The sequence below is a fragment of the uncultured Ellagibacter sp. genome, assembly GCF_934636505.1.
Lineage (GTDB): Bacteria > Actinomycetota > Coriobacteriia > Coriobacteriales > Eggerthellaceae > Ellagibacter.
In genome coordinates, this window is the sequence record NZ_CAKUAL010000013.1 from 1 (window position 1) to 43,452 (window position 43,452).

43 protein-coding genes, 1 tRNA gene and 1 pseudogene are annotated in these 43,452 nt (G+C 60.1%); 8 read left to right on the forward strand and 37 right to left on the reverse strand.

Going from position 1 to position 43,452, the window contains the following annotated elements:
* From Q0G18_RS02810 to Q0G18_RS02840, 7 genes are all read right to left on the reverse strand, one after another.
* On the reverse strand, nucleotides 1-364 hold a 364-nt coding region (locus tag Q0G18_RS02810; protein ID WP_297149311.1), incomplete at its 3' end, for a TrkA family potassium uptake protein.
* A 92-nt stretch (nucleotides 365-456) separates the two neighbouring features.
* On the reverse strand, nucleotides 457-1,197 hold the full coding sequence (locus tag Q0G18_RS02815; RefSeq protein WP_297149312.1) for a CMP-2-keto-3-deoxyoctulosonic acid synthetase: 741 nt from the start codon (nucleotides 1,195-1,197) through the stop codon (nucleotides 457-459).
* Nucleotides 1,198-1,491: 294 nt separating this feature from the next.
* Nucleotides 1,492-1,830, reverse strand: a complete 339-nt coding sequence (locus tag Q0G18_RS02820) for a PspC domain-containing protein (RefSeq protein WP_297149313.1) — start codon at nucleotides 1,828-1,830, stop codon at nucleotides 1,492-1,494.
* Nucleotides 1,831-1,848: 18 nt separating this feature from the next.
* A complete protein-coding gene (locus Q0G18_RS02825) occupies nucleotides 1,849-2,724 on the reverse strand; it encodes a hemolysin family protein (protein WP_158048821.1) in 876 nt (291 codons plus the stop codon).
* Nucleotides 2,725-2,805: 81 nt separating this feature from the next.
* Nucleotides 2,806-3,681: a hemolysin III family protein gene (locus tag Q0G18_RS02830; protein WP_366768956.1), complete on the reverse strand. Its 876-nt coding sequence runs from the start codon at nucleotides 3,679-3,681 to the stop codon at nucleotides 2,806-2,808.
* A 5-nt stretch (nucleotides 3,682-3,686) separates the two neighbouring features.
* Nucleotides 3,687-5,450, reverse strand: a complete 1,764-nt coding sequence (locus tag Q0G18_RS02835) for a PH domain-containing protein (protein ID WP_297149314.1) — start codon at nucleotides 5,448-5,450, stop codon at nucleotides 3,687-3,689.
* On the reverse strand, nucleotides 5,450-5,938 hold the full coding sequence (locus Q0G18_RS02840; protein WP_297149315.1) for a PH domain-containing protein: 489 nt from the start codon (nucleotides 5,936-5,938) through the stop codon (nucleotides 5,450-5,452). Before Q0G18_RS02840 ends, Q0G18_RS02835 begins: the two co-directional genes overlap by 1 nt.
* Nucleotides 5,939-6,175: 237 nt before the next feature.
* Here Q0G18_RS02840 and Q0G18_RS02845 point away from each other — a divergent pair, with 237 nt between their 5' ends.
* The gene (locus tag Q0G18_RS02845) at nucleotides 6,176-6,619 is read left to right on the forward strand and encodes a GatB/YqeY domain-containing protein (protein WP_276997365.1); all 444 of its coding nucleotides are present in this window, start codon (nucleotides 6,176-6,178) and stop codon (nucleotides 6,617-6,619) included.
* A gap of 434 nt (nucleotides 6,620-7,053) precedes the next feature.
* Here Q0G18_RS02845 and Q0G18_RS02850 read toward each other — a convergent pair whose 3' ends face one another.
* The 4 genes from Q0G18_RS02850 to Q0G18_RS02865 form a co-directional block, all read right to left on the reverse strand.
* Nucleotides 7,054-7,278, reverse strand: a complete 225-nt coding sequence (locus tag Q0G18_RS02850) for a hypothetical protein (RefSeq protein ID WP_297149317.1) — start codon at nucleotides 7,276-7,278, stop codon at nucleotides 7,054-7,056.
* Between the two features lie 78 nt (nucleotides 7,279-7,356).
* Nucleotides 7,357-9,987, reverse strand: a complete 2,631-nt coding sequence (locus Q0G18_RS02855; RefSeq protein WP_297149319.1) for a ferrous iron transporter B — start codon at nucleotides 9,985-9,987, stop codon at nucleotides 7,357-7,359.
* A 145-nt stretch (nucleotides 9,988-10,132) separates the two neighbouring features.
* Nucleotides 10,133-10,372, reverse strand: a complete 240-nt coding sequence (locus Q0G18_RS02860) for a FeoA family protein (RefSeq protein ID WP_158048828.1) — start codon at nucleotides 10,370-10,372, stop codon at nucleotides 10,133-10,135.
* Between the two features lie 158 nt (nucleotides 10,373-10,530).
* Complete coding sequence (locus tag Q0G18_RS02865) at nucleotides 10,531-10,815, reverse strand: FeoA family protein (protein WP_277012178.1); 285 nt, start codon at nucleotides 10,813-10,815, stop codon at nucleotides 10,531-10,533.
* 277 nt (nucleotides 10,816-11,092) lie between these two features.
* On the opposite strand from Q0G18_RS02865, the gene thrC reads away from it, so the two are divergent.
* Both thrC and Q0G18_RS02875 read left to right on the forward strand, forming a co-directional pair.
* Complete coding sequence (gene thrC, locus Q0G18_RS02870; protein WP_297149321.1) at nucleotides 11,093-12,673, forward strand: threonine synthase; 1,581 nt, start codon at nucleotides 11,093-11,095, stop codon at nucleotides 12,671-12,673.
* 49 nt (nucleotides 12,674-12,722) lie between these two features.
* Entirely contained in the window at nucleotides 12,723-13,067 is a 345-nt protein-coding gene (locus Q0G18_RS02875; protein ID WP_276997833.1) for a LysR family transcriptional regulator, read from the forward strand.
* On the opposite strand, the gene Q0G18_RS02880 is transcribed toward Q0G18_RS02875, so the two are convergent.
* The 14 genes from Q0G18_RS02880 to Q0G18_RS02945 form a co-directional block, all read right to left on the reverse strand.
* Nucleotides 13,064-13,414 carry a hypothetical protein gene (locus Q0G18_RS02880; RefSeq protein ID WP_297149323.1) on the reverse strand — a complete coding sequence of 117 codons (351 nt, stop codon included), beginning with the start codon at nucleotides 13,412-13,414 and terminating at the stop codon, nucleotides 13,064-13,066. The two genes, Q0G18_RS02875 and Q0G18_RS02880, sit on opposite strands and share 4 nt — an antisense overlap.
* Nucleotides 13,415-13,757: 343 nt before the next feature.
* Nucleotides 13,758-14,282, reverse strand: coding sequence for a hypothetical protein (locus tag Q0G18_RS02885; protein ID WP_297149325.1), 525 nt, complete (start codon nucleotides 14,280-14,282; stop codon nucleotides 13,758-13,760).
* Entirely contained in the window at nucleotides 14,282-14,743 is a 462-nt protein-coding gene (locus tag Q0G18_RS02890) for a hypothetical protein (RefSeq protein ID WP_297149327.1), read from the reverse strand. The genes Q0G18_RS02885 and Q0G18_RS02890 overlap by 1 nt, the downstream gene beginning before the upstream one ends.
* Nucleotides 14,743-16,890 (reverse strand): molybdenum cofactor biosynthesis enzyme, encoded by a 2,148-nt coding sequence (locus tag Q0G18_RS02895; RefSeq protein ID WP_297149330.1) that lies wholly within the window; start codon nucleotides 16,888-16,890, stop codon nucleotides 14,743-14,745. Before Q0G18_RS02895 ends, Q0G18_RS02890 begins: the two co-directional genes overlap by 1 nt.
* A complete protein-coding gene (locus tag Q0G18_RS02900; protein WP_297149332.1) occupies nucleotides 16,880-17,383 on the reverse strand; it encodes a TadE family protein in 504 nt (167 codons plus the stop codon). The genes Q0G18_RS02895 and Q0G18_RS02900 overlap by 11 nt, the downstream gene beginning before the upstream one ends.
* An 8-nt stretch (nucleotides 17,384-17,391) precedes the next feature.
* Nucleotides 17,392-17,634 (reverse strand): hypothetical protein, encoded by a 243-nt coding sequence (locus tag Q0G18_RS02905; RefSeq protein ID WP_297149334.1) that lies wholly within the window; start codon nucleotides 17,632-17,634, stop codon nucleotides 17,392-17,394.
* Nucleotides 17,631-17,852, reverse strand: a complete 222-nt coding sequence (locus tag Q0G18_RS02910; protein WP_297149336.1) for a hypothetical protein — start codon at nucleotides 17,850-17,852, stop codon at nucleotides 17,631-17,633. Before Q0G18_RS02910 ends, Q0G18_RS02905 begins: the two co-directional genes overlap by 4 nt.
* Nucleotides 17,853-17,872: 20 nt before the next feature.
* Nucleotides 17,873-18,802: a type II secretion system F family protein gene (locus Q0G18_RS02915; protein WP_297149338.1), complete on the reverse strand. Its 930-nt coding sequence runs from the start codon at nucleotides 18,800-18,802 to the stop codon at nucleotides 17,873-17,875.
* Nucleotides 18,802-19,779 carry a type II secretion system F family protein gene (locus tag Q0G18_RS02920; protein ID WP_297149340.1) on the reverse strand — a complete coding sequence of 326 codons (978 nt, stop codon included), beginning with the start codon at nucleotides 19,777-19,779 and terminating at the stop codon, nucleotides 18,802-18,804. The genes Q0G18_RS02915 and Q0G18_RS02920 overlap by 1 nt, the downstream gene beginning before the upstream one ends.
* Nucleotides 19,749-21,074 carry a CpaF family protein gene (locus Q0G18_RS02925; protein ID WP_297149342.1) on the reverse strand — a complete coding sequence of 442 codons (1,326 nt, stop codon included), beginning with the start codon at nucleotides 21,072-21,074 and terminating at the stop codon, nucleotides 19,749-19,751. Before Q0G18_RS02925 ends, Q0G18_RS02920 begins: the two co-directional genes overlap by 31 nt.
* Complete coding sequence (locus Q0G18_RS02930) at nucleotides 21,071-22,339, reverse strand: P-loop NTPase (RefSeq protein WP_297149343.1); 1,269 nt, start codon at nucleotides 22,337-22,339, stop codon at nucleotides 21,071-21,073. Before Q0G18_RS02930 ends, Q0G18_RS02925 begins: the two co-directional genes overlap by 4 nt.
* Nucleotides 22,329-23,183: a Flp pilus assembly protein CpaB gene (cpaB, locus tag Q0G18_RS02935; RefSeq protein ID WP_297149345.1), complete on the reverse strand. Its 855-nt coding sequence runs from the start codon at nucleotides 23,181-23,183 to the stop codon at nucleotides 22,329-22,331. Before cpaB ends, Q0G18_RS02930 begins: the two co-directional genes overlap by 11 nt.
* A gap of 328 nt (nucleotides 23,184-23,511) precedes the next feature.
* Nucleotides 23,512-23,586 (reverse strand) — tRNA-Val (locus Q0G18_RS02940).
* Between the two features lie 40 nt (nucleotides 23,587-23,626).
* Nucleotides 23,627-24,448 carry an arylamine N-acetyltransferase gene (locus Q0G18_RS02945; RefSeq protein ID WP_297149347.1) on the reverse strand — a complete coding sequence of 274 codons (822 nt, stop codon included), beginning with the start codon at nucleotides 24,446-24,448 and terminating at the stop codon, nucleotides 23,627-23,629.
* Between the two features lie 158 nt (nucleotides 24,449-24,606).
* On the opposite strand from Q0G18_RS02945, the gene Q0G18_RS02950 reads away from it, so the two are divergent.
* The 3 genes from Q0G18_RS02950 (at nucleotide 24,607) to Q0G18_RS02960 (ending at nucleotide 27,410) form a co-directional block, all read left to right on the forward strand.
* Complete coding sequence (locus Q0G18_RS02950; RefSeq protein WP_296060736.1) at nucleotides 24,607-25,065, forward strand: hypothetical protein; 459 nt, start codon at nucleotides 24,607-24,609, stop codon at nucleotides 25,063-25,065.
* A gap of 205 nt (nucleotides 25,066-25,270) precedes the next feature.
* Nucleotides 25,271-26,350: a DUF262 domain-containing protein gene (locus Q0G18_RS02955; protein ID WP_297149350.1), complete on the forward strand. Its 1,080-nt coding sequence runs from the start codon at nucleotides 25,271-25,273 to the stop codon at nucleotides 26,348-26,350.
* A 10-nt stretch (nucleotides 26,351-26,360) separates the two neighbouring features.
* Complete coding sequence (locus Q0G18_RS02960; RefSeq protein ID WP_297149351.1) at nucleotides 26,361-27,410, forward strand: DUF262 domain-containing protein; 1,050 nt, start codon at nucleotides 26,361-26,363, stop codon at nucleotides 27,408-27,410.
* A gap of 84 nt (nucleotides 27,411-27,494) precedes the next feature.
* Here Q0G18_RS02960 and Q0G18_RS02965 read toward each other — a convergent pair whose 3' ends face one another.
* The 8 genes from Q0G18_RS02965 to Q0G18_RS03000 form a co-directional block, all read right to left on the reverse strand.
* A complete protein-coding gene (locus tag Q0G18_RS02965) occupies nucleotides 27,495-27,773 on the reverse strand; it encodes a hypothetical protein (protein ID WP_296060745.1) in 279 nt (92 codons plus the stop codon).
* Between the two features lie 95 nt (nucleotides 27,774-27,868).
* Nucleotides 27,869-30,286, reverse strand: coding sequence for a methyltransferase domain-containing protein (locus Q0G18_RS02970; RefSeq protein ID WP_297149354.1), 2,418 nt, complete (start codon nucleotides 30,284-30,286; stop codon nucleotides 27,869-27,871).
* Between the two features lie 27 nt (nucleotides 30,287-30,313).
* Nucleotides 30,314-31,960, reverse strand: coding sequence for a VWA-like domain-containing protein (locus tag Q0G18_RS02975; protein WP_297149356.1), 1,647 nt, complete (start codon nucleotides 31,958-31,960; stop codon nucleotides 30,314-30,316).
* Nucleotides 31,961-31,970: 10 nt separating this feature from the next.
* A complete protein-coding gene (locus tag Q0G18_RS02980; RefSeq protein WP_297149358.1) occupies nucleotides 31,971-34,277 on the reverse strand; it encodes a leucine-rich repeat domain-containing protein in 2,307 nt (768 codons plus the stop codon).
* Between the two features lie 148 nt (nucleotides 34,278-34,425).
* Nucleotides 34,426-34,761, reverse strand: coding sequence for a hypothetical protein (locus Q0G18_RS02985; RefSeq protein WP_277013509.1), 336 nt, complete (start codon nucleotides 34,759-34,761; stop codon nucleotides 34,426-34,428).
* 225 nt (nucleotides 34,762-34,986) lie between these two features.
* Nucleotides 34,987-35,262, reverse strand: a complete 276-nt coding sequence (locus tag Q0G18_RS02990; RefSeq protein ID WP_277013511.1) for a hypothetical protein — start codon at nucleotides 35,260-35,262, stop codon at nucleotides 34,987-34,989.
* 83 nt (nucleotides 35,263-35,345) lie between these two features.
* Complete coding sequence (locus Q0G18_RS02995; RefSeq protein WP_296060763.1) at nucleotides 35,346-35,705, reverse strand: oxidoreductase; 360 nt, start codon at nucleotides 35,703-35,705, stop codon at nucleotides 35,346-35,348.
* 17 nt (nucleotides 35,706-35,722) lie between these two features.
* Nucleotides 35,723-38,038, reverse strand: a complete 2,316-nt coding sequence (locus Q0G18_RS03000) for a molybdopterin-dependent oxidoreductase (RefSeq protein WP_297149361.1) — start codon at nucleotides 38,036-38,038, stop codon at nucleotides 35,723-35,725.
* Nucleotides 38,039-38,485: 447 nt separating this feature from the next.
* On the opposite strand from Q0G18_RS03000, the gene Q0G18_RS03005 reads away from it, so the two are divergent.
* The gene (locus Q0G18_RS03005) at nucleotides 38,486-39,262 is read left to right on the forward strand and encodes a hypothetical protein (protein WP_297149362.1); all 777 of its coding nucleotides are present in this window, start codon (nucleotides 38,486-38,488) and stop codon (nucleotides 39,260-39,262) included.
* 168 nt (nucleotides 39,263-39,430) lie between these two features.
* Here Q0G18_RS03005 and Q0G18_RS03010 read toward each other — a convergent pair whose 3' ends face one another.
* The 3 genes from Q0G18_RS03010 to Q0G18_RS03020 form a co-directional block, all read right to left on the reverse strand.
* Nucleotides 39,431-39,949 (reverse strand): FKBP-type peptidyl-prolyl cis-trans isomerase, encoded by a 519-nt coding sequence (locus Q0G18_RS03010; RefSeq protein WP_297149364.1) that lies wholly within the window; start codon nucleotides 39,947-39,949, stop codon nucleotides 39,431-39,433.
* Nucleotides 39,950-40,014: 65 nt separating this feature from the next.
* A complete protein-coding gene (gene tig / locus Q0G18_RS03015; RefSeq protein WP_297149366.1) occupies nucleotides 40,015-41,325 on the reverse strand; it encodes a trigger factor in 1,311 nt (436 codons plus the stop codon).
* 173 nt (nucleotides 41,326-41,498) lie between these two features.
* Entirely contained in the window at nucleotides 41,499-41,732 is a 234-nt protein-coding gene (locus Q0G18_RS03020; RefSeq protein WP_297149368.1) for a hypothetical protein, read from the reverse strand.
* 469 nt (nucleotides 41,733-42,201) lie between these two features.
* Here Q0G18_RS03020 and Q0G18_RS03025 point away from each other — a divergent pair, with 469 nt between their 5' ends.
* Nucleotides 42,202-42,807 (forward strand): hypothetical protein, encoded by a 606-nt coding sequence (locus tag Q0G18_RS03025; RefSeq protein ID WP_297149370.1) that lies wholly within the window; start codon nucleotides 42,202-42,204, stop codon nucleotides 42,805-42,807.
* 253 nt (nucleotides 42,808-43,060) lie between these two features.
* On the opposite strand, the pseudogene Q0G18_RS03030 reads toward Q0G18_RS03025, so the two are convergent.
* A pseudogene (locus tag Q0G18_RS03030) lies at nucleotides 43,061-43,452 on the reverse strand (MFS transporter); the annotation flags it as partial.

Consider the following 43,452-nt stretch of genomic DNA (forward strand, 5'->3'; position numbering starts at 1 on the left):
GCGATGTGCCGCACACGTAGTCGATACCGAGCTGCATGTAGGCTCGCTCATGGTCGGGATTGTACAGGCGCGCGATCACGTGGGGAACGCCGAACAGACGGCTTGCGACCTCCGCGACCATGAGGTTCGTGTTGTCGAGCTGCGTGACGGCCGCGACGACATCGCAGTCGTCCACACCCGCCTTCACGAGGGTGTCCTCGTCGAAGCCGACGCCCTGCAGCGTGGAGCCGTTGAAGTTGCGGCCGAGGTTCGCGAATGCGTCGGCGCTCCTGTCGATCACGCAGACGTTGCTCCCGTTGTCGGAAAGCATGTTGGCGAGCTGCGAGCCCACGCGCCCGCACCCTACCACAATGACATTGCTCATAAATCGCCTTTCGCCGCGACGCCGTTTAGGTGCTTAGCATAGCGCATGCGGAAAAGAAAAGGCCGGACTCGCGCCCAGCCTTCAACCTTACGTTAGATTTTCGACATTTCCCGAAGCGTGTCACGAAACCAGTTGTCGTAGTTCGGCGGACAGTACTTCTGGGCGTTCGAGTAGCTGATGGTGTAGCCATACCCCTTCGCAAGGCCTGCGACATGGGCGTTGATGGCTTCTTCCCACGAGCTCCAACCGGTAGAGCCCCAGCCCCACGCGTTGTGCGGCAGGAAGCAGTTCGTGCCCTTGGTGGACTCGGTGTTGGAAATAGCCGGCGACCAGCGAGGGTCAACGCCGTTTTCCCATGCAGCGGTGGCGAAGGTCTCCCCTTGGCCGGCAAGCGGGGAACCCGCGAGGTAGTTGTTGATGCGATTCGCCCACTCAGAGATGAAGGCGTCCTTGCCACAGCTCCAATCCACTTCGGTGAGCTGGGACATCGCGGAAGAGGCATCAGTGGTGCGCGCCTTGGCGAGCGCCTGCTCGGCAGCCTGGATGCGAGCCTGCTCCTCGGCGAGGGCAGCTTGCTCGGCGGCGATGCGCTCGGCTTCCTTCTCGGCCTCGACGGCCTGAACACCTTGGGTGATGTCGCGCGATGCGGGCTGAGACAAGACGCTGCCGACCGATGCGTCGGACACGTTGGAGACAAGCACCTCGGCAGCAGGCGCCGAAGAGGCCGTGCCACCGAACGGAGACGACGAACCGCCTGCCGCAGCAAGACCGTAGCCGAAGCAGCCGACCGCCACGACGGAGGCGCACCCGATCGCGGCGATTTTCGCGACCAAGCCCGTCTTCTTCATATTATTTCGACGTGTTACCACGCAGTGTCAACCTTTCTCGAACAGCACGAGACCTAACCGCCGAAGCGGTGACAGCGTATTGAATTGTGGGTGGGATTGCTGCCAAGAGAAGAACTTATGCTGTTGTTTGCAAGGCAAGATTTTACCTTATGCGAGGGTTTCAACGCAAAATCTTGTGGAGGCCGCTCCACGGTTTGTTCGATATTACGCAGCGGATTTTTTATCGTCCCTGGTAGTTATTATTCTCGATTTTGGATTGAACAAGAACGAATTTCACACTCAGCGGAACGAGCGCGGCGGTTTCGGGGGCAAATGGCCGACCCCCACATAGGTTTGCCGCTCGCTTTCAGAGGACGGCACGTCGCAATCGATGGGCCCGTATTTTTCGGAGGACGCCGACTCGGGACGAACGTCGAACACGTCCCCGGAAACCGACGATTTCGGCAAGACGAAGATGAGCGCCACATAGGCCACGGCGAGAAGGCCGCCCGTGAGCAACGTGCCCGCGACGACGAGGATGCGCACGACGATCGGGTCGATGCCGAAGTAACGCGCAACGCCCGCGCACACGCCTCCGAGCCGCGCGTTCGCATCTCGCGTGAGCTTCCTTCCGACCACGGTGCCGTCCCTTTCGTCCTAGTGCGTCTTTTCCTGCTGACCTTCCCCCTCTTCGGCGACGTCGGCCCCACCGGCCAGACGCTCCACGCGAATGGTGGAAATGCGCGAACGGCGCATACGCTCGATCTTGAACGAATAACCGCCCACCGTGAACTCATCGCCCATCTCCGGCACGAAATCGAGCGTGTCGATCAGCCAGCCGGCGATGGTCTCGTAGTCCTCCGACTCGGAGACCGGCCAGCCGAGCGCCGCCGCGTCCTCGACCGGGAAGCGCCCGTCGACACGCCATACGCCGTCGGAGAGCTTGGTGATTTCTTTGCCCTCCATGTCGTACTCGTCGACGATTTCGCCTACGATTTCCTCGATGATGTCCTCAACGGTAATTAAACCATCGGTCCCACCGTATTCGTCCACCACGATGGCCATCTGTTGCCGATTCGTTTGCATTTCCTTGAGCAGCGGGAAGATGTCCTTGGTCTCGGGGACGAACAGGGGCTCGAAAGCGTACTTCGCGGCAAGGTCGTCCTCGCGGCCGTCGATGAGCGGCCCGACGAGGTTTTTGTAATGCACGATGCCGATGATGTGGTCGGCGTCCTCGTGGAAGATGGGAAGGCGCGAGTAGCCCGTGCCGTGCATGCGCTCGACCGCCGTGCGCACCGTCTCGGTGTCCTCGACCATGATCATGTCGACGCGTGGCTGCATGATTTCATGCACCGACATGTCGCCCAAGTCGATGATGTCGTGGATCATGCGCTTCTCGTCGTCGGCGAGCTCATCGTTATCGGCGACGATGTCTTTGATTTCCTCCTCGGAGACCGTTTGCTTCTTCGCCGATCCGAAACGTGAGAAGAAGCCGGTCAGACCCTTCTGCTCCTCGTCGCTCATCGTAATCATCCACTCCTCGCACTCTTAGGGGACGTCAACCCCGAAAATCCATCCGCTGCGCCCGTGACAGTGCGGACGCTCACCTCGCCGCTACATCACATACAGCGCCACGGCCAGAAACTGCAGCACGCTCGCCGCAACGACCATCACGTGGAACACTGAATGCATGTAGGGAATCTTCTTCAACACGTAGAATACGCAGCCGACCGTATAGACCAGGCCGCCCGCAACCAGGAGCGCAAGACCCTCCATGGGAAGGTTCGCCACGAGAGCCGGCAGATACGCAACGACGCACCACCCCAGAAGAAGGTAGAGCAACGCTGAGATCCAGCGCGGGCGAAATACCCAGAACGCCTCGCAGGCAATGCCCGCAAGCGCTACGACCCACACGAACACAGCCAGGTAGATTCCCCCGTCGTTCCCAAGCGTAACCAGGCAAAACGGCGTATATGTTCCCGCGATGAACAGGTAGATCCCGCTGTGGTCGAGCACCTTGAACACACGCTTGGCGCGGTCTACCGCAATAGCGTGGTACAGCGTCGACATGAGGTATTCCACCAACATGGTGATGGTGTAGACGAGCGCCGCCGCAAGCTTCACACCGCCGCCAGCGCGCACCGCAATCACCACGAGAATGGGAATCGCCGCAATGGAGAGAAGCGCGCCTATGCCGTGCGTCACGGAGTTGGCGATTTCCTCGCCGAGCGTGTACTCGCGCACGTTGCGGCGGGCGCGCTCGGCGTTCGCGGACGTGTTGGCGGGCTCGTTTCTATGCTCGCGCGCCTCGGAGAGAGTGCGCGGCTTGAACTGAGAAGGGGTCCATGCCCGAGGCGCGGAGGGGCGATTTTGCGCGTACGAAGGCGACGCGGCGGGCAGAGGGGCTTTGCGGGCGGCAGGCCCAGGCGCTGAAGGGTCAGGCGCCGAACTTCGGCCGCCTTTCGAATCGGATGTCGCATGTGTGTCCATGCATTTCACTCTATCACATTTCCCCCAGGGACAAGCCACGCCAGCCATGCGGCAGCATCTTCTTCACATGCGTCGATCAGCCTGGTCGAGGTGCCCCGCAAACCCGCAGCTGTCCACGCGGTGACGGTCGCCACCTTCGCACGGCGCTGGAAGGGGTTCGACTTCGAGAAGCCGAACTGGATCTTCTCGCGAGGCAAGCAAACCGAGACCGAGCCGAGGCCGCCGTTTTCCACCTGCATAAAGCGCCTGTTGAACGAAAACCACGACGAGCGCGCCCAAAGCACCGCGCTCACGGCGGCGAGCGCCTCGGCAACCGCGCACGCGACGTAGCCCAAAAGCGCGATCCGGTCGAACCAGAAGAGTTCCCCCGCCGACATGAAATCGTCGCCGTAAGCGCTCACGCCGAACATCACGCCCACGTGGAGAAGCGCAAGCGCCACGGCGCACCAAAGCCCCCATCCTTGGATGACCGTGCGCCTGACCAGCGCACGGCGAAGAGCCACCTTAGGAACGCGACGGCGCTCGGTCGGCATGTCGGCGAACTCGGGGATGAGCCCCGCGACGATCTCGGGCACGCGATCGACCTTCACGAAGGGATGCACGACGAGCGCACCCTCGGAAAGGGAGTCCTCCATGCCACCCGACCCGCTCGACGCGTCCACCTTCCCGAGAGACAGCTCGCAGAAGCCGAAGATGCGGCGGATGAAGCTCTGCTTCACGATGACCGACTGCACGCGATCGACTGACACGCCGTGGAAACGGTGCTGGAGAAGGCCGCGCTCGACCTCGATGCGATCGCCGCGCCGACGCGCCTTGAAGCCCCCGAAGGAGATGCAGGTGCCGAGCGCCGACATCGCCCACACGAACAGGGACAACGCAATGAACCCGACGGCAATGAGGGCGATGATGCTGTTGCCGAAAAGCGCGAGGCCCGCGTCGGCAAGCGCTTCTGCGACGGCTCCGCCCGCCTCGCCCGACATCTGCGAGACGAAATCGGCGGCCTGCGAGAACACGCCGATGATGCCGACGACGACGAGAATCAGCGTCGTGCTGTTCGAAAGCCCGGTGAGGATGAGCTCGCCGTTGGTAATGCCGTACTGGAAGGAGATGCGCCCCGTGTCGACCTCGCGCCCGGCGAACACGCCGCGCACGTCGTCCCACACCTCGGCGGGCGCATCGAGCACGTTGCCGAAGCTGCTCGGGGCGTCGGCTTCCCGGAAAGGCGCCCCGACGGCTGCCGACTTGCGGGCGAACAGGTCGGCCCGCAGCGCCTCCGCGTCGGCCTTGCGCAAAAACGGCACCGACACGGCCTTGTTCGACGCGCCGCCCGCCGTGTCAATCTGCACCGTGCACACGCCGAACACGCGCTGGAGAAGCGAGGCTGTCTGGTCAACCGACTGGATGCGCCGATAGGGCACATGCACGCGCTTCTTGTTGAAGATGCCCGAATAGAAGCTGAATTCCTCGTCGCCGAACTCGTACCAGATATGTTTGTAGGACACGAGGCGGTAGATGAGGCTCGCGGCGAGCGAAACGATTACTGTGCCGAGAAATAGCAGGACGACAAAGATTGCGGCAAGCCCGCCGTTTACGAACTGTCCGAGGCTGTCGGGATTGAGCAACTCGGGAATGATCTGAGGAAGCACGCTGATGAGAAGCGCTGCGAACACCGCAGCGGCGCCCTGAAGCCCACCAAGCCAGATGTAGCTGGAATGAACCGCGTGCCTCTCGCGGCTCTCGTGCCTCTCGCGGTTTTGGGCCCCGTCCATCACATGTCCTCGCGCGCGATGCGGGCAAGCTCGGCCGCGCGGTCACGCACCTGGTCGGCGACGTCGTTCGCAAGCCCGGGGATTACGTGCTCGCCAGCGGCCGTGGCGACGGTGACGCTCGAAAGACCGAATGCGCGCAGGATCGGCCCCTGGCGTGTGTCGGTGTTCTGGACGCGGATGAAGGGGATGATGTAGTGCTTGCGCCAGATGATTCCCTTAGCGATGTCGAGGTAGTCATCGTGAAGCTCATAGCGCCAGCGAACGTAGCGGATAGGCGGCAGCACGACGAGGAACACCACAAGCAGCACCGCAGCAATGGCCGAGAGCACGGCGATGAGGGCGAACGCCCAAGGCGCCGGTTCGACCGCGGCGCAAATGGCGAAGGGGACAGCGCAGCAGAGGTAGCCGAGCACGATCCAGATGGCGTCGTTTACCCGCCACACGTTCTTCACCCGAGGATCGAGCTTGCTTTGAGGGGTTCCGTTCATGAGGAAAGCCTTTCTCGAGCGCGCCCGCGATGCGAGCGCTTTCCCCATGATAACAAGCGTCGGCAAACTTTTCGTAAAGCGAATGGGAAAGCCTGGGCCGCCAAGTGGTGATGTCGCCATCGAACCTGCTCACGGCATCGATGGCATTTGTCGCCTTTTTGCAGAAGGCCGCATGGGCCAGCCAAATTGTGTACGATGGAAAAGCTGAATCGATTGCGCAGCAGAAAAGAGGGAATCATGAAATACCAGGAGCTGCAAGACGAAGTGAAGGCCGCGCTGAAGGCGCACGACAAACCGCGCGTGTCCATCCTGCGCCAGGTGCACGGCGAAGTGAAGAACATCGAGGTGAACGAGCGCCGCGAGATCACGGACGCCGACGTCGACGCCATGCTCAAGCGCGTGATCAAGCAGACGAAAGAGACGCTCGAGGGCTCCATCAAGGCGGGGAACAACCAGGAGCGTACCGACCTTCTCGCCGCGCAGGTGGAGATTCTTGAGTCGTACCTTCCCAAGCAAGTTTCAGGGGACGAGCTCATCGCACTCATCGAGAAGACGCTCACCGAGACCGGTGCCACCTCGAAGAAGGAGATGGGGAAGGTGATGGGCGCGCTCACGAAGGCGACCGGCGGCAACTTCGACAAGGCCGCGGCCGCAGCCGAGCTCGGCAAGCGCCTCGCCTAGCGCAGGGCAAGAAAAAACGCCCGCAGGCGTTTCGTTTCGAGGAGAGGAGGCCGGTGAGGGCGAGGGGGGGGGGTAGGCCCTCACCGGCTTGTGATGGATGGCCAGACGAGAGGAGCCTCCACCACCGGGTCAGCATTAAGAAGTGTGCTGGTCAGCGGGTTCGTTTTCTTGAGAGAGAGGGGGGATTCGAACCCTCGCTGCTGACATTTGTTATCTTAGGTTAACCTTGCTGGCGCGTCAATGGGGTTAACCATGGTTTACAATTCCTCCACAAATGTCTTGCATATCGGTAGGAAAAATAGCCATCCCTAAGAGCGGCCTTATCCCCGAGAGCGAGCTTGCTAGGGAGATGCTCGCATGAAGACCCTCTCCCGAACGCAAGAAGGCCGGGCACTTTCGCGTCCGGCCTTCCCGTTGAATCATAAGAAAACGTGCTATCTGAGCGCCTTGCCCATGTCGGCTACCATGCACTCGACCACTCCGCAGCCGGAACAACCATGGCAGCTTCCACATCCGCTTCGAGGGCTATCGCTATCCCCGCAGTGGTCGTGGCAATCGCACAGGCCGCGCGTCGCGATGCGGCGCACCGCCAGCACAGCAAGCACGGCGATAACGAGCGCGACGACGATTGTCGACGGCGTCCAAACCAAACCCATCATAGGTGCGCCTCCTTTCTTGCGGATCGACTCTGAGGACGCACCCGAAAGCGCATCCCCAAAAGTTACTCTCAGTAGACTTTACGCTGCCTTGTTCTCGGTTTCAAGCTTGCGGGCAACCTTTTCGTCCTTCTTGTCGTAATTCGGCATCGGACGGAAGATTTGGAAGAGCATGAGCGCCGCGATGATGATGGCGATCACGGTCCAGATACCGAAGCTCACTTCGCCCAAGGCCAGGCCAACGAACTGGTAGAGCATGCAGCCCACGCACCACGCGAAGCCGCACATGTAGCCGATGGTGATCCAGAACCACTTAGCCGAACGCTGCTGCTGGCGAATGGTGCCCATTGCCGCGAAGCACGGCGCGCACAACAGGTTGAAGGCGCAGAAGGCGACGATCGCAGCGGTCGATCCGCCGAGCATCTGGGCAAAGCCGTACCACAGCTGCGGGTCCGCCTCGCCGAAATCGCCGAGCTGAGTGATGATGCCGACAGTCGCGACGACGTTCTCCTTCGCAACGAGGCCGGTGACGGCAGTTGCGGTGGCTTGCCAGTTCGCGAAGCCGAGCGGCGCGAAGATCCAGGCCAGCAGGTTACCGAGGCCAGCCATGAGGCTGTACTCCATGTAGTCGGGCGCCTCGGAATCAAGCAGGCCGAAGCCTTCGCCCGCATCGCCGAAGTTCATGAGGAACCAGATGACGATCGTGGACAGGAAGATGATGGTACCTGCTTTGATGATGTAGCCCTTCACGCGCTCCCACATCGAGAGCAGGATGTTCTTCACGCCCGGCATGTGGTACTGCGGAAGCTCCATGATAAACGGCGTGGTCTCGCCGGCGAAGAGCTTGGTCTTTTTCAGCATGATGCCGGAGAGGATGATCGCAATGACGCCCATGAAGTAGAACATCGGGGCGACATACCAGGTGGCGTCGGAATTGCCGGACGCGATCGCGCCGAACACGAGGGCGATGATCGGCATCTTCGCGCCGCAGGGGATCATGGTGGTGGTCATGATCGTCATGCGGCGATCCTTCTCGTTCTCGATGGTCTTGGTTGCCATGACGGCGGGCACGCCGCAGCCGGAGGCGATGAGCATCGGGATGAAGGATTTGCCAGACAGGCCGAACTTGCGGAAGATGCGGTCCATGATGAACGCAACGCGGGACATGTAGCCGCACAGCTCCAGGAAGCCAAGGAGCAAGAAGAGGATCACCATCTGCGGGATGAAGCCGATAACGGCGCCAACACCTGCGACGATGCCGTCCATAACGAGCGACTGCAGCCACGGGGCGACGTCGGCTGCCTCAAGGGCGTTGCCGATGATAGCGCCAAGACCCGGAATCCACAGGCCCCAAGAACCATCGGAGGGGTCGGGTTCTTCGACTTCAAGAGCAGCCTGGTAATCGGCGAAGGTGATCGCCTGCTCCTCGACCTCGCCGTCGTCGCCTTCGACCTCCATCGTGGCAACAGCGTGCTTGGCCTGGGCCTCTTCGTCGAACGCCGCAATCGCTGCCTGGGCATCGTCGTACTCGGCAACGGCGTCTTCGTACTCGGCCATAGCGTCGGCGTCGGTGGCGTCTTCGGGAGCCTCGGGCTCGGCCAAAGCCAGCGCATCGAGCACTTCTTGGGAGTCATCGGAGGGAAGGCCGGACACCTCGTCCTCGCCGAGGATGTTCTCGACGTAGGCGGTAATCTGCGCCTGGGCGTCTTCGTACTCGGCCGTGGCCTCGTCGAACGCCTCGCCGCCGGTGTAGAGCCAGCCGTCGCCGGAGATGCCGTCGTTAGCCCAGTCGGTCACAACGCCGCCGCCGACAGAGACGGCCAGCCAGTACACGAAGAACATGATGACGATGAAGATCGGCAGGCCGAGGAATCGGTTCGTGACGACGCGGTCGATCTTCTGGGTGGTGGACATGCCCTTGGTCGACTTCTTCACCGTGTCGTCGACGACGCCAGCAATCTCGTCGTAGCGGGCGGAGGTGACGATGGACTCCGCGTCATCGTCGAGCTCGGTCTCAAGCGCATCGCGAATGGCATCGACCGTTTTCTTGTCGGAATCCGTCAGCTTGAGCTGGGAAATCGTGCGGTCCTCGTTTTCGAGCACCTTGATGGCGAACCAGCGAGCCGTCGCGGAGGAAACCCGCGAGCCGAGAACGTCAATGATCTTCGCGAGCGCCGTCTCGATCTCGTCGGAGAAGCGGATCTGCGGCGCGGCGGGAACGCCCTTCTTGCCGAGTTCGATCGCGGTCTTCACAAGCTCGTCCATGCCGCGGCCCTTGAGCGCCGAGGTGGGAACGATCGGGCAGCCGAGCTCGCGGGAGAGCTTGTCGACGTCGATCTTGTCGCCGTTCTTCTCGACGAGGTCCATCATGTTGAGGGCGATGACCACAGGCAGGCCCAGCTCGAGGATCTGCGTGGTCAAATACAGGTTGCGCTCCAGGTTGGTCGCGTCGATCAGATTGATAACGACGTCCGGGTCGCCATCGAGAAGATAGTCGCGCGCGACGATTTCCTCAGGCGAATACGGCGAGAGCGAATAGATGCCGGGAAGATCGGTAACCGTGACATCCTTGTCTTTGGTGTACTTGCCTTCCTTCTTTTCAACAGTAACGCCAGGCCAGTTGCCAACATATTGGTTGGCGCCGGTCAGGTCGTTGAACATGGTCGTCTTGCCGCAGTTCGGGTTGCCGGCAAGCGCAATGCGAATTCCCATGATCTACCTTTCCAAAATCAACGATGCTTACCTTTGCTGCTTCGCCGAAACGGCGGCACCCTGAAGGGTCGGTGCGGTCGCTTCGATAAGTTAGATGACACTAACCGCCAAGCAAAGAAAAAGGCCTGCGAAGGCCCTGCTCGAACTAGAGAACGAGCACGCTTTCGGCTTCGCTCTTGCGCAGCGAAAGCTCATAGCCACGAACGGTGACCTCGATAGGATCGCCGAGCGGCGCCACCTTGCGAACGAAAACCTCGACGCCCTTGGTGATGCCCATGTCCATGATGTGGCGCTTGAGAGCACCTTCGCCCACAAGGCGGCGCACCGTGGCGGTCTCGCCGATGGCGACATCGCGCAGCGTCTTGTCCTGACCTGCTTCTGCCATAGCTTCTCCTCCTTTTCCTTCCTGCCTCAAAAGTCGTCCTGTCGCCGCAGCTTTCCGCGCAGTTGCGGAAACGGACGCAATGCGCCCTTTGCTGCGGCTTTAGCTTTTCACGGGGCTGCCGCACTCCCCTTTGCGGAAAGTGCGCCCGCCCACGAAAACTAACGGGTGATGATGCGCTGCGCGACCTGCTTGTTCAGTGCGACCTGCGCACCTTTGACCTCGACGATGAAGTTGCCCGCCTGCTCGGAGACGACCTTCACTTCAGCGCCGGCGACAAAGCCGAGATTCTCGAGATGATGGAGCACATCGCCCTTTTCGCGAACCTTGACGACGGTGCCCGTCTCGCCCGTTTTCATGAAGGTGAGCGGCATCTGCGCCATGGAAGGTCCCGCAACAGTTGCGGTGCTCATGCCTTTGTCCATCGCCATTGCTTCCTGCATCATAGATACCTCGTCTTTCTTTGCTAACCGTGGTTAACATCTATCTATCATATGCCATCTCTGGCTCGATTTGGAAGCCTTGGTGAACTTTTTTGTTTCCTGCGGCTAATCTCCATAATTCGCCGCGGTTAATTTTTCGTTACGAAGGACTTTGTGAACATACGCCGAAGCGAAGGTTGCGATAATGGTTGAATTGCAAAAATTGCGGATAATTTCCCTTTAAGATGTTTTCGCAGATAGTATAGTAAGCATGACTTATCTGAACGCGGAAGGTTGCAATATGAAAGACAGCTTCGCCCCGGCTGCAGGCGTAAACGAGAACTTCTATTCCGACACGCGCGGCCTCGTGAGCGACCCCGTCCCCTTCACAAAGGCGGTCATTGACGGCCTGGCCCATGGAGGCGGCCTCTACGTCCCTGCCCACGTGCCGGCACTTTCGATCGACGAGATTTGCAGCTTGGCGGAAATGCCATACTCCAAGCGCGCCGCCACGGTTTACCGCGCCTTCGGCGTCGACCTGCCAACCGAGCGCATCGAGGCACTCATGGAGAGCGCTTACGGCGACCAGTTCGACGACGAGCGCATCTGCCCGATCACCTCGCTCGATGAGAACACCCACGTGCTCGAGCTGTGGCATGGCCCCACGAGCGCGTTCAAGGACATGGCACTGCAATGCCTGCCCCGCTTCTTCTCTGCAAGCGCCGAGGCGCTCCGCGAGCGCGGGGAACTCGACCACGACTTCCTCATCCTGGTGGCAACTTCGGGCGACACGGGCAAGGCCGCGCTCGAAGGCTTCAAGAACGCCGAGCACGTGCGCATCGGCGTGCTGTTCCCCGATGGCGGCGTGAGCGACATCCAGCGCAAGCAGATGGTCACGACCACCGGCGACAACGTGCAGGTCTGGGGCGTGCGCGGCAACTTCGACGACTGCCAGACCGGCGTGAAGAACGTCTTCGGCGACGAGGCGTACGCCGAGAAGCTGCTCTCCGAGCACAACGTGACCTTATCGAGCGCGAACTCCATCAACTGGGGGCGCCTCATGCCCCAGATCGTGTACTACATCTCGAGCTACGCCGAACTGGTTGCCAAGGGCAAGGTCGAAGCTGGCAAGCCGATCGACGTCTGCGTCCCCACGGGCAATTTCGGGAACATCCTCGCCGCATGGTTCGCCAAGCGCATGGGCACCCCGATCGAGATGCTCTTCTGCGCGAGCAACGAGAACCGCGTGCTCACCGATTTCATCAACACCGGCACCTACGACATCTCCGAGCGCGACTTCGCACTGACGCCGTCGCCGTCGATGGACATCCTGGTGTCCTCCAACCTGGAGCGCCAGCTGTTCGAGCTTTCCGGGCGTAACGCCGAGGCGATTCGCAGCTGGATGTCCGACCTGCGCGAGAAGAAATGCTTCCGCGTGGATGCCGACACCTTCGCGGCCGTGCGCGCCGAGTTCGCGGCCGACTCCGTCGACAACGAGACCTGCCTTTCTACCATCAAGGAGGTCTTCGATGCCAACGGCTACCTCATCGACCCGCACACCGCGGTCGCCTACAAGGTCGCCGAGCAGCTGCGCGGCGAAAATCCCGTGCTCATCGCGAGCACGGCCCATTGGGCGAAGTTCGGCGACAACGTGTATCGCGCGCTTCACGGCATGGCGCCCGGCGAGCCGCTTCCCGAAGAGGCTGCTGCGCTTTCGGGATGCCAGCTCAACGAGCTGATCGCCGACGAGACCGGGCAGCACAACGTGCCCGCCAACCTGGCAACCCTCGACGCGGCGCACGTGCGCTTCGAAGAGGTTATCGATAACTCGACCGAGGACATCGAGCACGCAGCAGCGGCTTTTCTCGGCAAGACAAACTAGCAATCAGGAAACTACAGGCAAACAGAAAACCGTCGAAAAAGGGGAACCCATGAGCAAGCTCACCAACCTCACTCCATCCATCAGACTTTCCATCAAGAACCCGGACTCCGAGAGCGGATCGGTGTTCGGCCGCGGCATCGCCGATCTGTGCCTCGGCGTGCGTGAGAAGGGCTCGCTGAACGCCGCCGCGAAGAGCATCGGCATGGCGTACAGCAAGGCCTGGCGCATCATCAAGGAGACCGAAGCAGCCCTGGAAATCCAGCTGCTCAATCGCGATGGCGCCCACGGGAGCAGCCTTACCGATGAGGGCAACAAGCTCCTCGACTCCTATCTTGAAATCGCCAAGCGCGTTCAGGAAGCAGCCGAGAAGGAATTTCACCGTCTCGTCGACTAGGCATCGGCGGCTCTCATCCGCCCAGCTGGGGCGCATCCCGCAAAATCGACGGCAACCCGCACGCCCGCGGCGCCTTCCGGCACCGCGATATGGAGTACGAGGTCCCGCGTAGCCGGTTTCGCATCCGCTTTGCTTTCTTGGCGCACGTCCACGGGGCGTGCGCCTCTCTTTTTGTCCTCGGCTTCGATCGAATCGCGAGCTTTTCCCGAGCAATCCGACGGCTCCTCTGGTTCGAACACACCCCCATGCGCCTCTTCGGCATCGGGGGAATCGAATCGATGCAGGCATCCGTAGCAGGTCTCCATATCGTCGAACACCCGCGCCTTGCACACAGGGCACACTTTCATCTTGTTGGTCCTTTCCGCTCTCTTTGCGCCGCATAGGCAACAAGCCCCACGCAGTCCCCTTCCGAAAACCATGCCCCGCATTCGGCAAAGCGCTCAATAGTCGCCACCGCACGAGGACATCGCAGACGCCTCATCGGGCCCACTGCGCGATACGATTCGAGCACGACACCACAGCGATCGACGAACGCGATGTCGAGCTTTCGAACCATGCCGACGGTATGCACGTCGTTGCACGGCATGAGAATCAAAGGCTCGCTGCACCTGCGCCGCAAAAGCAGCCCGCGCGCCCTCGACGGGCCGTCCGTCGCCACCATGAGCTGCGACCAGGCGCGATCGCCCGACTTCAATCCTCGCTTATCGCGCACTGCACGACCACGCTTGAGCCCTCCCCCATAGGCACGCACGACACCATCGCCCACAGGCACACGCCCCCTTCCTTCACAAAGACCGAGCACCCCTCGATGCCCGTTTCCGACTCAACCCAACCTTTGCGCGTAAGCTCGCCCTCTATCTGCGAGAACTCGCTTTCCGTCGAATGTGCGCACGAGAATCCGACGACCCCGCCCCCGCCTGAAACCCGCACCGACTTAGCCCCGCCGAGCGAGAAGAGCTCTTCCTCGAACCATGGGGGCACCGCCTCGATTCCCGTTTGCTCGCCCGCGAGCGACACCGCAGCATCGCCGTCGCTCGAATCAGGGCCACCCCCGAGCGCGATTTTCGCCTGGTCTCCCACATCTTCAGCCCAAAGCGCGCGGCCCATTTTCGTCGCCGCGCCCGCGACTTCGAGCCCCTCGTCGATCGCCATCGCGAGCACGATGACGACCGCGATCGAAAGCAAGGCGACAAGCGCCCGGCGCCCCTGCCCCATCAGAACAGCACCCCCGGCTTGTAGACATCCACCACCAACTCCGTCGAATGCTCCAACTGCGGAAGCGATACGCCGAAAACGGAGGACTTCAAGCCCATGCCGAAAAGCGTCGGAGTGAAGCGGAGAGTCGCACGGAAGCGTTTCTGCCCGAACGACTCGCTCGCCACCGAGACGCTTGCCTCCAGGTAGTCCTTGTCCGCAACACCCATTCCCTCCTCGATCGCGCCAAGTGCAGCGGAGCAGCTTTGGCTCGAGTCCTCGCCATATGCCGGAGACGTCGCGAACACGCGCACCGCATTACGGGCAAGCCTGTCGAATGCGGCGCACTCCGAGAAGAAGAGCATCGCGTTCATCGCAATCACCGCAATAGCGACGAGCACCGGGATCATCACGGCGAGCTCGACGGTCATCTGCCCGCGCTCGTCGCGCGAGCAGCCGAACCTTTCTTTTAGCCCGCCCATCAGTGCCACACCCTCGTGCCGGTAACGCTCGCAACAACCCCGCGGAGCGCATCCGCCGCCGCGCTCACCAACCCTCCCGTCGCCCGCCTCACCGAATCGGGCAGCGTGATGGTTACGGGAATCGAACCACCGCCAAACGGAAACTCGATACACACGACCTCGATTGTGCCGTCCGCGCCCTCAAGGGTTCGAAGCGCTTCGTCTTCTACCTTCCCGACAAGGGAGTCAAACAAGCTTGCCGACGAGCCCGAAGTCGAGAGCACCCCATTACGAATCACCTGATAGTTGGCAGAAAACGTACCCGAATCAGACGCGGCAACGTACCCCGTGCTCACAAGTACGGGTTTCAGAGCATCCAGCTTCGCGGGCGCAAACCCCGCCGCTTCGACGATGCCCGCAAGCTTGTCTGCCGCCCATACGCCTAAACCGCTTGCGCTTGCGAGCGGCAACGAATCGAGCGAATGGCGAATCGCGTTGTCGATTGCTTCTTGCCCATCGCAGTAAGCGTGAAGAGCGCGCGACCACACGTCGAGCGCAAACCTTGCAGCGCCAACAGCCGCTCCTCCGTCTTCGGCCAGGCCGTCGAGGAGCGAGGAGACGACCGTGCGGCCCTCTTCACTGTCCTCCTCGAGCAGCGTTGCACCGGAAACGGCGGCTCTCGTCCCGAGCGAGGGCGAGCCCCCAACAAACGAGCTCGCGAAGCCGGTATCCGCAGGCGCCGCAACAAGGTTCACAACCATCGAGATGGCCCCCTTGCATCCGGGAGGCTTCGCATCGATGCGCATGCCACCGATCTCGGAGAGCGCCTCCTTGCACTTTTCGAGCAGGCCGCCGGCTTTGCCCTTCACCTCCTTCGCCGCCTCATCCTGCTTTTCGCGAGCTGCCGTGTAATCCGCTGCAGCTCGTGCCACGGCGCCGTAGTGGTACTCGAAGCCGTTCGAGATGGAGCTCGATGCGGCGGCCACCCTCCCAAGGCTCGAGGCGGTGAAGCGGCAGACGTCGCACACGGGGTAGTTTTCTGCCTCTATCTGGGCGATCGAAGCCGTGCCCATACTAGGAGACGCATTCGGGCAACCTTCCCACGCATGAAGCGTCGTCGCACCCGATGAGTCCTTCCCAAGCGGGAACGCCGGATCCGTATAGAGCCTTGTGGCCTTCATCTCCGCCGTGCTCTTAGGGAGCAAAGGGAGGAAGGCGTCGAAGGAATCTCCCATGTCGAGCACGAACCCGCGCGACACCTCGGCAAGCGCGAAGCGGTAGAACACCTTGCGCAAGGCGGACTCGGCCTGCTCGTCTGTCGTCGAGGACTGGGGAGCCTCGTCTTCAAGGCGCGCCGAGTAATAGGCCTTCGCGCGATCGAGGGCGACGGAGAACGACCACGCATCAACCGTGCGGAACAGCGGGTTCGATGTTGGGGAGATGCTCGAAAGGGCCTCAGCACGCTCGTACATGCAGTACGCGGGCGCATCGCCGCAATCGCGCTTGAAGCCCTCCTCCTTTGCCAAGAAGGCCTCTTTTGCAGCCTCTTCCGCCTCTTCAGAAGCTTGTTTGAGCGATTCGGCATCCTCGGACACGGCGTCGGCGGCATCGGAGAGCGCCTTCGACGACCCCACCTCAATCTGCTCCCCCTCTGCGGGGACGAGCATCGCCACACCGAGATAGCTCGCAGCCATGACACCGCCCGAGTTTGAGCTCGCCGTCGCATACGCGCTCGCCGCCGCGAGAAACGGCAGTGCCTCCTGGAGGGCATTGAGGCCCGACGCGGCGCGCTCGGCGAAGGTGTTCCTCGACTGAAGCACCTTCGTCCCCAGGTTCACCAGCTCAATCCCCAGATCTGCTGCAGGCGGAGCGCAGAGCGCAACAACGCCTAAGCCGAACAGCGCGGCGCTCGTCAGCGAAAGGGAAAGCACGACGGCGTCGCACACGCGAACGGCGATCATAAACTCTGCAACCTCGCCCTCCGCCGCAAGAACGCATGCGTCGGCGACGTCCTGTATGTCCGCAGAGGCAGAAGAGACCCGATACACCTGGGCCGCCGAGAACACGAGGGACAACGTGACCAAGAGGGCAATCGCCATGCCGAGCGTCGAGAACCCCCCATCGTCATCCCAGAAGGCACCGCGCCCGCCCTTGAGCCTAAGCCTCATCAACCCACGCTCCAATCCATTCAGAGGGAGACCTACCCGCCGCAGCCTCGGCAGCCCATGCCGGCTGCACAGGCGCCGAGGCCTCGACGGAAACCTCGAAGTCCTCGCCGTCGTTCACGATCCCTAGAAGGCGGACCCCCGCCCCGACAAGAGGCAGTGGCTTCGCCCTCGTCGCAATGCGTACGCGAACCGTTTCGCTCGACTCCCCGCCCTCAAGCTCCACCTCCCACGTGCAGCCTCCTTGGTGAACATGGAAGCAATCCTGCTCGGGCACCGCACCCAGCCGCCTGAGAGCGAACGCCCTGCACACCCCCGAAGGGTCCCCCTCGGGAGTTGTCGCGAGCAGACGGCACGTCTCCGCGGCAGCTTGCTGCATGACGATGCGGTCGTAGAGCAAGATGCCCGGCTGCACGAGCAGTATCACCAACGCCAGCGCGACAGGAAGCGCAAACGCCGCCTCCACGGTCGCCTGACCGGCCTCTTCCCGAAACATCTTGCAAACTAGAACGCGAACACGTCCGCCACCGACCCCAAGGCAGCAAGCTGCAGGTGATGGGAAGCCGACATGAGCGCATGCTCCACGAACAGCCCTTCCCCCATCGCCTTGGCAAGCACGCCCAGCACCAAGACCATGCACAGCACACCGGCGAGCACGACGGCGTATTCCACCGTGCCCTGCCCTCGCTCCGATCGTATCTTGTCGGCGAGGGGCGCGAGGGCGGCCTTTGCCCTCGGGACCGTCACAGCCCGTTGATACCGTTTGCGATCGCATCCCAAAGCTCCTGGATTTTCGGCCGGAACAAGGTTATGGCGACTATCGCGATCACGACGAGCACGCCGACGAGAATCGCGTACTCGGTCGTCCCCTGCCCCTTCTCGCAAGCGAGCTTCGCCTTTGCTGCACACCATGCGCCTATTGCACGTTGACCGATTTCGGCACGCACCCTTCTCACGAACATCATCCCGCATCCACCTTTCCTTTCTAAAAACCGCCGACCAGTTCAAGCAGCATCGGCCCTAACACCAAGATGAGCATCGCGGGGAGCATGAGCGTCCCCGTCGGAACCATCATCTTCACCGGCGCCTTCGCGACCTGTTCTTGCTTGAGCGCGCGATACGACGCCCTCGCTTCGCGCGCCGTCGCCTCAAGCCCCTCCGCAAGCGAGGAGCCGTAGCGCAAAGACCTAATCACGGACTCGATCGCCCGCGCGAAAAGCGCCGAATCGTAGGTTTCGGCGACACTGCGAAGCGCATCGTCCCGACGAGCGAGCCCTAAGGACCATTGCTGACGGGCGGATGCCAAAGAACGTGAGAGCAGCGTGTCGAAATGATCGAGGTACACGTCAAGGCTCCTATCGAACGACAGGCCGCTCCTCAAACCGAGCGAGATTACCTCGAGCATTTCGGGAAGATGCCGTTCGAGTTCTTCCGCCCGCTCTTTCTTTCTTTTCTCAAGCGCCCTTTTCGGAGCCGAGAAACCCCACAGCCCGCCCGCTATCGCAAGCAGAACAGCAAGTTCGAAGGAAAGAGCGCACCCGAGAAGAGCACCCACGGCAGCTGCGAAGAGCGCCAAACGAAGCCGCGCGTCGAGAAACCCTGCGATCGATGCCGACGAGGCCAAGCCCGCCTGTCGAATTACCTGGGCAAGGGCCTCTTCCCGTCGTGGGGGAACCGGACGGGCAGACCGCTTCTTCGCAACGCGGCTTCGCGCCTCGACAAACGAGATCACCCCGTCCGAGATGCCCTTGCCCCCACGAAAGCCAGCCAGACCTTCCCCCGAGAGGGAAGCCCGGCGCCTCGCCGCGGCACGGCTTTTCTCGCGCGCGCGAACGGCCCCGGCAGACGCGACGAATCCCATGCCGAATGCTCCGACGCTCGCAATCACCGCGACGACGCCGCTTTCCGCAACCATCACTCCACCTCGACTTTCAACATATGGCGCACGGACACGATGCCCGCGACCTGCATGGCAACGGCGATGCACAGAAGCGCCATCCCCGCGAAGCTCGAGAAGAAGGGACCGAGAAAATCTTCGCTCACCAGCGAAAACAGGGCGACAAGGACAATCGGCATCACGCTGACGATGCGAGCCGAAAGCTTCGCCTGAGCGGTCTGAACGCGAAGCGAGCGCGTGAGCTCGAGCTCACCTTCGACGGTCTCCCGCGCGGCGTCGAGCACGCGCTCCATGCTTCCCCCCGTTTGATGCTGCACGTCAAGCGCAACGGAAACGAAGGCGAGCTCGGGAACCGAGTTCCTCCCTTGGAAAACCGAGAGTGCCTCGCGTGTGCTGCCACCCGTCTCGAGAAGGTGAGCTGCGCGCTGGAACAGTACCCCAACAGGACCTTTCGTAGCAGCCCCAACCTGCTGCATCGTCTGGAGAAGCGACTGCCCCGACCGAAAGCACACCGCCATCGAGCGCAGCGCGTCGGGAACGGCCTCTCGCATACGCTCGCGCCGCTTGTCTTCCGAGCTCTTCGCACAGATCGCGCACGCCGCCGCAACGCAGAAGGCGAGGGCCACGCCGCATATTGGAGCCGCGGTGAGCGCAGCTCCGCCCACTCCGACAACGAGCATCGCGGCGAGGACGAGCGACAGCAACGACTCTTCGGTCGCTATGAATCCAATCCCTTCCACGGCTGTGAGCAGGTTTGTAACCGACGCACGAACCCGCGCATTGCGAAGGACTGCCCGGGCAGCAGGGCGCATGAGCCCCACCCCATTGCGGACAAGCCACGAAATCCAACCCGCCCTGTTCTTTTCGCTGCCGATTGAGTACGCAGCAGAGCGAGATCTTTTCGCCAACCGCCTCGCAACAGCGCTCCCCAAAACGGCGGCGCAGCCGAACGCCAACAGGGCCGCTACGACGCGCAAAGCGATATTTCCTTCCACGATTGCACCTCCTTAGCGGTCGCAATCCCCAACTTCACCAAGTCGCCCACCCATTCCGGAGCAGAGAGCCACACGCCCGCACCGCCGCAGATATCCCGCTGGTAAATCGGCGCAACGATGCACTCCCTTATGCTTTCACCTGGAGAAATCACTGCAATCTGAGAAACCATCCGCGAGCCATCGGCGCCGCGGGCCGTCTGGACGATAAGGTCGAAAGCGCTCGCAATCTGCGATTCGATGACGTCCACGGGCAAATCGGCAACAAAGCGCACCATGGTCACCAAGCGAGAAATCGCCTCCTTGGGAGAGTTCGCATGAAGCGTAGTAAGCGACCCCTCATGTCCCGTGTTCATCGCGGAGAGCATGTCGAGCGCCTCACCGCCACGGCATTCGCCCACGATGATGCGGTCGGGGCGCATGCGAAGCGCGTTCGCGACCAAATCGCGAATGGCGACTTCCCCCACCCCTTCCGCATTGCGCGGACGAGCCTCAAGGCGCACGACGTGAGGGTGCTCCAAAAAGCGCAGCTCAGCGGAGTCCTCTATCGTGATGATTCTCTCATCAGGGGGAACGTGGCAAGAAAGGGCATTAAGAAGCGTTGTTTTGCCGCTTCCCGTTCCACCGGAAACAGCGATGCTCTTGCGAGCGCGAACAGCCCAGATGAGCAAGCGCTGCACGCATTCCTCAATCGAGCCGCTCTCCACCATGTCCTGCAAGGTGATGACCCTCGAGGAGAATGTTCGGATCGTGAGCATCGGGCCGTCGAGCGCAAGAGGAGGCACGATGGCGTTCACGCGATGCCCCTGCGCAAGGCGGGCGTTCACCATAGGCGACGACTCGTCGATTCGCCGACCGAGCGGGCCGATAATGCGGTCGATGAGCATCCTCACCTCGTCATCGCTCGCGAAACAAAACTCGCTTCGATGCAAAACACCGTCGCGCTCATAAAACAACGAACGCGACCCGTTCACCATGATCTCGGTGATCGACTCATCCGCGAGAAAAGGTTCGAGCGGCCCGAATCCCAGCATGGAATCAATCAGAGTGTCGGCGAGCACTTCCTGCTCCGCAAGGCCGGTATCGAAGCGGCTGCTTCCCTCGAACGCTGCCCGGCAAACCGCCCGGATCTCGTTGCGCGCCCGCTCGGGATTGCCCTTGGCAAGCAACGCTATGTCGTCAGCGGGAAGCTGCTCGCGAACTCGCTCCTTCAACCACTCGAGCATTTCATCGCGAGTCGCCCGAGAAGCGACAGGGGTTTCATTTCCCGCCGCCCTCACACGATCGAGAAGCGTCATGGGAGCACCCCCTCCCGGCGAGCGCGCCTGAAGGAGAAAAGCCCGCGCGAAGGCGCCTCGGACTCTTCGGATGAAGCCAATGAGCCCGCAGCCTCCCCGGCCACCTCGCCCATAAGCTCTCTCACGCTCAGCGCGAAGGGATTGCGCGAGGAAACCAAATCATAAGCAAGCCCTGTACCGAGCGCCTGCTCGACTTCCACTCCGCCATCTTTAAGTTCAGCAGCATGTGCACCCTGCATCGCGCACGACACATCGATTGACGAGAACAGCGAACGCTTCGAGCAGCGATTTGCGACGAATAGGAAGGGGCTTGCCGCAATCCCGCAACGAGCGCACAGCTCGACCGCATGCTTGCATGCCCGAAGAGACGATGCCCTCTGATCGACGAGGAACAGCGCCCGAGAAGATCGCTCGAGAAGCACCGCATGCTGCTCTCCCCAGTTTGCGCCCGTGTTTGCAACGATCGCGTCGAAGTGAGCCATTGCCGAATCGAGCAGCGCAGACAATTCGTGAACTATCGTTTCGGATTGCTCGAGTCTTCTCGGTGCAGCGATAAGGCAGAGCCCTTGCTCGTCGCACGGCAAATCGGACAGGGGAACAGCACTGGAAAGCACCTCGTCAACCCCGTAAGCACGCTTGGCCCCGAGCAGTTCGCGCATATCCCCGAATTGGAAGTCGCAATCGAGAAGCAACGTCTTGATTCCCGCCGAAGCTAACGTCGCCGCCGCAACCGCAGATACCGCACTCTTGCCCGCGCCGCCGCTTCCACTGACAACGGTAATCAGAGTAGCTCGCTTTTCACCTGATGAAACGGCAGGTTTTGGCAAAACCGAGCCCGTGCGGGGAGCCGCGCAAGGGCCAGTCTCCCTTTCGGAATCGCGCGAGCCCGAAGCTAGCGCACGGACCTGCCGCTTGCGCGCCGCATAACGTTCAGCAAGCACCTGGTGAGTCATTGTCTCATCTATTCCCGCCGCCTTCGTCCGACTATGAAGCGAGCCGGACGGCTGCGAACAGAGCATCGACACGCGACGCCTTGGATTGTCGCGCTTCACCGCCGCAGCCAAGTTAATCGGCTCGACGTCGGGGCAAGAGACCACCCATATTTCCTCAATCGAGGCGCTTTTCGCGGCCAGGTCCCGCGCTTCCCGAGCCGTCGTACGAACCGCAAGCCATGGCTGCTCGAGCAGATTCTCTTCCCGAAGGCCGATAAGCTCGGGGTGACGTGCGCTCTCCTCGTCGGCGCACAGCAAAACCTTAGCGTTCATGGGAAGCCCCTTCTCCAGAGCCGAGGTCGGAAGCAGGCGCCGGCAAGGCGCCTTCAGCCTGCGATGCATCAGCAGCCGCGGACCGATCGTCAGGTTGCGAAACTTGAGACGAAACCGAATCAGACGCCGCGTCCGACCTCTGTTGGACACTCGATCCCTTCTGACCCTCGTTCGCATCGAGCGACTTCGACACCATCGGCTCGGGAACGTCTTCGCCAGGAAGGGTGAAATACAGCTCCGATCCCTGCGCGACCGAAACGATTTCCTGAACATTCGCAGGGTCGAGCGCAAGCGTTACCCATGAAACGGAATCGGCCCCTGATTTCGACGAAGAGCTCGCATTCGTTGCAAGCACCAAAACGCTATGGGCGATGAGCGTCGTTCCCGCCGAGCCCGTCGCATAAACGTCGACGAACATCCCCGGACGAAGCGCGCCCCCGACCGTTTGCACATCGCGCGCGGGAACGCTGACGGCGGTCAGCTCGCCGGGAACCTCGATGGAAGATGACGACTCCTCGAACCGCCTCGAGGTCAGCACCTCGCCTTTCAGCACCGTCGAGGTCACCTGCTTGCCAAGGACGTCGCCATCCTGCGTAAGAGGGTCTTCCGGCAGAAGCGCCGTGACCCACATCCGCTTCTCGAAAGAGGAGGCATCGACTACCTCACCAGCTGCGATGTCCCTTTTCGCCACGCACACCTCGACTTGTTCGCCGCCAAAACGCTCGAGCGCCTCGGCGCGCGCCGCATCGACCTGCGCACCCGCATCCTGTAGGTACACAAACACGCAGACGGCGCACAACACGCCGCACGCGATACCAACGATCCACGATTTCGTTCGCCTCATGAGTCCTCCGCTCATCCAAGTGAAGGACATGCTAGCGAGCGATTCAGGCACAACTCGAGCAAATAGCTTCTCGAAAACCCACGCCTTATCCGCAGGGATTAGTCAGCTTTTCCGATAATGCGCGCAAAAACCTGGCAGCAAACCTCTAAAAACGCGCCATTTTCTTGCAGGAACGAGGCGCGAAATCGAAAAAACCTTGCGGAAACCTGGCAGAAACCTGGCACGACGTCGGCAGAAAACAGGCAGGTCCGACGGGCCGGCAAAGCGCGGAAAACCTCTGCCGAAATCAAAAAACGGGCCACGAAAAATCCGTGGCCCGTCGAATATCTGGTGGTCGCTGAGGGATTTGAACCCCCGACCCAGTGCTTGTAAGGCACTTGCGCTCCCGCTGCGCCAAGCGACCATGATTGCGCGAATGCGCCTTGGTATTGTCCCACACCTTCCTAGCGAGCGCAATATGGCGTGAAGCCGAAGTGTTCCCGAAGCGCCGCTGAAACCGCAAAATCGTCCTCGAGCGGCGTCTTTACGCTCACACCGGACTCGCGCACATTCAGCACCCCGCGGCTGATGCTCTTGAAGCCGGAAGCCGTGCGGATATTCGCCATCACGGTGTCGCGGAACACGGTCCCAGGCTGCGAACAGGTAAAACTCAGCGCTGTAAAATCAATATCCTCGACAGTGGCAAGGCAGAACTCAAGCTCGGTCTGACGCCTCGACGGGCCCTCGTCGCCGTATAAGTCGCGCTTCGCCTGCGAAATCCGATCGATAGCCCACCAGTGCTCGTCGATACGGCGCGGAATGTACACCTCGCCGCGAATCGTCTGTTCGCGTTCGTCGCAGATGACAAGAGGCCCTGCAGGAAGCGGTCCGCCGAACCCGACGTCGACCGAAAGCAGCTCCCCATCGAGGGAAACAAGCGTACCCCGATGGTTGATCGGCATGCGTCCTTCCCTGCCGCGGACAGCTCGGCTGAGGCAGGGACGCACCTCGAAGCCCACCGAACGAAGCAGCAGCTCGAACATCTTGTTCAACTCGAAGCAAAATCCACCATGGCAATCGACGACAATCTTTTGATAGAGGTCACCCATCTCAAGGGAGGGCGTCTCCCCAAGCGCAACCAAATCGGCGGTTTCAAACGGGACGCTGCACTGATGCGCATACACCAGGCCGTCGAGCGTCTCTCTCGTCACCGGGGCGTCGCCTTCCCATCCGATTCTCGTCAAGTACGCCGAAGTCATAACGTCGTTGAGCATCTCCATCGCCATAGAGGGCCTCCTCCGCAAATCGCCGCGTTTCCCATCGGTTCCATATTACTAGAGCAAGCCGCATATATCAGCTACACTCCAATTGAGTGTTGACTTGCCCTTGTTGCAGCGTATCTTGCATAGCAGGAACGCGTATTGCCGAGCCGAAGGGGGACGCCATGGGATCCTACGAACGCGAACAGCAGATGATTGCCGACAAGACGGCCTCGCGAGGAGAAACCGCGCGACGGTATTTCGCGGAGCTCGATTCCCAGCTCAACGAGGAGACGTCGCATCTCTCCCATCGACCCGACTACTCGAAAACGCTCTTCGCTCCCGAAAACGACGACATCTACCGCGAGTTCTGTTCCTTCGTCGACCTTCCCGAGCCACGCCATTTCGACGATATCGAAGACCCGATCTCCGTCGATGGGCGCACTGCCGCCGACGTTTACTTCGCCATGAAATCGAAGAACGACCGCATCGTCGCCATCGACGGCGCGGCCGTCTATAACATGCTCGTGAAACTTCGCACGCAGCCCGAGATCGCCAACAAGGTGCTCAACTTCCGTCCCACCTGCTACCAGGGAGGATGCGGCTCAAAGGACGCTGGCTTCGACCTGGGGTATTACGACTAGGAAGGCACCCGAGCAAGCCGCACACCCGGTGGAAAACAGGCTCACCTGCGAAGGGCGCGAGGTAGCTCACCCGCGCAAGGCTAGCTTTGCGCCGTTCCATAACAAAGCCGCGCGATTCGTCCCATAATTCCCGCACCACCCAAACGAGCCCCCGCGCACCGCATACTGAAACGAAAGAACACGCCACCGTACCCGAGGAGTTCGCATGCAAACCAGCAATGCGCTTTTGCTCGATATCGTGGGCGCCTCCCGAACCCGATTCGTCATTCCCCCTTATCAGCGGGCATATTCGTGGAAGCGCCGCCAATGCGAGGAGCTCTGGCTCGACATTTTCCGCGCCGCACGGTCCGCCTCACAGCACTTCGTGGGAACGCTTCTCTACGCCCCCGAGAAAAGCGACGAAAACGGCAACGCTCGCTTCTCCATCGTGGACGGCCAGCAGCGCACGACGACCATCTCGCTTATCCTGGTCGCGCTCGTTCGCCATCTGAGAAACACGGGCACCACCCTCGCTCATACCACGGCAGGCGAAATCGAGGCGCGCTACCTTTTACTCGACGGCGACTCGAACCTCCCTGGCAAGCTCGTGCTCTCCCGAGGGGACCGCACCTCCTACTTCGACGCGCTGCACGGGGCCGCTCCCGATGCGATCGCCTCGGAGTCCATCGCGCACAACCTCGCGTTCTTCAGCGAGAAAATGGCCGAGCCCGATTTCGACGCCGAAGCGCTCTGGCAGGGGCTCAACCTGCTTTCCGTCATCTTCGCCGAAGTCGAGAAAACGGAGAGCGCACAGCCGATCTTCGAGAGTTTGAACTCCAAAGGTGCACCTCTTACCACCGCTGACCTGGTGCGAAACTATCTTCTGCTTGCCGAAACGCACACGCAGCAAACCTATCTCTACGACACGTATTGGAACATCATCGAGAGCCTGTTCGTGCCCGACCCTGGTTCTCTTCGGCTCGATAACGCGATCCAAGGATGGCTTTCGGTTAGGTTCCGAAAGGTTCGTGCGCACGGGCCCGGCGAGGTGTACAGCATCTTCAAGCGCTACGTCGAGGACGACTACACCGGCACGACCGAGGACCTTTTGCGAGAGCTGCGCAACTTCTGCTTCGTCTGGGCGGAAAACTACCGCTACCACGCGGTGAAGAAGTTCCGCACCATGGATTGGGCTGTTAACGGCGCACCCACATTGACCAGCGGGTTCACCCGCCAGAAAGCCCACAACGAAGCATATGCGCAACGCGTGCGCGCCGAGATGCGCAACACGGACGCGACGCTTTAGGAGAGATGGCATGAAAACGACGCAGCGCACCTTCCTCGATTACCTCGGGGCACCGCACACGCACTTCATCATTCCCGTCTACCAGCGCGTCTACACCTGGAGCGACAAGCAATGCGCGACGCTCTGGCGCGACTGCGCGCATGCGGGCGAGACGCAAAGCGAGCACTTCATCGGGACGGTGCTCTATTCGCCCGACCCGGAGCTCACAAGCGCGCAGACCCAAGCAATCGACATCATCGACGGGCAGCAGCGCACGGCAACGATTTCGCTGCTCATCGCCGCGTTGGCCGACTATCTGGAAGAACAAGGGGCAACGCTTGAAGACGGCACCGACGCGTCGACGCTGCGCGCGCGGTTCCTTTTCGCAGACGAGCGCACCTCCGGGGAAGCCTCGCGCGAGGAGAAGTTGACCCTCTCGCGGCTCGACAGGGAAACCATGGCGGCGGTACTCGACCACACCGACCTGCCCGAGGAGGACGACCTGTCGAAAAACGTCGTCTCCAACTACCAGCGCTTCAAAAGCTATCTGCAAGCCGAATCCGATGCGGAAACGATATGGCGAGGCCTCAAGCAGCTGACCATCATCGCCGCCGAGGTCGAGGAAAGCGATCATCCCCAAACGGTGTTCGAGAGCCTGAACTCGAAGGGAATGCCGCTCACCACAGCGGACCTTGCGAGGAACCTCTTGTTCTCCGACGTCGAGTACGAGGAGCAGGAGCGGCTCTACGATCAGTATTGGAAGCCCATCGAGAACCTGTTCGCGGATGACGATGACGACGCCACGAGCATGAACGCCGCTTTACGCGGATGGCTCGCCGTGAAGGCACCGCACCTGCGCAGTAGGGCGAGCGATGATGTCTACGACGCGCTCAAGGCGTTCTTGCAAACCGAGAACCACTCAGATACCGAATCGTTGCTGCGTGGATTCAAGGGCTTTTGCGAAACGTTCCGCGCCCGCTCCCAGTCGAAGGGAGCGCGAACCGCCGATATGCACACGACCTGGGGAATCGGCGGAAGAACAAAGGGGCTGCCCGTCGATCGGAGCCTCTTCGGGGAATGATCGTACCAGCTTGCGGGCAGCATCGTGTCCGCAAGCAAACGCCCCGGCTGATGCCGCGGGTCCCGCCGAGAACCCCCGCCCACGCTACGCCGGGTCGGCGGAGTTCAGCCTGATGGCGCACGCCTGGAGCTCGTCGACCAGCTCCATCGTGAGAGGTTCCGCAAGCTCTTCGCCCGCCTCCAGCTCGGCGTCGAGCGCAAAGCAGCGCCTTACGAACGCCTCGTTTTCGGCATCGAACATCTTAAGCTCGCGCGCGGCGCGAAAGCCGTCTTCCACATCGGTCGACTTCGCGATGCGCCACAACAGCAGCGTCACCAGTCGAACCGACCCGCGAAACCGCTTGTCAACAGGCACTTCAGCCATCATTTCCCCCTTTTATGCGAAAGGCGCCTGCCGAGCCATCGCAGCCCGGCAGGCGCCTCATTCCCCTTGCAAGGCACGACGCCTAGCCGCAAAGTTTAGCGCTTCTTGCGAACGTAGAGCGACACAGCCGTGAACTTCACGTTTTCGTCTCCTGCTACCTTCGGCACGGTATGCCCCGCCTTGTAACCGCGATCAGCCTCGACCTCGAAGGATTCCTCGACAGAGGGTGCCTCGAAGCCCGCAGCTTCAAGCCACGCGACGTTTTCCTGCTCGGTTCGCGCGGCCTGCACGCTGTTGCCGATAAAGCGAGCCTCGTCCACGACCGAGTCGGTGCGCGGCCGATCCGCGAAGATGGTCTCCAAAATCAGCAGCCCGCCCGGCTTCAGGACGCGGCCGAATTCGCGTATCGCCTGCTCCTGGTCGTAGAAGAGCGTGATCACGTTGTTCACGTAGACCGCATCGAAGACAGACGACCCAATGCCTGCGCCGATTAGGTCTTCGGGATAAGCGACGCGGAACTCCATGTTGTTGTGCGAAAGCCCGCTCTCGTGCCACGCGCGGGTTATGCCGTCTTTCGCCTCTTCGATATACGACGGACTCCAATCGATGCCCATCGCCTCGCCGTCGTTGCCGACCAGAGAGCTGAGCTTGTACACGCCGCGCCCGCGCCTGCAGCATATGTCGAGCACCTTCTTGCCCTTGAGCTCCTCGCGCGGAAGGAGCATCTTGCACACGCTCGCGAAACCGTACTCGAACTGCTTCCCGCCATAGTGCTTTGCAAGCGCACCCGCAGGAATCTCCGCCGGCGTGCCCTGCGAGCCCCGTGCGCTCGCGGAGGCCGCAGAGGAAGGGGCGGAAGTCGCCGCGCCGCCCGCAGGTGCTGAGGAAGTCGCCGCGCCGCGCGAGCCCACCGTCGCACCCGGCTCGCCCTTCGGCTTCGAACCGACACGCATCCCGACCGCGCCGGGCTCGCCCACCTCGCGCTCTTCTGCCAGCGAGGCGTCGATCTCGGCAAGCTTGCTCACCCGCTCGGTGAGCCCCATGCGGGCTGCGTCGACCTGAAGCTCCTGGTTGTGCTCGTAGTACTTCTCGTTCCCATAATGGGAGATGAAGCGCGTGGTCGGCTTGCGCGTGGTGAGCTCGGCCAGAAACACAAGCATCTCGCGGCTGCTGAGCGTCTCGTCGATGAAGTCGAACGCGTTGCCCATGCGCTCGTCAGCCGTGGCAACCAAAGGAGAAATCTTCGAGACCTCGGCTTTGTACGCGCGTTCGATGGCATGGAACGCGACGTCGCCCTCGGTCGCCTTCTCGAGCATGCACTGCGCCGCAAAGCCCTTCAGCAAGTCGATGACCAGGCGTTCCTCGCGAACAAACTTCCGCGAGGCGGTGCCAGACTCGATCTTTCTTGCCAGTTTGCGCTCGCGCTCGGACACGCGGGGGGCAAGCGCCTCGTCAACGCTCGCACCCGCGAGGAACTCGGGCTTCGTCTCGCGCAGCAAGTCGCGAAGCGCCACAACGACGCCCTCCTGATCGAGCGCCTTCGAGCAGTCCGCCGACAACGTGTCGATCATCAGGCCCAGAAGCGCAATGCGCTCGTCGAAGGGCGCTGCCTTCGCGCGATCTTTGATGGACGGCGTCGCAGTGCCGGAAAGAATCGACCCCACCTGATAGTCGGAGCGATACTTCTCGAACAGCGAGTAGTACACGGTGAACTGGTCGACAATGTCATCGTCGCGCAAGAACTGCACGAACAAGTCGCGGTTCACCGGCTTGCCCATCTGCTCGTACAGCGAGATGACCTTCGCCAAATCTTCCCAACCTCGTGCCGTCACGAACGATTTGCCGCCGCCTGGCCGCGATTCGACCTTGTAGAAGCAGTCTTTTTTCGCCTCGAGAAACGTGGTCACGGCAGGGTGAAGACCCGCTTCGGAAGCGTAGGTCTTCCACGCGCCGTAGTCGGGCTCGACGTCGATTTCGCGCAAACGGTCGAGCGTTACGATGTCGAACTCGTGCACCGAGCGGTTGTACTCGGGCGGGTTGCCCGCGCACACGATGACCCATCCTTCAGGCACCTTATGTTTACCGAACGTCTTGAACTGCAGGAACTGGAGCATCGAGGGGTACAGCGTCTCCGAAACGCAGTTGATCTCATCGAGGAACAGGATGCCCTCGCGCAACCGCGTGCGCTCCATGTAATCGTAAATTGCCGCGATGATCTCCGACATCGTGTACTCGGATGTATCGAATTCCTTCCCCTCGAATTCCCGATGCTCGATGCGGGGAAGGCCGAGCGCGCTTTGGCGCGTATGGTGCGTCATGGAGTACGACACAATGCCGATGCCCAGCTCGCGAGCAACCTGCTCCATGATGGCAGTCTTACCGATTCCCGGCGCGCCCACCAAGAAAATCGGTCGCTGGTGCACGGAGGCAATCGAGAGCATCCCCGCGTCATCCCTCTTCAAGTACGCCTCAACAGTGTCTTTCACCTGCTGTTTCGCCGAGACGATATTCATAGTGCCCGTCCTTTCACGCACCCGCGGTTAGCGGATGCCTTGGCTTTTGAACCGATTGATGCCCGCCTCGTCGATGACGACCTTCATCGCCCAGGGCGGCACTGGCGGAAGGTCGCGCCCCTCTTCGTCCATAAATACGAACGCCGTGTCGTAATCGGGCGGCTTTTCGGGAAAGCTCCCCAGGCCGTCCGTGAAATAGATGAGTCCCTTCATCTCGGGCAGCTCGCCGCGATCGCGCAGCGTCTCAACGTAGTCAAACACCGGGCGGAAGTCGGTCCCGCCGAACCCCCTGATGACGAAGTCCTCCATGAGTCTGTCGACCTTGCTGATATCGGTGATCCGCATATCGGACTGCACGCGCGCGTCGCACTGCACGATATGCACGTTGACATCGGTGGTATAGGTTTCCGACTCCTTTAAGATGTCGAACGTGTGCTCGATGAAACGGCGCACCAAATCGCCCCGCACCGATCCCGACGTATCGATAGCAATGACGAACTCGCGCACCCGATCGGTCTCCTTGTACTCGAGCGGCTCGACAAGGGGCATGTTCCCGTAGAGCTCCATGCCGTAGGTGTAGTAGATGTAGTCGAATTCGTCCTGGTTAAGCAGCATTTCCTCGTTCATCGTCATGAACTTGCGCAGAAACTCCGTGTAGTCGTACACCTTGCGGTTCGCCACTGCCAGATGCTGCATCAGGCTGTCCGATTCGCGGCCCCACTCCTTCGAGAATGTCTCGAGGTTCATCTCGATTTCTTTCGAGATTTCCTCCCATTCCCGCTCGGCCTCGTCGTCCTCGGAATGCTCGCGCTCCTCATCCTCGCTGGTCAGCGGAACGGGCTCGGCGTTTTCACCTTCCCCATCCTCGGCATCGTCGGTATCGTCCGCCGCATCTTCGGCCTGCTCGGTTTGCGAATCGTCCCTTGTATCGTCTGTGTCGGTTGGCTCGTCGGCACCGCCCGCAGACTCAAGCTCCATGTCGTCGGACTCGGGCGCCTCGCCGGATTCGCGCTCGCTCACCTCTTCCGGCTTCTGAGCTTCACGGCGCTCGGCAGGCGCATCCTCGTCGGCGTTCGACGGCCATGCCGAATGATCGTCCCTCTCGAACAGGGCAACCCAATCGTTGAGCGTCGAGCGGCCCATCCCGAGGTACTGCTGCCCGGAAGGCGTGAGAACCATGCCCTTCACCAGCGCATATACCTTATTGGGAAGAAGGCTTCCCGTCAGCATCTTTATCCTGTCGAGCGCTTCGGTCCGCTCGGCGTCCTGCGGGGAGGAAAATCGCCCCGCGCACATATCGAACGCCACGCTTTCAGCGATAATGTCGCACGTCAGGTTCCAAGCCTGGCGGTTTCGGTGGTCCTTGTCGAACGGATGGCGGAAGATGCAGTGCATCACCATATGCAGATAGTCGCGGATGAGTTCGTCGAAGTCCTCCTCGAACCGCGCGATCACGCGCGGCGGGTCGAACGCCACACGGCGCGCATCCGTGGTCAGCGGATACCGCGCCCCCGCTCGAATCGGCAAGTTCTCCATGCGCCAAAGGGCCATGTCCAGGAAGCGGAACTTCAGCATGAGCTGAACGCGACATTCGTCGAGAATGTCCCGGGCGAGCTCGTCTTCACGCGCGCGTCGCGCAAGCTTCGCGTCAGCTATCGTCTCATGCTCCGACATGTCGCCCCCCCTACAAATCGAAGTCCATCAACTGGCTGCCGAAGAATCGGCGCTTCACTTCAAGAAGGTATCCCGTCATCGCGGCATCCTGCAGATCACCCGCGCGCTCTACCACGATATCGATATTATCTTTTGTGAGATAGCCCAAATCAAGCATGTCATCCACGACCTGCCGATCATCATGACGCGCCGCCTGCACGATGATGTCGACGAGGTTGCTCCTCATCACGCGATCGCACATGCTCCTGTTCGAAGGCGTCATGAGAACGGGGTCTTTCAGCCGCGCGATGATCATCTTGCTCTGGTCGTATAGGCCGATGCCGCCGTCAACCATCGCATCGTAGCTCGAGCCGCTCACTATCGAGCCGTCGTAATGGTCGAGAATCGCCTCGACGCTCACATGATCGGGGACGCTGAATGCAAGCTCAATCTGCTTAACGCTCCGGTCAATCTCGGGAAAGCGCACGTCGAAGCTGGTATGACCCTCAATCGGCTCTTCAAGGTCAATGTGGATCAGCTCGATAAAGCACTGGAAAGCAAGGCCGCGCATTCCCACCAGCTTGATACGGTCGGAAAGGTAGAGCTCGCGAATGTTCCTGTCGCCGTTGAAAGCGTAGGGCGCGATGGCGACAACCTCCTCGGGGATTCTCACGCATTCCCGAGAATCGGTGTTCACTACGACGCGGGCGTGGCCATTGCTCCATTTCTCGAGCAGCATGCCGCCCTTCTCCTCGTAGCGCGCATTGCCCTGCGCCACCGTTATCTCGCGAAGTGTCGGCCGGCGCTTTCCATTGTGGGCGTTGTAGGTGACAAGCGCGTTCTCCCCGATCTTCTCAAGCGAAGCAGGGATATGAAGCGATTCAAGAGCCGTGTCCATGAGCGCCTCAGAACCCATTTCGGTAACACCCTCGGGGACAACGATGCACCGCAGCGCCCGGCAGCCCTTGCATGCGGCAGCGCCGATAATGTGAACCCCTTCGGGCAGCACCACCTCTTCGAGCGCCGCATGGTTGAGCAGCGCCCCCGGGGCTACCTCCGTCGTTCCCCTCGCAGCCTCGAATCGCTTCGCCTCGCCATCGAACAAGCACAGCAGCTTCATGCCGTCGCCTTGAAGCTCATAAAGAGCGCCAGATTTATCGAGCATGAGCCGCGCAGAGCCAGGCTCCATCGTAAACGTCGCACCCTCGCCTGCATAAACCAGCTTCGTCCGCACAGCGATGGGGTAGCCGATTTCAACAATGCTGTTCGGAATCCTTAAGCTCGATAGGTTCGTATTGCTGAATGCATCCGCTCCGATGACCCGCAGCCCATCGTTCAATGTGACGCTCTCAAGGGAGACACACGCGAAGAACGCGCGCTCCCCAATTTCCCTTAAGGCGGAAGGTGCCTCGAAAGTCCGCACCGCAGTGCGAGAAAAAGCGTAGGGTCCTATTTCCTCGACGCTGCTCGGCAGGTCAATCCGCGCTAGCTCGTCAAAGGAGCTGAACGCCTTTCGCGCAATCGTCGTGCACGAGGGAGCAACGGCGTACGAAAACAGGGGGCACGCAAGCGCCACGAGCGTTTCACCGTCTTTGGAATAGATTGCGGCACCATCGGTCTGCAGCCAAGGATTTTCAGGATCGATCGATATTCCAATCAGCCGACTTTTCTGGAATGTTCCCGGCTCAACACGGGAAAGCGCCGCGCCGAACTCGACGTACTCGAGATGGGGAATGTCGAACAAGCTCGGTCCAACCTCTTCCAAAAGCCCCGGCATGCGCAGCCTCGAAAGCGAAGGGCATCCACGAAACCAGTCGGACTCGAAAGTGGCAAGGTTGCGCGGCAGCACAACGCATTCCAAACGCTTGCAGAAGCGGAAAGCGCAACCCCCGATAAACTTCACTTCCTCTGGAACGACGATCAACGTCACGTCTTCCAGATTTGAACAGGCATCGGGCGCCAGCGAGCGAACCGGCAACCCCTCGATCGAATCGGGAATCGCAAGCTCGCCTACAGCATACGAACAGCGCTCAATACGAATCGAAGATTCCGACAGCACGACGTATTCCCAATCGGTTCCGACTTCATCAACGAAATGACGAAGCTCAGAAGTACATGCATCCTGAATCGCCTGCGCTCGCAGAGCAGCCTCACGGCGCTCACGAATTCGCGCCTCAGTCGAGAGCACCTGCTCCCTTGTCGCCTTTCCGTCATTGAGCGGCATAGGGGTAAAGCCTCCAAAGCTCACATCGAGCTTGCTAACATCGAGCGACTTGTTACGATTCACTTGAGCCTTAGCGTAGGCGATATGAGGAATCCCTAATAGACCGTCTGCCATTCCCGCACCTCAAAGCAACTATCAACTAACGAATGCAATGCGTCGCAAGGGGCAATCCAAGAATAACCCCCGTCCAATCTCATTGCGTACCCCAGAATAGACAAAACGGCCCGACGCGAGGGTGCCGGGCCGTTTTCGAAAAATGCGATTACTTTCGGGGAACGCCTGCGGGGTCGACCGGGCGACGAGAGGAAATCTCATCGCCAAACGTGATGCAATAGCGCATACCCTTGAGGGTTACGTACAAGCAGGCAATCTCGTGCTTCCCACCCTTGTTGAATACCTCGTAGGTCAGCATCTCGCGATCAATCATCGGTTGATAAATTTCACTGTCGACAACCTTCTCAAGCAACATGTTCGTCGCCTCGCGGCCAAGCTCGTCCTGCTTCAAAGCGATGTTGTACAGAATATCTTCCTGAGCTTCCGTAAGACGCCCGAGCTCTTCAACTTCAGCGCGAATTTCCTCTTCATTCGTCATAGCCATATCGAAAGCAATCCTCCTTGAGTAGGTAGCGCGAAAACGCATAACTCTGCTGATGGAAGTATCTTAGCATTGGAAAATCGCCATTTGAGCAGGTCGAAGCTAGTGGAACAGTATGGCTGAAATCGTTTCATCCGCATTTTCGGGACAAAAAAAGAACCCCTTCTTACGAAGAGGTTCTTAAGCGAGCTTAAATCAGGCCCCTAGAAAAACATCCCCTAGAGGGAACTAGATGCCGTTGTAGCCCTTCGAAGGATCGGAGTCGCCAACGCCATTAGCGGTGTCGCCAGCTTCATTGCCGGTACGCTTCGTAGAGGTGTATCCACCCCAAGCGCGAGCAATGAACTTGTCCTTCACGAAGAAGATCTGAGCCTTCATGAGGTCAGCCTGAGCAATGCCGTGCTCAGCGAGGACTTCGTCCTTGCTCTTGCCAGCCTCGAGGCCTGCGTTCAGCTCAGCAGCTGCAGCAGCAGCGTCGAGCTCAAAAAATTCATCGCGGGTCATGTTATCCCTCCTTATTGGTCTATCACACGATGCCGTGGTCGCCAGTCGCCTAGCGACCACGGACATCTTAACACACTAAAGAGTTACAGCTGGAAGAGAACCATCGGACGATCGAACTCTGCCATCTTGGCGATCATGTCCTCGAGGGTACCGTAGTACATCGAAGCGGACTCGTCGACCTGGACAGCGAGCGGACGCTGACCGGCCTTGTCGCCATTGGTTCCCCAATGCTCGGAGAAGATGGACGTCGGGCAAGGAATGTAGAACCACTCCCAAGCGTCGCCGTCATTACCTTCGCCCTTCTTGAAGGGACCAACCTGAACTTCCTTGATACCGAACTGTTCGAGAGGAAGGCCAAGCTCTTCTTTGCAGCCGATCTCGGCGGCATGGTTACCGGAGTAGTACGTGTAGTCTACGAGCAGTGCGTACTTCTGATCTGCCATTTATGCCACTTCCTTTCTTAGTCGTCGGAGTTCAGGCTATGGACGCGGCGGATGTTGCACATAACACCCTTGTACGGAGCGCCAAAGCCAAGCTTACCAATGTTCTGATGCGGCACGAGGCTGTTGAAGTTGGACTTCCAAACGCCGAACAGGTTGGGCTCTTCGCCGTCCTGCTCAGGGAACCACCAGCCGTGAGCGCAGTTGAGGATACCAGGCTTCATGACCGGCGTGATCTCAGCCTTGAAGCGAGCCTCGCCGAACATGTTGTAGACCTCGATCCAGTCACCGTCGGTCACATCGTACTCTGCAGCGGTCTCAGGATTGATCTGGCACCACGGCCACGGATCAATCTGGCGCAGGGACGGAACCTGACGATGCTCAGAATGGAAGGAGCTGTAGCGACGAGAACCAGAGGTGGTGATCAGAGGATACTGACCAGCCAAGTCGGGCTTGCTGATCGGGCTGTAGTTCGGCTCCTCGTAGTACGGCAGCGGATCCTCGCCCCAGGATTCGTAAAGAATCGAGTAGGCTTCGATCTGACCGGTAATGGTGTTGAAGCCGGGAGCGCCGTCGAAGCGGAGCATGCCCTTCGCGTACTTCTCGTACTCGAAGCCATGAGCACCAGGCTGATAAAGGCCGAGCTCCTGGAAGGTCTTCCAGTCGAAACCGAGTTCCTTGAGCTGATCGCTGAAGAAGTCTTCGACTGCCTGCTGCAGCGCAGGAAGGTCAAGCGACTTGCCGTCTGCAGGCTTGTACCACGGCCACCACTCGGGGTTGAGGCGCTGACCGAACATGAGGCAGATCTCGATGTCGGACTTGCACTCGCCAACCGTGAGAGCCTTGTTCATGGGGCCCATGAACACGGTGTTGCGGCCATAGTGGGTGAGGACGATGCCGTCATGCTCAGCCCAGGTGGACATGGGCAGGAAGTAGTCACCAAGAGCCATGGAAGTCGGCGTCTGGGTGAGGTCCTGGATGACGACGAACTCGAGCTTCTGGAGAGCCTTGTGCCAACGCTTCGGCTGAGCGGAGCAGGTCGGCGTCAGGAAGTTGGAGCTGTTGAACCAGCCCATCTTCAGAGCGTACGGCTGATCCGTCTCCATGGTGTTCAGGGTCTCGTCAGGCTGGGTGGTAGCCATGCCGGTGGACAGGCCAGGCCACTGCGCAGCACCGATACGCTTCGACCAAACTTCGTCGGTCATAGCGCCGCGCTGCTCCATGCGCCACTTGCCGAGAAGTGCCGACGGAGGACCAAGGGTAAGTCCGCCAGGACGGTCGATAGAACCGCACATAGCAGCCAGGATGATGAAGGACTGGGACAGCTGAACGCCGTTCTTGTTCTGGTCGAACGCCAGACCCCAAGCCCAACCGATAGGACGCTCGGTGCCGATGATGTGGGCGACGCGCTTGATTTCCTCAGCGTCGACCGTGGTAATCTCGGCGACCTTGTCCACGGGGTACTCAGCAGCACGAGCCTTCAGCTCGTCAACGCCGTAGATCCAGTTCTCGACGAACTCGTGATCGTACTCATCGTTCTCGAAGAGGAGGTTGATGAGGCCGAGGGCGAGAGCCGTGTCGGTCTGCGGACGAACCTGCAGGTTGATGTTGCCATCATGAGCGCCGACCCAGGTGATGCGGGGGTCGACAGAGATGATGTGCGTGCCAAGCTTCATCATGTCGACGAGGCAGTGGCCGAAGAAACCGTCGCCGTTAGAGGGCAGCGGCTCCTTGCCCCAAACCACAACCCACTTGGACAGCGTGTAACGCGGGTCATGATAAGAACCGGGCAGATGACCAGCGTAGTCGAGCTCAGGATAGCCTGCGCCGAGCACGTAGTCAGAGATGGAGCAACGAGGACCGTAGCAGGACCAGCCGGACTGCGTGTAGCAGCAGTTGGGGGACTGCAGAACGGAGAACGTCAGCGCGTAGTAGTAGATGCAAGCCTCACGGCCGGTACCACCGAAGCAAACGATGGACTCAGGACCGTAGGTGTTCTGGAAGTAACGGACCTTCTCGCAGATCGTGTCCATTGCCTCGTCCCAAGTGGTGCGCTCCCACTTGTCCTTGCCGCGATCTTCGAACGCACGCTTCATCGGGTAGATGACGCGATTCGGAGAATGGGTGTACTCACGAAGAGCAAGGTTCATGGCGTTAACACGACCAGTGGTGATCGGGTTATCGTCGTCGCCTTCGATACGGATGAGCTGATCGCCCTTCGTAACGACCTTGACACCGTATCCAACCGGGTGAGATCCCGGAGGAGACCAAGTGTTGCTACGAGTGACTACGGTACCGTCTTCAAGCTCGGTACGCCACTGCTTACCATATGCCATAGTCTTCTTCCTTCCTTTTCCCTCGCCAATTTCTTTCTCCACATTTACCGAGCGGGGTCGCTTGGAAGCCGCTGTCTTGCTTCCTTGCGTCACCGCCTCAAGGCACGTTTCATATTAGAGACATTACGGGGCTTGGAATCGAATCAGCGGGTTGTTTTTGGGCAGTTCAACCTCATCCTGCTAGGTTGATTTTCGTAATCCAACCCTCTATTTCCCCTGGTCATAAAAAATTCCGCGAACGGCATGTCCATTTTTCAACTTTTTGGCATTTCACGTCCCTCCCCTGAAATCGGGTAGGAAAAGGCGCGGAATCACACGCTGCATGACACCATCCATTGGTACAATAAGAAGTGGTATTCATGCTGTCTGATACCAATTACGTATGAAGATATCCACGTCACGTCCCGGGCCTGATTCGCGGCCCGGTTTTTTGGGGAGGAACGCACTATGGCCACTCAGCAATTCACCCTTACTTCTTACGATCCCGTTTACGCGATCGCCGAGGAAGTCCGCATTCCGGAGGACACAATCCGCGAGACCGCTGTCCGCTGGCTTGAGATCAACATCTGCAAGGAGGGCGAGAAGGCGAAGCTCACCGACGGCTGGGTCAACGCCCACTGCGAAGATTTCAAGTCGGTCGACGAGCTCTTGATTTTCATCCGCTACAACATGTACCGCGACAATCGCGAGGTTCAGGAGCTTGCCGACCAGGACGCTATCTGCAAGGAGCTCTCTAAGCGCCTCGTCGAGGAACTTCCCGCCGACCTCGTGGAGAACTCCCTCTATGCGTCTACGATGCGCATGGAAGAGATGATCAGCCGTCAAGGCATGACGAAGGAAGAGTTCTGCGAGCAGCGCGGCATCACGCCCGAGCAGCTCGACGCCGACGTTCGCGAGCGCACCATCCAGAGTCTGAAGGAAGACTCCGCCCTGGCCGCATACGCCGACCATGCCAACTACACGCTCGAGGCCGAGGACTTCTACGCCATCATTCCGGGCGACTCCATTCAGGACAAGGCTTACAAGCGCCGTCAGATCGAGCTTGATGGACGACTTCCCCAAATGGAGGAATACGCCCGCAAGACCAAGGCGTTGAAGGAAATCATGGAGAACGCCATGATCAAGCGCAAGGCAACCGACACCGAATGGCTGCGCTACGGCGACACGAGCAAGGACGTGCTGAACGCGAACAAGCAGTTCCCCGAGAACTTCGTCACGCTGTAAGCGCCTCTACACTCCCCCAGCATGCAAAAGCCGCTGCATAAACTGCAGCGGCTTTTCTTTCGCCTGAGCGAGGCTCTGTTTGGCTCGTATAGCCACAGGAAGGCCCCCGCATTGAACTGCGAGGGCCTTTTGTTTCACTTGAAATGGAAGTGCTGCTTCGGCAATGCGCTATCGGTAGGATTCGCCTTGGTCGCCGCCGAGGAGCTTCGACTGCTCCTTCATGTGCTGGCGCTTCTCGTGCTCCGAGATGAAGTTCTCAGGTGCCGCCTCAACGCTCTTGATCTCTACCTCGAAGGTGAGGTCCTTACCTGCGAGCGGGTGGTTCAGGTCGAACTTGGCGTTGCCGCCCTCGATCTCGATAACGGTGCCAAGCGTCGGTTCACCCTCGTCGTTGGCCATCCACAAGCGAGAGCCCACTTTGATGTCGCGCTTGGGGATCTGGTGCGTCGGGATGACGACGACGTAATCATCGAGGTACTCGCCATACGCCTCGTACTGGTCGACGGTGAACGTTTTCTTCTCGCCTTCGACACCTTCCATGGCGAGGATTTCCTTCTCGAAACCGTCGATCGCCATGTCCATGCCCGTTTGGAAAACCATGGGGTTCTCCTCGGTTGCATAACCGAAAACGGTGCCATCTTCCAACTTGCCCGTGTACACGAGCGTTACAGTAGATCCAAGATCCATGTTCATCTCCCTTTTCTGGCGCCCAGCCAAAGTGCCAAAGCGCGCTTAAGCGTTTCTATGCCGGTTTAAGCCTCTTCGTCGACCACAGTCACTTCTGCGGTCTGCACAAGCCAGCGAGAGGCTTTCGAATGGCGGCAGACCTTGCGAAGCTCTGCCATACGGTTCGCCTTTTCCCACTTCTCGCGCGTTGCGATGGCGTCATCCTCCTGGGCAAGTTCCTTCTCGATGTCTTCCTCAGTGATGTCGATGCCCTTCTCGGCAATGAGGGCCTCGAGTGCGCAATCGATGCGGGCGCGACGAATCGCCTCCTGCGTCACGTTCTCCTTGATCTCATCGGCCTTGCCGTTGTTGTTGAGGAGCCACTCCTGCAGAGAGGTGCCTTGCTTCTCGAAGCTCTGCATCATCTCGCGACCGACGTCCTGACGAATGAAGTCCACGTAGTATTGCGGAACGTCGCCCACAAGGCGATCGGCGAGCGCGTCAACCGCACGCTGCACCATAAGGCCCGGGAGCTCGGCTTCTTTATGTTGATTGATCTGGTGGCGCATCTGCTTGCGCATATCCTCGGCGTCCATGCAGCCCACCTTGGCCGCGAGCTCGTCACCGATCTCGGGAACGATCTTGCGGCGGAATTCCTGAATCTCGACGTTGGCATGCAGCTGGCCATCACCGAACTGCGTGTTGCCCTCCTCGTCTTTCGCCTCGAAGTCGAACTCGAGGGTATCGCCGAGCTTGCTACCGACAAGATGCTCGTCGAAGGACGCGGGCATAGAGCCAGAGCCCAGCTCGATCATGCGCGTTGCATAGCGAAGGCCGTTCACGGCGTTGCCGTCTTGCGTAACCGTCACGGCCGCCGAGACCACGTCGCCCATTTCCGCAACGTGATCGGGGTCGTCGATCTTCTCGAAGGAATGGTAAACATCCTGGAGGTGTTTGAGCTGGCGCTCGACTTCCGCATCGGTAGCCTCGTCGGGCGGCATCTCGATGGAAACGCCGTCGTAGCTCGAAAGCTTCATCTGCGGCACCACAGCGCCGGAGACGGTGAACGTGAACGGCTGACCCTCGACGACGTCGTTATCAACGTTGAAATCCGGTTCCCCTACGAAGATCACGTCAGCATCGTCAAGCGCCTTGAAGGCCTTTTCGTTGATGAGCATCTCGGCGACGCCGCCCATGGCGTTCTTGTGGCCACCTACGTTCTGCTCGAGAACCGCGCGAGGCGCCTTGCCCTTGCGGAACCCAGGAATATCGCGCTGAGCGATTTCAGCGAAGAACTTGTCTGCCGCTTCCTTCACTTCGTCGGCAGACGCAACCAGGGTCAGAACCAACTCCTGCTTGTCCCCATCGTCCTCGCGAACTCTGTCTTTAACCTGCACAGCTCCTCCTTTATGCCGGCAATGATTTCTGCGTTGCTGAATATACGCTGTTCATGCAGTTCATTGTACCTTAGAGGGCATTTCGGGGAATAAAAAAGACTGGCCCAGAAGCTTTCTGGACCAGTCTTTGAAAAATCGTACTACAACTTTTACGTTGCGGAACGAGTGGCTTCTTACATGCCAGGAGCCTTGGGGGCACCAGGAGCGCCGGGAGCCGCAGGGGCACCAGGAGCAGCCGGAGCGCCAGGAGCGCCGGGGGCAGCCGGAGCGCCAGGAGCAGCAGCCGTCAGATCACCTTTGCAGAAGGGGCAGTTCTTGAGAACCATGCCGCCCATAGCCTGGATGGCCTTGCCGCAGTGCGGGCACTTGTTCGGGCCAGCCGATGCGTCTGCAGGACGAAAACACATAACAATCCTCCTTTGTAGCTTCCCGAAGATTCGGCTTCATACCAAAACTTCGGGCATCCTTTTTTCAAAACGCCATCCCCGCCGGATTGACGCTTCGATTACCTTCCGCTTTGTCCGAACGTAGCCATCGGCTGCTCTGGACCTTCCCAATCCGTAAATTGAGCAGTCTCCAACTAAGCTCTGTTATCAAAGCATCTTTAGTTTATAGGTCGAAGCGGGAATTGCATCATCACAATGGGATGTCTTTATATTTTCACCATCATCCTTCGAGGTTGAATTTCCTTATCTTATCAGGGAAAACGTATAGGACATAATCCACTATATGGGGCATTCCTATGATAAAATCCGAGAGCAAGAAAAACGGTAGCTTTTAAAGCTAAATCTATGGGATTGCCGAGCCTTAAAGCGGCAATTTCCCGTCTTGCTCTATACTTTTCAGTAACGTTTTCGGCACTACCGAAGGAGCTCTATGCCCAAGTTCAACAAGATGTACTTCCCCGTCGACGCTATCGCGAAACACGAGGATTTCGACGTTTGGTATAGCGACGGAGAACGAGCTTTGCGCTTCGAGGGCCCTTGGGAGAAAGAGTCCGACCGCATCGCGATGATCGGGCGCATGGGCGGCCAAATCGGCCAAATCAGACCCGACAACAAGGCACTCAACTATTATCTGCGCCACGATCGCTTCGAATACGAGTTCCAAACCCGCGTCATCAAGGAGCACTATTATGTCGAGGGCATGCTGTGGGACATCCACGGCAGCGTGAGCAAACCACCGGTCGACTTCTTCCAGATCAAAAAGAAGAAAAACGAAGTCCACGTTCGCAAGACGCTGTTCATGGACCACGGCGAGTGCTTCGAGGTGACTGCTCGCGACACGGCGACGCTGCGTATTGCCGTTGAGGCCACGGTGGCCATGTGCATCAAAGAGGAGTATAAGGGCTTAAGCGACCCTGATGAAGACGAGCGCGGCGGAAAGAAACGCGGCACTTTCGGCAAGTTCTTCGACTTCATCCAGCCCAAGGGCGTTCCCTACGAGAAGCTCTACGATGAGGAGGGCAATCCTCTCGGCTAATAACTGCCGCTTTAGCTGGGCGAACGCCAAGCAGCAACCCAAAACTTGAGAAATCGAAGAAGGCCTCGGGCATCGCGACCCGAGGCCTTCGTTTTATCCGCCAAGCCACTCTTTAGAGCAGGTGGAACCTGACAGCGACACTCTAACGCCCGGAGGCTGTTAATGTCGCCCCTGCCCTGCCCGCACAACAAAAGAACCCCCGCCGAAGCGGGGGTTCTCGATGCAACCGAATGGGTTACTTTTCAAGCTTGCGCTATTCCGCGAAGTAAGCCTTGCGATGCGGGGTAGCGAAGATGAAGAAGTAGACGAACGGAAGCAGAACGCCGACTGCCATGAGGGGCAGAGCGATCGGGAGCTTCGACCAACCGGTGATGGCCAGCGGGCACACGATGCAGGTGATGAACAGGAACGCGATCACGACGAGCATGATGATGAAGTTCGTCATGCCGGTGTCGGAAGCATCGGTCTTGCCGTCGCCAGCGAGCTCGTCCATGGACTTACCGCCGGTTTCCTTAACGAACAGGAGGCAGCAGATGAAGCCGAGAACGAACGGAACGATGAGGACGAGAACGACCGACGACCAGTTGGTAGCGCCTTCAGCGGTCTGGAACATAGCCATGCCAGCGATGCCGCCGAGGACGATCG

Coding starts and splice junctions, on each gene's coding strand:
- Q0G18_RS02925 (WP_297149342.1), bottom strand. CDS start 21,074: ATGACGCTTCTCGATCGTGTGAGGGCGGCGGGAAATGAAACCCCTGTC.
- Q0G18_RS02880 (WP_297149323.1), bottom strand. CDS start 13,414: ATGAAAGTGTGCCCTGTGTGCAAGGCGCGGGTGTTCGACGATATGGAG.
- Q0G18_RS02875 (WP_276997833.1), top strand. CDS start 12,723: ATGAGCAAGCTCACCAACCTCACTCCATCCATCAGACTTTCCATCAAG.
- Q0G18_RS03025 (WP_297149370.1), top strand. CDS start 42,202: ATGCCCAAGTTCAACAAGATGTACTTCCCCGTCGACGCTATCGCGAAA.
- Q0G18_RS02885 (WP_297149325.1), bottom strand. CDS start 14,282: ATGGGGCAGGGGCGCCGGGCGCTTGTCGCCTTGCTTTCGATCGCGGTC.
- Q0G18_RS02985 (WP_277013509.1), bottom strand. CDS start 34,761: ATGGCTATGACGAATGAAGAGGAAATTCGCGCTGAAGTTGAAGAGCTC.
- Q0G18_RS03005 (WP_297149362.1), top strand. CDS start 38,486: ATGGCCACTCAGCAATTCACCCTTACTTCTTACGATCCCGTTTACGCG.
- thrC (WP_297149321.1), top strand. CDS start 11,093: ATGAAAGACAGCTTCGCCCCGGCTGCAGGCGTAAACGAGAACTTCTAT.
- Q0G18_RS03020 (WP_297149368.1), bottom strand. CDS start 41,732: ATGTGTTTTCGTCCTGCAGACGCATCGGCTGGCCCGAACAAGTGCCCG.
- Q0G18_RS02975 (WP_297149356.1), bottom strand. CDS start 31,960: ATGTCGGAGCATGAGACGATAGCTGACGCGAAGCTTGCGCGACGCGCG.
- Q0G18_RS02895 (WP_297149330.1), bottom strand. CDS start 16,890: ATGAGGCTTAGGCTCAAGGGCGGGCGCGGTGCCTTCTGGGATGACGAT.
- Q0G18_RS02850 (WP_297149317.1), bottom strand. CDS start 7,278: ATGATGGGTTTGGTTTGGACGCCGTCGACAATCGTCGTCGCGCTCGTT.
- Q0G18_RS02900 (WP_297149332.1), bottom strand. CDS start 17,383: ATGTTTCGGGAAGAGGCCGGTCAGGCGACCGTGGAGGCGGCGTTTGCG.
- Q0G18_RS02960 (WP_297149351.1), top strand. CDS start 26,361: ATGAAAACGACGCAGCGCACCTTCCTCGATTACCTCGGGGCACCGCAC.
- Q0G18_RS02930 (WP_297149343.1), bottom strand. CDS start 22,339: ATGAACGCTAAGGTTTTGCTGTGCGCCGACGAGGAGAGCGCACGTCAC.
- Q0G18_RS02840 (WP_297149315.1), bottom strand. CDS start 5,938: ATGAACGGAACCCCTCAAAGCAAGCTCGATCCTCGGGTGAAGAACGTG.
- Q0G18_RS02945 (WP_297149347.1), bottom strand. CDS start 24,448: ATGGCGATGGAGATGCTCAACGACGTTATGACTTCGGCGTACTTGACG.
- cpaB (WP_297149345.1), bottom strand. CDS start 23,183: ATGAGGCGAACGAAATCGTGGATCGTTGGTATCGCGTGCGGCGTGTTG.
- Q0G18_RS02825 (WP_158048821.1), bottom strand. CDS start 2,724: ATGATTACGATGAGCGACGAGGAGCAGAAGGGTCTGACCGGCTTCTTC.
- Q0G18_RS03010 (WP_297149364.1), bottom strand. CDS start 39,949: ATGGATCTTGGATCTACTGTAACGCTCGTGTACACGGGCAAGTTGGAA.
- Q0G18_RS02910 (WP_297149336.1), bottom strand. CDS start 17,852: ATGATGTTCGTGAGAAGGGTGCGTGCCGAAATCGGTCAACGTGCAATA.
- Q0G18_RS02855 (WP_297149319.1), bottom strand. CDS start 9,987: ATGGGAATTCGCATTGCGCTTGCCGGCAACCCGAACTGCGGCAAGACG.
- Q0G18_RS02980 (WP_297149358.1), bottom strand. CDS start 34,277: ATGGCAGACGGTCTATTAGGGATTCCTCATATCGCCTACGCTAAGGCT.
- Q0G18_RS02950 (WP_296060736.1), top strand. CDS start 24,607: ATGGGATCCTACGAACGCGAACAGCAGATGATTGCCGACAAGACGGCC.
- Q0G18_RS02990 (WP_277013511.1), bottom strand. CDS start 35,262: ATGACCCGCGATGAATTTTTTGAGCTCGACGCTGCTGCTGCAGCTGCT.
- Q0G18_RS02965 (WP_296060745.1), bottom strand. CDS start 27,773: ATGGCTGAAGTGCCTGTTGACAAGCGGTTTCGCGGGTCGGTTCGACTG.
- Q0G18_RS02915 (WP_297149338.1), bottom strand. CDS start 18,802: ATGGTTGCGGAAAGCGGCGTCGTCGCGGTGATTGCGAGCGTCGGAGCA.
- Q0G18_RS02970 (WP_297149354.1), bottom strand. CDS start 30,286: ATGAATATCGTCTCGGCGAAACAGCAGGTGAAAGACACTGTTGAGGCG.
- Q0G18_RS02845 (WP_276997365.1), top strand. CDS start 6,176: ATGAAATACCAGGAGCTGCAAGACGAAGTGAAGGCCGCGCTGAAGGCG.
- Q0G18_RS02830 (WP_366768956.1), bottom strand. CDS start 3,681: ATGGACACACATGCGACATCCGATTCGAAAGGCGGCCGAAGTTCGGCG.
- Q0G18_RS02865 (WP_277012178.1), bottom strand. CDS start 10,815: ATGATGCAGGAAGCAATGGCGATGGACAAAGGCATGAGCACCGCAACT.
- Q0G18_RS02995 (WP_296060763.1), bottom strand. CDS start 35,705: ATGGCAGATCAGAAGTACGCACTGCTCGTAGACTACACGTACTACTCC.
- Q0G18_RS03000 (WP_297149361.1), bottom strand. CDS start 38,038: ATGGCATATGGTAAGCAGTGGCGTACCGAGCTTGAAGACGGTACCGTA.
- Q0G18_RS02860 (WP_158048828.1), bottom strand. CDS start 10,372: ATGGCAGAAGCAGGTCAGGACAAGACGCTGCGCGATGTCGCCATCGGC.
- Q0G18_RS02835 (WP_297149314.1), bottom strand. CDS start 5,450: ATGGACGGGGCCCAAAACCGCGAGAGGCACGAGAGCCGCGAGAGGCAC.
- Q0G18_RS02955 (WP_297149350.1), top strand. CDS start 25,271: ATGCAAACCAGCAATGCGCTTTTGCTCGATATCGTGGGCGCCTCCCGA.
- Q0G18_RS02890 (WP_297149327.1), bottom strand. CDS start 14,743: ATGGGCGGGCTAAAAGAAAGGTTCGGCTGCTCGCGCGACGAGCGCGGG.